Here is a 57,671-nt window from a genome sequence, read left to right on the forward strand (position 1 = left end):
TAAACCGATTGTTCCGACACCACAATATGCATCAGCGACTTTTTCTTTACCCGTTAGTGCAGCCGCCTTTTTGACTTCATCATAAAGCTTTACGGTTTGCTCAGGGTTCAGCTGGAAGAAGGTTCTTGCTGATAATTCAAATTGCAGGTCGCCCAATGTTTCTTGGATGAAATCACTGCCGTCAAGGTTAAACGTTTCTTCACCAAAGATTAGCGATGTTTTTTGACCGTTGATGTTTTGAATGATGGATTTGACTTCTGGCAGTCTGCTTTTAATTTTTTCTATTATTAATGCTTTTTTAGGCAGTTCTTTTTTCGCTGTGATGAGGACAATTTGCAATTCCCCAGTTTGGATGCCGACGCGTGCAACAATTGTTCGAACGATCCCTTTTCTTGTTTTTTCATGGTAAATAGGGATTTGTAAGTCCTGCAGCACTTGTTTGACTGTTTCGACTGCTGCATTTGTTTGCGGATGCTGAACGGCACACTGTTCGATGTTAATGAGTTTGTGGGAGTTCAGTCCGTATAGTCCTGCCAGTACTTTGCCGTTTTGTGTTCCTACTTGGAATGAGCTTTTGTTCCGGTAGCTCCAAGGGTTGTCCATGCCAATGGTTTGTTTTATATTTAAATCTTCAACCTTCAATCTTGAATGGCGTTCTAATGATTGAATGACGATATCGCGTTTTTCCTTGAGCTGCTGGGTGTATTCTAAATGCTGCAGCTGGCAACCTCCACACTGGTCATAGACCGGACAAGGCGGCACAACGCGATGCTGAGATTTTTTTCGTACTTTTTTTATTTTACCTTCTGAAAATTTCGGATGTACCTTTGTCGCTTCGACCACAACTTCTTCACCTGGAAGAGCACCTGGAACAAAGACTACCTGTTTTTTAAAGTAGCCAACTCCTTCTCCATTGATGCCAAGTCGTTTAATTGTCAGCGGAAAGGTTTGTCCTAATTTTAGTTGAGCTGTTTGGTTCTGAGTCATTGATATCACTCCAATTTATTCGATGCTTCTCCATAAATAGAGTGAAGCATAGCTTAAGTATGGCTCCCAATGCTGGGCGTATGTTTGCATTTCTTCCTGTGTTGGCTTTACTGGTAAATCATATAATTTTTTGAGGGCATTTTGTATGCCAATATCTGCCGTGGGGAATAGGTTCGGTCTGCCGAGGCCAAACATCAGGAAATTCTGGACCGTCCACGGACCAACTCCCCGCAATTTGATTAGTGTATCATATATTTCCTCATCAGACATGTTCTTTAACTCCTCATATTGTAAATATCCTTCAGTTGCGGCCTTGCCAATGCCGATCACATATTCTGCTTTTCGTCCGCTAAACTGAAGTTCCCGGAGTTCTTCGACCGATAGCTGGGCCACGGTTTCTGGGAGAGGATAAAAAGGGACGCTATCTTTTTCAAAACCAAATTTGCGCACAAATCTTTCGGTTAATGTGTAGGCGAATTTTAGATTAACCTGTTGATGAATGATGAGTTTCATGAGCGAGCTGTATGGATCAAACTCTAAGAATAGAGGAGTTCCACGGTGATCCGTAAAAATTTCTTTCAAGTCTGTTTTAATAAAAAAATCATGAATTGGCGCAAGCTTGATATCCCACCCAAAAATAGCAGCGATTCGCTGTTGGGCTTGGTTTTGATAAGGGGCTTCAATCCCGGATAATTTGAATTTGGGTTCATCTGTTGTTCCAACTGCTTGCACCTCTGCAACAACTGGTGTTTTGTCGATTAAAAGAGGAACCTTAACGAGCCTATTCTCCATATCAACAACATGCAGCGGATCAAGCGCTAATCTGCTTAGAACTAAATCGAAATTATATGGTCCTTCTACAGTCAGTATATCCATATTTCCCCGTCCTTGTTCTTTTACCTGAATTATAACAAAAAGATCGAAACCAGTCAGAAGCAAGGCTGGTTTCGATCTTTCTTGTTTAGTATAGCATTGGGTTGTTTATTGAACGCGACCACATTAAATCATCAATGCTTTTAAATGTGTAGCCGCGTTTCTTTAAATCCTGTATCGCTTTTTCAAGTGCTTCAGCGTTATCTTTTGAAACAGTATGAAGCAAGAGGATACAGCCTGGATGAATTTGTTTCATGATGTTGTCGTATGCATATTGCGCACCTTTTTGCTGATCGGTCTTCCAGTCAATAAAGGCTAATGACCATAAGACATGTGTGTAGCCTTGTTTTTTAGCTAGGTCGAGAGTTTTTTCGCTTAAAATCCCTCGTGGGGGACGTAGATAATTCATTGTTTTAATGCCGGTAAGCCTCTCGGTTTCTGCTCTCACTTTTTCTAACTCGCGTGTAAAGCGCTCTTGATCTACAGTTGTCATATCAGGGTGATGCCATGAATGGTTGCCAATCGTATGCCCTTCGGCTGCCATTCTTTTCACTAGATCGGGTGCCGAGTTTAGGTAATGTCCTGTAATAAAAAACGCGCCAGGCACTTTTTCTTTTTTCAGCACATCAAGAACTTGTGCCGTATAGCCGTTTTCGTAGCCATTATCAAAGGTTAGGTATATATCCTTTTTCGTTGTGTCACCCTTATAAAAAGCACCATATTTCTCTAAAAGATCATCTAGCGGCTTTCCCGCTTCAGCAGGTACTTCGTTTGAAGCTTTTTTGAAGCCCCAGTGGATTGCTTTATTAGGTAATTGCGCGCTGGCAGAGGTTGTACATAATAGTAAAATGAAGGTGAAAATGATACTTCTCTTTAACATCTTTGTCTCCTCCAGGATTTTTTCTTAGTTTCTGTTTAAATGGAGGAAACATTAATGACAAATGTATCCTAATGACTGGTGGAATTTGGGGAGGTTTGGTGTGTTAATTTGTTTTTCGCGACACTGTTTACCTTTTTCTGGACTACAGAGGGGTGTTTCTCTGCTTTTCGCGACTCCTTTTACCTTTTTCTGGTTTTTAGTGGGGTGTTTCTCTGCCTTTCGCGACTCCTTTTACCTTTTTCTGGATTCCAGTGGGGTGTTTCCGTGCTTTTCGCGACACCATTTTCCTTTTTTAGATTATAGAAGGGTGTTTCTCTGCTTTTCGAGACACCAGTTACCTTTTTTTGTACTACAGAGGGGTGTTTCTGTGCTTTTCCCCATACCATTTATTCTCCCCCACTAACACATAAAAATCCCCCACAAACCCAATGTCTGCAGGGGATCACAACTTTATTTAAAAACAGGTTCTTTAAACTGAGCCAGTTTTTCAAGGGATGATTTGTCTACATCTTTATGAAGGCTGTTGCCGTGTGAGTCCATTGTGACGACAGCTGTGAAGCCTTCAACTTTCAGGTGCCACATCGCTTCTGGAATTCCAAAGTTCATGAGGTCAACACCTTCGACCGATTTGATGCAGTCTGCATAGTATTGGGCGGCGCCGCCGATTGCGTTTAAGTAAACTCCGCCATGTTCTTCTAGAGCGGCAAGGGTTTTTGGTCCCATGCCGCCTTTACCGATGACAGCACGGATCCCGAATTTTTTCATGATGTCTCCTTGGTAAGGCTCTTCACGGATGCTTGTTGTTGGTCCAGCAGCTTTGACATGCCACTTTCCGTCCTCATCTTTCATCATAACAGGACCGCAGTGGTAGATGATTTGCCCGTTCAGATCAATCGGTGCGTCATGCTCCATTAAATGATGGTGAATCGCATCGCGGCCGGTATACATCATACCGTTAATTTTGACGACATCTCCGACTTTTAGACTGCGGATTTTCTCTTCAGTAATCGGTGCCTGCAGTTCAATCACCGCATTGTCTTCTGAAGTTGCAGCTACTTCCTGTTCTGCATCCGTTTTGCCAAAATCAATCTGTTCTCCGTCCTGATACATCCAATCTTGAATTTCACCAGTTTCTGCATCAATTGTAATGCCTAGACGGCGGAATGCCCAACAGTTATAAGCTACAGATACGAAGAAGCTGGCAGGAATACGGTTCATCACGCCGACTTTACAGCCTAACAGCGTGATTTCTCCGCCAAAGCCCATTGTGCCAATGCCAAGCTTGTTGGCATTTTCAAGCACATACTCCTCAAGCTTTCGTAATTCTTCGTTTTGATTTACATCTTCAACAGAACGGAAAAGCTGTTCTTTTGCTAGATCATATCCTGAAGATCGGTCTCCGCCAATGCCAACGCCAATAAAGCCGGCACTGCAGCCTTGTCCTTGTGCTTGGTACACAGAGTGCATGATGCATTTGCGGATGCCGTCTAAATCACGGCCAGCACGCCCAAGTCCGTCCAGCTCACATGGAAGGCTGTACTGGATATTTTTATTTTCACAGCCGCCCCCTTTTAAAATAAGGCGGGCATCAATATAGTCTTTTTCCCATTGTTCAAATTTAATGACAGGTGTGCCGCCGCCAAGGTTGTCTCCACTATTTTCGCCTGTTAAGGAATCAACGGAGTTTGGACGCAGCTTTCCGTTTTTCGTTGCAAGTGCAACAGCGTTCGTAATAGCTTCTTTAATTACAAGCTGATTGACACCAACTGGTGTTTTGATTTTAAAGGTTGGAAGTCCGGTATCCTGGCAGATTGGCGAGATATTATCGTCCGCCATTTTAATATTGTTTGTGATCGTGTCCAGGCTCATTGCAGATCTTGTTCCAGCGCTTTCTCTTTCTTTTCCTGCTCGAATCGCACGGCGAACATCGTTTGGCAGCTTTGTGGATGTTTCTACCACTAAGTCATACATGCTTTGCTGTAATTTTTCAAGATTCATTATTGCCTTCCCCTCTCTCTTCTCCCCTGTTTTGCCCATTACAATTCTAAATATTTTCTCTTTTATTATACCCTGTTCTCTTATGTGTGCAAGGGATTGAATACGCTTACGAATATCTGCCATTTTGAGCTCATTGCATGAGTATGTTTAGGACATCTTATGGGATAAGGAGGGCTGTTTATGAAGATAAGAGTTTTTGTTTTCTTGTTGATTATCTTAGGTTTTCATGCAGGGATTGCAAGTGCCGAGCCCGCGCTTAAAGCTGCGTTTATCCGAGATCATCAGTTATGGATTAAGCAAGGAGAAAAAGAAGTACAGCTGACAAAAGACGCTTATGTGCGGTCTCCGCAATGGTCATATGATGGCCGATTTATTGCTTATACAGATGGAGATGAAAGTGGCGGGAGGTCAGAGCTTTACATTTATGATATGGAGAAAAAAGAAAGTTTTCAGCATTATCCTCATGTTAAAGTTTTTGGTTTTAAATGGTCACCTGTAAGAAATCAGCTAGCTTATACAGACGGTACTGTCCTTAACATTACCCGTGAAAAAAATGGCCGTCCGCAAGGATTTGAGAATGTATCACTAGGAGTCAGCTCTTTCGAATGGACTCCAGATGGAAAAGAGTTTATTGTCTCCGCTGAATCTAGCCTTACACCTGCAGGCTGGGAACCTATCCGCCTTTTTAAAGTTGCTAGTAATGCTAATCTTTCTCAAGATAAGATCCACCCGTTTTATACGATTCAAACAAATGAATCTGATTTGTTCGCCATTTACGCGAATGATTTTAAGTGGAGCTACGACGGAAAATGGCTTAGCATGATTGCGATCCCTACTGCATCATGGTCGAATGATAGCAATTCATTATGTGTGATCGACAATCAGGGAGAACGATTTCAGATGATCGGCAACATGCTAGGCTTTAAAGACTGGGTAAAATGGGCTCCAGCATCCAATCAATTAGCCTATATCTCTGGGGAAGGCCGATTTTTTGTAAAGGACAAAAAAACAGCTATAGCCGACATGCCTGCTATTAAGAATGAAAAAGTCTATACACCACAAGGGTTTGTTGATTTGGGTTTAGACTGGCTCTCTCAAAATGAAGTGATTGTGGCACGAGCGAAAGAAAATCTGGAGTGGAACGAAGGACCAGTGCCAACCATGTACACTGCTTTATATGTGATTGATATTGGTTCAAGCATTCAAAAGCAGATTACGTTCCCGAAAAAGGGACAACTAGATAGCAATCCCCTAGTGGTTGGAGACCAGCTTACTTGGATGCGGAGGAGCAGCGAGTACACCCCGGGTGAAGTATGGGTAAAGAATGGAATTAACGAAGAAGAACATGTGTGGCTGAAAGACATTGAAGAGGCGCCTGTTTTTTATCAGGAACGAGATAATTAGTCCAAGGAGGCAACCTTTCCTTGCAAAAACAGTCAATTTTTCGTCAAGGTCTCTTTTCACTTGAGTTTGCTGCGCAAAACCAGGATATGTCACTGAGCAAATATCCGCCTTTAAAATGGTATATCCGCCGTAAAAAAATTTTATCCGCCGTTATTTCAATTTATCCGCCAAAAACGGCCAGTTATCCGCCAAACGCCCAAACTGAACAAACTTCCAACAACAACAGCAGCAAAACAACCAAAAAGGGCGGCCCGCGCACCAACACGGACAGCCCTTCTAATGTTACATATCGCGATGCTTAAATTCACGGCATTTGGATTCTAAATCGTCGATCATATCAATTAAGCGGTCAATATCTTCTAGTTCTGTATTTTCAGGCTCGATGGCATCCAATACGTCTAAAAACATATTAAGGCGCTGTTTTAGAAATACTACTTGTGAATTTTTGTCTTGAATCTGGCTACCCATGGGCTCTCTCCTTTCATCTCAGAACAATCGTACAGGAAAAGAAGCTGTGACGCAAATGGATATCGCCTTTATTATACCCGCAAATTAATCGTTTAAGCCGGCTGCTTTTCCTTCCCTGCTGGCATCTGCTGCTCCATATAAAAGACCATTCTTCCCATCAATCACGATAGCTTGCACATTGCCAATCGAGCTTGGCTCGTCTCCAAAATCAAAACCCATTGCCTCAAGCTCACCTTTGGCTGCCTGATCCATTTCTCCTTCCCATTCGACTAATGGGCCAGTTGTAACAAAAATTCGCGGTTCGTCAATGGCATCTTTTATACTCACACCATAATCAAGATAATGAACAATGGTCTGGAACACAGAGGCAATGATAGTTGGACCTCCTGGTGAACCTAGAGTCAGCACAGGCTGTTCATCCTTAAACAAAATGGTTGGACATTTGCAGCTGACAGGGCGCTTACCTGGTCCAGGTTCATTCGTTCCACCCGGATTGGCATCAAAGTCAGTCAGCTCGTTATTCAGCATAAATCCATACTCACTGACCATGATTCCTGATCCAAAGGGATGCTCAACCGTTGACGTACAGCTGGCGATATTGCCCCACTGATCTACGACGGTAAAATGAGTGGTTTCACTTTTTTCCATATCATCCGGCTGTTTGACTGGAGTATTCTGATCCTTTTCACGCTTCCATGGATTTCCGAAATCGATGGCGTCGTTTCTTCTTTTAAAATTAATATATTTTACTCGTTCCTTGATATATTCCTCATCAAGCAGACCTTTCGTCGGCAGTTCAGCGAATTCGGGATCACCAGAATAAGCCACTTTATCGGCAAAAGCGAGACGCATCGCTTCTAGAAATAAATAATATTTTTCTTTTGAGTGAATATCGTATTTGGATAAATCAAATGTATCGAGAATTTTTAAAATTTGCAGCATTGTGACGCCTCCTGCTGTTGGCGGTGCAGCACCTGCAATCTTATGGCCTCTGTATTCACCCCAGACAGGTTCATCAACTGTAGCGGAATATTCTTTTAAATCGGCAAGCTCCATTAATCCGCCTTGCTCTTTCAGCTCAGCAACGATCGCTTCGGCAATTTCACCTTCATAAAAAGCTGCAATGCCTTTTTCCTGAAGCAGTCGGTAAGTGTTTGCCAGCTTTTCTTTCACAAGAAGGTCACCTTCACCAAGTGCAGCTCCTTCTGGAAAGAACAATGATTTTGCATGCTCACCTAAGCGGTGCCCATGCTGTTCAAGCGCATGACTTAACACCCAATTGACTTCCACTCCCTCTTCAGCCACTTCGATTGAAGGCTGAATTAAATCCGCAAGGGGCATCGATCCGTATTTTTTCAAGGCAGCATCAAGTGCACTGAGAATGCCGGGAATTCCAACTGCTGATGCATGTGTGGATCTTTCTTTAAAAGGAATGACCTCTTCGTTTTCATCAAGAAACATGCTGGCGGAAGCTGCTTTCGGAGCTCTTGAATGGCCGTTAAAAATTTTCACTGTATCTGCTTTCTTTTGATAGACCATTAAGAAACCGCTGCCTCCGATTCCTGTCATCATTGGTTCCACAACGTTTAGTGCGAACTGAATGGCTACTGCAGCATCAACGGCATTTCCGCCTTTCGCTAACACATCTCGTCCAATATCGGATGCTATTGGATGCGCTGTCACAACCATCCCTTTTGTACCGGTGTCTGTTTCCCTTTCATGGGATGTTTTTTGCATTTCTTTCGTTAATGACTTTGCTCTTCTGCTCATCTTTGGGGTCTCCCTTCATACTTCTTTTATGATGATAAAAACCTCTGCCGGAGCAGAGGTTTGCATGAAGCGAACTACATAATCATACGTTTATTTGGAATACTTATTTTCTTGTGGATCTGTTGTGAGATCCTCATTGTTTACTGGAAAAGCTGTACCTGCCTGGCTGCCATAGAATTCAGATTTTTCTCCGGTGCCTCCTGTTGAAACAGGCTGGTCCATCACTTCTGAACCTGCTTGTTTGACTTTGGAACCGATATCCTTAATATCATGTTTGGCATCTTTCGCTACTTCCATTGCATCATTTGAAACCTCTTTAACTACATCCATATTGCTGAAAATGTCTTCATTGACACGCTGATACAGCTTTTGTGCATCGCTAATCGCTTCTTTTAACGTGTTGGAAGCACTTTTGAATTGGCTGATCATTTGATCTTTTACTTCACCAGGGTTTTCTTTTACTTCTGTAATCATTTTGCTGGAACTCTCTTTAATACCCATCGCTGTATGCTTCACCTTGTTTCTTGTTGTCGAATCAAGCAATGCCAATGCTCCGCCAATCATGCCGCCGATAAGAATGCCTTTTAATAATTTGCTGTTCTGTTCTTGATCTGAATAAGTTTGATTACCCATTGTTGATCCTCCTCAAAAATATATGATGCTTGTCTTTTCCCATAAAGAAGGAGATTTAAACGCGCCAGTTGACAGAACGCCGTGTTCGATCAATAATGACTAGAGATTTGCCTCCTTGAGGGAGAATTATTTTTAAAGGAGTTAACGTAATGACTTTGCCATTAGCCCCGATTACACCGAATTTTGATCCTTGGGAAGCTTATATGGATATAGAAGAATTTGGCGAAATGACGCTTTCAAACGTAGAATTTACAACCACCGTGCTTTGCAACATGAGATGTGAGCATTGTGCAGTCGGTTATACATTGCAGCCGAAAGACCCTAGTGCACTGCCGATTGAATTATTTCTTCAACGCCTTGAAGAAATTCCGCATTTGCGCTCCCTTTCCATTACTGGCGGCGAGCCGATGCTTTCAAAAAAATCAGTAGAAAACTATGTGGTGCCATTGCTTCGTTATGCAAGAGAACGAGGAGTGCGCACACAAATAAACTCAAACTTAACGATTGAGCTTAGCAAATATGATGCGATTTTGCCTTATTTGGATGTGCTCCACATTTCTCATAACTGGGGAACAGAAGCTGATTTCATTGAAGGCGGCTTTGCGATGATGGAGCGAAAGCCTACCACAAGCCAGCGCGAAGCATTGTTTAAACGGATGATTGATAATAGTGCCGAGCTTGTTAAAGCAGGTGTTATGGTATCAGCTGAAACAATGCTTAATAAAAGGACCTTGCCTCACTTAGAAAATATTCATAAGCAAATTACAGAAGATATGAAATGTCAGCGGCATGAGGTTCATCCTATGTACCCTTCCGATTTCGCTTCATCATTAGAAGTTCTTTCACTTGATGAGATTCGTTCGGCTATTCATCACTTGTTAGACATACGGAACCCATCTGTCTGGATGCTTTTTGGGACACTCCCATTTTATGCTTGCCAGACAAATGCTGATGATCTTGCCTTATTGCAGCGCTTAAACAACACTGAAAAGGTGACCGTCCGCAATGATCCAGATGGCCGCTCCCGTTTAAACGTAAATATTTTCACGGGCGATGTCATTGTGACGGACTTTGGCGATACACCACCGCTTGGGAATGTGCAAACAGACTCCTTACCCGATGTGTTTAAAAAATGGAGCCAAACTAGCCTTGCAAAATCATTAAGCTGCCATTGCCCACAAGTAAAATGCCTTGGTCCTAATGTGCTGGTAAAAGATAAATATTACCCGGATGTGGATTTTCAAAATCGAAAAGCGAATCTTTATTTTACACCGGTTCAAACAGTACGATAAAAAACGCCCATAGGGCGTTTTTTTAATGTTAGAACCTTTACTAAAAAATACGATTCTTTCTGTATAAACCTCTTTGATTCAATTAATAATTTCATTATTTCCGTTAATACATATTGATTTACTTAAGACGTTCTTTTATCCTTAAACACCATTTACCGAGGTCTTTCCGAAACCATAAAGCCAAAGGACATATGATCCTGAACAGGAATCCATGCGCCTATTCCTTGTGATGTTACATTTTTTACAACAATGACTTTTTTGTTTCCTTTCAGCATGAGGTAAACTTCACCGTACGTGACTTTCCCTTTTTCATTGATGGCAGGAGCATAGCCATATAAATAACCAAGACGTTTAGGAGGGATATTATAGACATTATCCTTCTTGGTTCCCCCTCCAATGATTGTTTCAAAGGCAAGTGACAAGCCTGTCTTTTCGGTTGCCTTTAACAGCATCATCTTCTTAACGTCTTCTGAATTTGGAATTTTAGCCGTTAATCCGCCTTTTACAACTTTTTGTGCTTCTTGAACAAAGTGAATCTGATAGGGTGCTTTTCCACCGCGATTATCAAAATAGTTCGTATTGATTTTTTGATATTCCCAATTTGGAGCTGTTTCAGTAGACTCATAATTCAGCGGCCATTGTCCCAAGTACACAACGGCCTTATAACCAATGGCAAACGGTGTGCTATTGACCGTCGTTTCATTTAACATACGAATCAAATCCGGGTTTTCAATCTTCACCTTAGATGAATCAATCAGCTTTTGCGTTAGATCGCTAGGCTGCAGGGTTGGCATATCCTGATCAGGATTAGGATACGTATTTTCCTTGGTTATATTGAGAACCGAGCTTGGTATACTGATCGCTTTTGATTCTTTTTTTTCAGCTTTTTCTTCTGTTTTCTCAGCTTTTTCTTCCGTTTTTTCAGCCATAACAGATGTCTGTAAGGACATTATAATTAATAGAGCAGATACAATAGATAATAATCTTTTTTTCATGTTGTGAACTCCTTTCACTTTTAGCCATGATCATTTACTATTAGTTTTTTCGTCCTGTCACTTTTCTATCCATTAATAAGAAATAAAATTGTAACACCATTGTAAAAATCAGAATATTTACAAATATCAAAATATATGTCATAATAACATTAATTCAATAAAGGAGGGCAGCTAAATCCATTCGCTTATAAAGGAGGCTAGAGCATACTTGACTGGCACACAGGAAGAGAAATCATCCTAAACAGGAAGATGGTGATCCATGCCGAATAGCGAAGAGATGAAGCTTACCGAATGAACAAAATACTTAAAGAATACCCTAATAGTGTGGGAAACTAATTGCTTCCCGAAAACGGCTCTTCCCCTGGAGCCGTTTTTTTGTTTTACAATAAATAAAATCCAATTCCCATGATCATATAAGCGGCCAATAGTGTTGCACCTTCAAACCAATTGGACTCTCCGTCATTTGAAATCACAATCATCAAGAGGACCGCTGTTACCATCGAAATTAATTCGGGCAATGTAAAAACAAGCGACATAGGATCCGCAAATAATAATGATATCAAGACGAGAACTGGGGCAACAAACATAGCCACTTGCAAGGTGGAGCCAACTGCAATTTCGACTGCTATATCCATTTTATTTTTGTAAGCCATAATAATAGCGGATGCGTGCTCTGCCGCATTTCCGACAATTGCGACAATGACGACACCAATAAAGAGCTCTGTCCATCCAAACGCTTCCCCAACGGTTTCAAAGGTGTGAACTAGGTTTTCTGATACATATGCAACAGCCACAGTGCTGATGGCTAAAACAGTAATAGCCTTGCCTTTTCCCCACTCAGGCTCTTCATGGGCATGTTGCTCATTCTCTGTGTTCGTTTGATAGACACCCCGATGCGTTACCAGTTTAAAAAATAGAGCTGCCAAGTATAGAACAATCAATATGATTGAAATGCCTATACTAAAACTGATTGTTTTTGTTTCATTCATTGTCATAGAGAACACTTCTGGAATTACAAATGCCACAATGACCCCAAACATTAGCAGACCAGAATTATGTCGTGCATCAAAAACATTATAAGTTTGCCGTTTATATTTTAATCCTCCTACAAAAAAGGATAATCCGGCCACCAGCAGAAGATTTCCAATGACAGAGCCTGTTAAGGATGCCAAAACAACTCCAACTAATCCTTCTTTCAAGGCAAAAACAGAAATAATCAGTTCAACGGCATTTCCAAAGGTTGCGTTAAGAAGTCCGCCAATCCTAGGTCCAGCTACTATCGCCAGACTCTCTGTTGCTCTCCCCATAAAACCAGCTAACGCTATAATCGTTAAGCAATAGATCCCAAACATAATAATATTAGACCAGTGAAGCAGTGTTCCGACTATCGAAAGCGGAACACCCGCAAAGACGAGCACCAAAAATATTCTGTTCAAAATGGTCACTTCCCTCTATGTTCCTGGTTGCAGAATAAATCTATTGATTATTTTGTGCAGAAAATGGGTTTATAACCAATTTAATTTTTTTCGAGTGATCCTCCCTCTAATTCTCGAAAGAATCATTTATGGTTGATCATATATTGTTTTTTAATCAATTTTCATAGGCTTTTCGATTATTTCTCAGAGCTTTTCGATCATTTCCCTGCTTCTTTCGTTGATTTCAGAAACGTTTTTAATCATTTCAAGGAACTTTTTGATCATTCCGGGAAAGACTCTCTTTCTCCTCTATTTAATCTTTCACATACACGCTTTTATTGGACATCTTTCCCTTGCCAATCTTCTGAATTCCATATACCATCTTTTAGGGAGACTAAATTATTTTACAAGCTGAGGTATGGGGAATGAAAAATAGAGAAAATATGCGCTTTTGGATCTTAGTGAGTATTGTGGCAATATCTGGATTTAGTCAGGGAATGCTGTTGCCTCTAATCGCGGTTATTTTTGAAGCGGATGGAGTGTCATCGAGTTTAAATGGTTTGAATGCAACTGGACTTTATATTGGAATTCTGCTAATTTCACCGTTTATGGAATATCCGCTGCGTAAGTACGGCTATAAACCGGTTATCATTTTGGGAGGTTTGCTCGTTGTCGTGTCGCTGCTGCTTTTCCCCTTCTGGAAAACGTTCTGGTTTTGGTTTGTGCTGCGGTTATTGGTAGGCATAGGTGATCATGCCCTGCACTTTGGAACACAGACATGGATTACCAGCTTTTCACCTGATCATAAAAGAGGACGTAACATATCACTATATGGATTGTTTTTTGGTTTAGGATTTGCGGTTGGACCATTAATGACACCGCTAGTTGAGGTTAATGAAGCATTGCCATTTATCATTTCCTCTATTTTATGTTTCATAGCCTGGTTATTTTTATTCACCTTAAAAAATGATTTCCCTGAGCAAACAGTTCAAGTGAATTCCTTTAAAGAAACGATGAAACGTTTTAAAGCGGCATCTAAATACGCGTGGGTTGCCTTTCTTCCTCCATTAGGCTATGGATTTTTAGAAGCTTCTCTGAATGGAAGCTTCCCGGTGTACGGATTAAGAATTGGTTTAGAGGTTTCAAGCGTATCATTGCTTTTAACATCTTTTGCAGTGGGAGCGATCGTGTTTCAGCTGCCGCTTGGCATGTTAAGTGATAAGTATGGGCGAAGGAAAATATTATTGAGCGTGCTTCTTTTTGGGTCACTTGCCTTTGTGACTGCAAGCTTTCTTGAAAGCTCAGCAACAGCGCTTGCGGTTTGTTTATTTGTTGCAGGTATGGCCGTCGGATCGACTTTTTCGCTTGGCATTAGCTATATGACTGATCTTGTGCCGCGCAATCTGCTGCCTACAGGCAATTTGCTGTGCGGAGTTGCTTTTAGTATGGGAAGCTTGACTGGACCTTTTTTTGGCGGCATCTTCATTGAGTATTTCCAGGCTTTAAGTTTCTTTCATATTATAAGCATCATGCTGCTTCTGATCTTCTTAAGCATTGCTTTGTTTGGAGAAAAACCCAGCAGTGTTTCAGAGCAGATCTAATTGGAAACTTTTTGCTATGCAACGTCTGTTAGATAAGGTATGATAAGAATATATAAAACAACTCCATATAAAATTGTCTTGAACGCTGTCACCTCTATGGTGGCAGCTTTCGTCGTTTTATTGGGGTATTGATGTTGATTATTCTTCTCATCTGAGATAGTGAGTGCAGTCTAACCATACAAGGAGGAACAAAAATGAACACTGAAACAAAAGCCGTTTACCAATCCCAGCCAACAGCTGAAAAAGGAACCTCATTTGAAAATATTAAAAATCATGCAGAACTTATTGCCGCTCTTTTTAGCGGTGTGCTAATTCTTGCAGGCTGGCTTTTAGATCGAGAAGGTTTCCAGTCTGCTTCAGTTGCCGTGTATTTGTTTGCATTCGTAATCGGCGGATTCGCCAAAGCAAAAGAAGGTATTGAAGATACGATTGAAAACAAAGAACTAAATGTAGAAATGCTGATGATCTTTGCAGCGATCGGATCTGCCATCATTGGCTATTGGACAGAAGGAGCTATTTTAATTTTTATTTTTGCATTAAGCGGTGCTCTAGAAACGTATACAATGAACAAAAGTCATAAAGAAATCTCCGCACTTATGGATCTGCAGCCTGAAGAGGCATTACTTCTTTCCTCTGGACAAGAGAAAAAGGTGCATGTATCACAGCTGGTCATAGGTGATCATATTTTAGTGAAGCCTGGCGAAAGAATTCCTTCTGATGGCAAAATCGTAAAAGGACAAACAACCATTGATGAAGCTGCGATTACTGGAGAATCAATGCCCGTTTCAAAAAGTATGGACGATGAAATTTTCGCGGGAACTGTTAACCTCAACGGCTCCATTACGGTAGAGATAACGAAACTAAGCAATGATACGCTCTTTCAAAAAATCATTAAGTTGGTGCAATCTGCTCAAAGTGAAAAATCTCCTTCACAGCTTTTTATTGAAAAATTCGAGGGGCGTTATGTGAAGGTTGTTCTATCTGTTGTAGCCTTGATGATGGTATTGCCGCATTTTTTATTAGGCTGGTCATGGACAGAAACGTTTTACAGAGCCATGATTCTTCTCGTTGTTGCTTCTCCATGTGCATTGGTGGCATCGATTATGCCAGCGACATTAGCAGCAATCTCAAATGGCGCACGTCATGGCATCTTGTTCAAAGGCGGCGTTCACCTTGAAAATTTAAGCCACTTGCATGCCATTGCTTTTGACAAGACTGGAACGCTCACTAAAGGCAAACCGGAAGTAACTGATTTTATTGCAATTTCCGATGTTTCTGCAGATGAAATTTTGTCTATCACTGCTTCAATTGAAAGACATTCTACACACCCGCTTGCACAAGCAATTGTAAAATATGCGACAGAACAATTAGATCAGCCTCTCTCTAACCCGGATTATATCGAGGATGTTCCTGGCTGGGGTGTAAAAGCGGTTATAGCCAATGAAGAGTGGACGATTGGGAAAGCAAACTTTTCATCTGGTAATCAAACCGAAGAATTTAAAATAAAGGTCGAAAACCTGGCTCAAAGCGGAAAAACAGTTGTATATGTAACGCGTGGCGAAAAGCTGGCTGCTATTATTGCCTTGAAGGATGTTGTTCGCCAAGAAACAAAGGCTGCCATTGAACTGCTGAAGAAACAAGGCATTTATACGATAATGTTAACAGGCGACAGCAAAGAAACAGCAGCCGCCATAGCCGCTGAAAGCCATGTCGACGAATTCATTGCCGAGTGCCTGCCTGAAACAAAGGTCGACCATCTGAAAGCATTAAAAGAAAAGTACGGAAATGTAGCCATGGTCGGAGACGGCATTAACGATGCACCAGCACTTGCATCCGCAAATGTGGGGATTGCGATGGGCGAAGGTACAGATGTCGCGCTTGAAACAGCCGATGTGGTACTAATGAAAAATGAATTGCCGAAAATAGCTGAAGCCATCTCCTTGTCCCGGAGAATGAATGCAATTATTAAGCAGAATATCATTTTTTCTATCACTGTCATCATGGTTCTAATATCGTCTAACTTTTTGCAGGTACTTGACCTTCCTTATGGAGTTATTGGCCATGAAGGTTCAACGATTTTGGTCATATTGAATAGTTTGCGCTTGTTGCGTTCTTAAGGTGGAAAAAGGGCTGGGACAAAACGAAAATACTATTTCTAAAACACGAAGGTTCATTTTCAAGGTTTGCGTGTTTAACAAGCCCGTTCCATTGCGCTCCAGACCCTCGCTTTCCATGGGGAGGAAGCTGAGACTCCTCGGAGCAAAGCTCCTGCGGGGTCTCACCTTTTCCTCTATTGCCCATAGGAGTCGAGGGTCCTCCGCTTCATTTCACTCATGTTTAGAAGATATATTATAAAATAATAAATAAAAAAACCGAATGATTAGAAAGATACACATCCTAATCATTCGGTTCTGTGGTTGTGTTAAATACTTATGTCCCCGTCTCTTTTTTCTTTGGAAGGCCACCTCGCCTTAAGCTTGTCGCCCCTGAGCAAGCGCCTTCCGCTTTTCATTTGTCCAGCTGCAGCGGCTAGCCCCTCGAGGTCTTAAGTCGACCTGTCCTAAAGGTTAAAGAACAAACCTTTATGCCATCTCGCCTTAAGCTTGTCGCCCCTGAGCAAGCGCCTTCCGCTTTTCTATTGTCCAGCTGCAGTGGCTAGCCCCTCGAGGTCATAAGTCAATCCAGCCAAAAGGTCAAAGAACGACCTTCTGGCTGGCTCGCCTTATGCTTGTCGGGGCTGGTCAAGCCACTTCCGCTTTTCTATTAATGATATCCGTTTTGGCCGTTGGCAGATCCGGATGTTTTATGTTTTGGTTTGTTTTTGCCTTTTTGTTTTGTGCCGCCGTCTTTTTTTGTATGCTTTGTCATGTGAAGTCCTCCTTGGCGTTAGGTGTGGTCTTGCCAGGTTATTTTACGGCACCCTAATCCTTTTTATACAGGAGAAAATTGGACGCAATTGCTCCTTTCTGAGCAAGGCGCTTCGGCTTTTCTTGGTTCCAGCTACAGCCCCTAGCCCCTCGAGGTCTTAAGTTAATCTGTCCAGAAGGTTAAAGTGCAACATTCTAGCCATCTTGCCTTAATCTTGGGGCCCTTAGGATGTGGGTTGTGCAGACGTTGCCACAGGACGTGGCGGTATTAGTCTGCGTTCCTTTACTGGAGCAAGGCGCTTCCGCTTTTCTTTGTGTCCAGCTGCAGCCCCTAGCCCCTCGAGGTCTTAAGTCAATCCATCCAAAAGGTCAAAGAACGACCTTCTGGCTGGCTCGTCTTAAGCTTGTCGGGGCTGAGCAAGGCGCTTCCGCTTTTCTTGCTTAACAGTCCTGTTTCGTATTTTTCATATGGATAGCATTGATTTCCCCGCCGATTAAAATGATGATGCCGGATAAGTAAAACCAGACCATCAGTACGATAATTGCTCCAATGCTCCCATATGTTGCCGAATAGTTGCCAAAATTGCTTACATAGTAGGAAAATGCCAGGGATGTTAAAATCCAGCCAAGTGTGGCAAAAATAGCACCTGGAATCACACTGATGCAGGTTAGTTTTTTATTCGGAGCAAACCAGTAGAGACCGATGAAAATAATAAACAAGATAACTGGACTCACAAGCCATCTCAGCATGTTCCAAACCGTTAAAAAAAAGTCGGACAGTCCAAATACATTAAATAAGAATTCGCCAATCTGTCTGCCAAACACAGGTAAAAGCAGAGCAAGCACAAACACAAAAATCATTCCAAAAGTCAAAAGAACGGCCATGCCTCTCGCGACTAGAAAAGACCGGCTTTCCTGAACATCATATGCTTTGTTAAAAGCGCGCACCACTGCGTTAATTCCATTTGAAGCAGACCAGATTGTTGCGATGATCCCGAAGGAAAGCAGCTTTCCATTTTTCTCAGATAACTGATTCACATTGGTCTCAATTAATGCCATCGTATCTCCCGGAGCGTAGTCGCGCACAACACTTAAAATATCCTCTAGCGTAATCGGCAAATAGGGCACTAATGTGACCAAAAATAACAGCAAAGGAAACAATGAGAGCAAAAAGAAATAAGCTAGCTGAGCAGCGAGACCCAAGACATCATCGTTATGCACACGATTCCAGAGATTTTTAATTAAACCTCCGTATGCTTGTCCCATTCATTCACCTCGTTTTCATTGTGAAGACTCTTTTCCCCCTTAAAGGCACTTTTTGTGTTTTCCACCAGTGTTGTAACCTGAGGAGCGGCCTCACGCAATTCTTCAACTGTTTCTGCAATAAAAGCAACATCCTCGCTTACCTGCTGAGCAGCGATTTTCATGCGTGCAGAAAATTCTTTTACGTTGTTGAACGTTTCATTCGGATTTTTCACATAATACGCCGTGCTATTTGCGGTCTTCCTACAGAAGGCTGCGGCTGACTCCCGCGTACTTTTATCTAGCATCGTTAAAGCCCCCCCTGCAAGGGCACCATAAAAAATACCTTTCCAAAACAATGATTTCCCCATATGACCATTCTCCTTTTCATATATACGAATTGAATTCTGGAATTTAGAACAAAATTCCTCTATTTCATTTTCTTCTATTTCTCATAGTTCATGCAACTTATATGAAAGAGTTGTCCAATAATAATGATTGACTTTTATAAGGGAACATGGAAAGATAAATTGACAAGCCAAATAAGAGAGGATGTCGGGATGAATCTATCAGAAAAATCAACTGAAAACGTGGAATATATGATTGAAAAAATCAAAGATAAGTTAAAAGTGCTAAACATGGGAGCTATAAAACCTTCTCACTTCGATGAAGAAATGTATGAAGATTTGCGCTATCTCTATGACCATATCATGAAAAAAGATTCATTCAGCCCGAATGAAATGCAGGCACTTGCTGAAGAATTAGGGAATTTGCGAAAAATGTAAAACAAAAAAAAAACAGCCCTCGGGCTGTTTTTTTTCTTTTATAAAAGATTCAGTGACTCACGCGTAAAGGCAGGAATGTCATCAGGCTGACGGCTTGTAACAAGCTGATTTTGACAAACGACTACTTCTTTATCTGCGTATTTGGCACCTGCGTATTCCATATCGACTTTAATGGATTTAAACCCAGTTGCATCACGGCCTTCTAACGCTTTTGCAGTAATAAGCAGCTGCGGTCCATGACAAATCGCAAATACTGGCTTCTTCTCATCCATAAATGCTTTTGTAAATTGCACAAAGCGGTCATCCGCACGAAGCTGATCAGGTGAAAAACCGCCTGGTAAAAATAACGCATCGAAATCTTCCGGTTTCACGTCATCGATGCCTTTATCAATAGAAACGTTAGCTTCTCCCTGCTTGCCTTTAACAGATTTGCCCTGTTCCTTCTCGATCGTCACAACTTCATGTCCAGCTTCTTTAAAGCTCTTCGCAGGCTCCGTATATTCAGAGTCCTCAAACATATTTGTGATTAAGCATGCAATCTTTTTACCCATGTAAGATCATCTCCTATCAGTTCTCTCATTTTTTGCACATTAAGAGATTTCCCTGAAAAAAGAACGATAAAACATAGATTACGCATTCCCCATCCTGCGGGCAAAATCAACAAATCTAAATTTATCTGGGCGATGTCTTGATTCTGTATATTGAAACAGGGCAGCATCATCCAGATAAATATAATTCTTCACAACCACTATGGCTTGAAACCCTTCCATATCAAGCAGCTTATAATCTTCAGCAGTTGGCTCCTCAACGGTAAATTCCTTCTTCGCAAAACCAATTTTCCGGCCAAGCACCTTTTCAATATATTCAAAAATGGACCGCTTGCATATTTCTTCTGTTAAACCTGGAACCTGACTTTCAATTAAATAATCTTTATCAAGAATAATCCTTTCTCCTTCGATCTTGCGAATGCGATGCACTTTCCAAACCTTCTCATCACTTTCAATCTGGAGCTGCTTCATAATATTGCTGTCCGGCTTTTTCAAGGAAAACTCAGCTATAATCGTCTCTGCCTGCTGCCCCATTGTTCCAGTCAGTTCTTTAAAACTGACAAGACCTGAAATCGGAAACTGCAGCTTTTTTAGATCCAGGACAATAGAGCCTTTTCCGCGAATTTTTTGGATATAGCCATTTTGTGCAAGCAAGTTTAACGCTTTGCGGATTGTCTCTCTCGAAGTAGAATACAGATCGGTCAATTCATTCTCCGAAGGCAATGTAGCATGAACAGGATATACTTCCTGATGAATTTTCTCTACCAGATCTTCATAAATCATTAAATATTTATTTTTCATAAGAATCACCACAATAAAAGAGTATAATCAGAGTACAGCGCGTTATCTTAGTAACATAACGAATCAGAAACAAAGCCTTGCTAATCTTCTTCTGTATCTCAGTCTGTCAGTTTCCCGGATAAAGTATCCCTATGTACCTTATGATATCGGTGGAGCTGACACCCCACTCATATTGTGCACCAGAAAGCGATTGGAGGCAATGAAAATGAAGGAAATGGGGTTTAATCGTCTTTAGAACATACAAGAGGAAAGTGGGCTGATGTCATCTTTTGGATTGGAGTTCAGTATCTATTATACTGATATGCAAAAAAGCTTTATAATTACAAATGAGACACAGAAAAGGAAAATACAAAATCAGTATAAAAGTCCCAAAAATCTAACATAAATTTATTTAATTTTTTGTGAAGTTTTTATCTTATTTATGATACTATAATAATGAAATTATTGAACAATTTGTTCTTAATATGGAACTGGTAAGGCATTTTCTGATATGATGAACTTACCAATGTTGATAAGGTGTGTGAGATTGAATGATTGGAGATCGCGTCAAAAAGCTCCGAATGGAGAAGAAATTATCCTTATCTGAGCTTGCTGAACAAGCAGGAGTTGCAAAATCATATTTAAGTTCTCTGGAAAGAAACCTCCAAACAAATCCTTCAATCCAGTTTCTTGAAAAAGTTGCGGGTGTATTAGATGTCCCAGTTGATCATTTAATTCATGAGCAAATTAATAAAGAAGAACTTGATTCTGATTGGATGAAAATTGTAAAAGAGGCTATGGAATCAGGAGTATCAAAGGAACAGTTTCGTGAGTTTCTCGATTTCAATAAATGGCGTACAACACAAAACAAGTAATACAGCTTAAGATATGTTCTATCATTGATTGAGATACATTCTAGAATACTCTGCCCGCAAAAAGGCAACAAATTTAGGCGTGATACCATATGTATCACGCCTCATTCATCCCGACATTTATCCTCATTTTAAACCTTCTCCGCTTCTTTTTCTAAATGACATTGAAGAAAAGCTCTGATTTCTGTTTGTTCCAGCCCCATATTTTTGGCTTCAACAATTAACTGGACCCATTCAGCGTCAACGACTTCACGATTATTACTTATCATCTCAATCACTCTTTTTCCCCCCAAAATACGAATCGTATCCTAGGCAACCCGGCCATCATAGTATTATTGTAGGCAGTATGTGACAGTATTTTCCTTTCATCGGTAACGACGCCTAATATTATACATTAGATCCGTGATTTTGCGTCCTTGCCTTTCAGCAAGTTTGCCTTTTCTTCAACGTGTTTCCTCTTAATTTATCATACTATAGATTTTTGTTAAAGTTTGTCACTTTTTGTACGTAATTTTATTTTTTTCACACTTTTTTCAAAAACACTTTTTTATTAAATTATCAGATTTATAGATTTGTTCTCCCTCGTAGCAGCAGGCTGGGACGAAGTTTCCTTTTGAATTTGTCTTCTTTGTTCTTGTACTTTATAAGCCACATTCACTCTCTCCTGTGTCATTGCATTAAAAAATGGCTGACAGGTCAGATCATTCCCGCAAACAGGACAAAGCCACTCGCCTTGTTCACTGCTGCTGAAGGATGGCCGCTGGCAGCGATCACAATTTTTCTGATACATAAAGCACCTCGTTCTCGGAAAGTTCTCTTCCTTCATCCTATTCAAATACCGAACTAATCATGTTAAAACAAATAGGGAATTATCCAAAAACTATGAAGGGCACAAACTGCTGTATACAAAACCACAGCAAACATCGCCAGTCCTCTAATTCCCTTCCCATCCGGAACAATCCCAGTAATATTCAACCCATACAACAGCCCAGAGAGAGCAACCTTTAATATAAGGAACCAATGAGGACCGACCTCATAAATCGCCTCCATTAAAGGATTTGCCTCTGTGATGATGTTATGGCGAAGACCAAAATACGTTACTGCTCCGTCCAGTAAATTTAAAAGTGCAAGATAATACAGTATGACTTTCATGTAATCACCGTAATTTCTATAAAATTACCTAGATGATCCAGCTTCTTGGTTTGCCTTAAATGTCCATTTAAGCTCTAGGGCATCTCCTTGGTATATATTTTGATCCTGCCCATTATCAATAAATTTAAACTGAACTGTGAATTTTGTTGGGTCTTTTGCACCTGCTGGCATATTTTCCAGAACTTGAACGGGATTATTCGTTAAGTTGGCTAAGCTCTCTGTAAATATCACTCGTTCTCTGCCTGATACATTATATAAATATTGAACGATAATATGCTCACCAAAATCTTCCCCATTGTTATCGCCCTTTTTATCGTATACTTCATATTCAGACTGCAGAAGAACTTCTTTTATATTTAATGAACCAGCATTCTTTAATTCAAAAGCACGGAATGCATAGTCATCTGGTTTGAGATTATCAATTTCGATAATATTCTCTTTGTTAATCTCTAAATCTAATGTACCGGCAGCAAAAGTGCTCTCTGCAGTTTCCTGATCGCTAAAGTAAGCGAATGTTCCTCCTGCAACCAGGCTTAGTCCTAATGCAGATGATAAGACACCAGCAGCTAATTTCTTTTTTATATTCAAGTCTCTTTCCCCCATATCATTTCTCGTCTAACCTGCATTGCGAATTTTTCTAATATAAATAAGTAAAAGGAAACCTCCCCCGATAGTTGCGAGCAGACCTGCTATGATTATGTTGTGATGATTCGTTGCCGTATTTGGAAGTTTATTTACAACTTCTGGACTTACAACAATATCTTGCGCTGGTTGTTCATCATTAGGTACTGTTGGATCTGGGTCTTCTCCAGGGTCGGTTGGATCTGGGCCTTCTCCTGGATCAGTTGGGGTTGAGTCGCCAATTCTCTCTGCTAAAAAGATGATTTCAACTTCAGCTGAGCTGCCTTGAAATTCATTCCCTAATCTTTCAGGCACTTTTACTTGAAGAAACAATGTCTCCTCAGTCCCGCTTGCCAGTTCCCTTGGAGAAAAGCCAGTAAAATCTTTCAACTTGCCCTCATATAAAATATGACTTTCTTTTTTTACCAAGAACTCCAATTCTTCAAATAGCCCCTTAACAGACTTTTTTTCTCCAATTCTAGCGATATACTTAAAGTCCATTAAGCCATTATTCTTTATCGTGATATTGCGCGGCATCCAATCTCCAGGCTTTAAATTGTCAACTTGAAAAAGGTAACCGCTCGGATCCGTTTGAATATCAACCTCTTTATCTTCTGCATGGACGGGAAATCCGCCTATCCCAATTGAAAGCATGAAGACGATTAGGATGAATAATATCTTTGGTTTTGCCAGCAAACCTTGATTATTCATGGCATTACCTCACTCATTTGATTTGACAAAAGGCGGGAATAAATTCCCGCCTTTTTTTGTGTAGCTATTATCTTTCTTCCCCTTCAGTTTGATGTGCTGTGAAAGACCATTCTAGATCTAATTTGTCTCCTTGGAAGTGGTTTTGATCATGGTTATTATCTACGAACTCAAATAAAACATTCATCTGATCGGATTCACCAGCTGGTAATCCACTTTCTTCTCCACCAAACCATGCCCACCAAGATGTCACACTTTCAACAGCATCAGGAGTCATATTCTTTAAATCATATAAAGTTGTTGATGTAATTACATCATTATAATCTATCCCAACGAATGGACCCCATGCAGTTTTATCAGCATTCTCTAAAAAGTGAACAATAATATGTTTACCGAAATCATCATTCCCATTGTTTTCTGCACCCTCCACCGTATAACTAGTAGAAAGATCTACCTTAGAAATATCCAATGTACCACCGTTCACCAAATCGAAATCACGGTACATTACATCACCAGGCTTTAAATTGTCAACATCGATGATTGTTGTAGGATCTACAGACAAATCCAATGTCCCAGCAGCAAACTTGTTAGATGAAGTTGCAGTATCACTAAAATATGCAAACGTTCCCCCACCAACTAATGACATTCCAAGTGCAGCTGATGCAATACCTAAACCTAATTTTTTCTTAATGCTCATTACCAAATTCCTCCCTGACCCTTTTTGGGTATGTATTATTGTTTTATATTGACTCTTGTAATAACAAGAGGTTCAACCAATTGTATTAAGCTGTTTTTTCTGTTGTTTCTTCTTCTTTTTTTGCTTTTGGCTCTAATTCTCTTAGGCCTTGATATATGCTGAATGCAGCATATGCAAGTAAGAGAACACCAGGACCAATGAGTAAGATTGCACTTCCTTCTTGCGATTGTGCAAAGTCTATAAAGTAACCGACAAAAGGAATTGTGAAACCGGAATAAACAGCTCTGATGTTGTCTGATAGGACAGCTTCCATATCTGCAGTCTGGTTGTTATCCCCTTTTGTTTCATACATGACCTGGTCGCCGCTTTCAGTGACCCCGATAATTCTGTGTGTCACTAAAATTTCTTCATTTGTGACATACGTGATGACGTCATCCTTTTTAAGCTTTTTTGCTTGTTCAGCATCTACAGGTTTGACTGCTATAATAGAACCAGTTTGAAAGGTTGGTTCCATAGAGCCTGATAGTACTGATTTCAGCTGATATCCAAAGGCCTGTGGTTCTCCTCCTGATGCTTTGGAGGATATCACTAGAAAGGCCATTAGTACTAAGTTCACAAATAAAATTCCTGTGATCACATTGCTAATAATTTTTTTAGCTTTCTTCATCTAATCACCAGCCTGTTCTATTGTTTTTTCAGGATTTTGTTCACTTGGTGGTTCTTCCACTGGTGGCTGAACTGGCTCACTTGGCTGCTTTGTTTCCTGCTCTTTTGTTTCTTCAGCAGGAGGAACGACCTCAATTCCATCCCCTTCACTACCACTATCTGCAGGAGGTATAGGCGTTTCTTGTTTAGGGTCCTCTTTGTTCGCTGGCGGTTCAGGCTGCTCCGTATCTTCAGTGCTTTCTTCCACATGTTCAACCTCTTCAGCTGGTGGATCCTCGCTCTTTTCATCAAATACTTCTTCAGTTTTATCCACTTCCACTTGCTCTTCTATCGTTATCTCTAAAATTTCTGTCAAAACGTCTTCTACACCAGAGGCAGATATTCTAAATTGATAGCTTCCACTTTCACTAGCTTCGAATTGAAGTGTTGTAGATCCACCTTCATTCAACAGGTCAAAAGAACCTTCTAAAACGGATTCATTTTCTTTTAACACTTGATAAATACCAGTAGATTCCATTGCGGCACCTGCATTTTCAACTTTAGCGTAAATGCCTTTGCCATCTTCAGAGTAACCTGCTTCAGTGACTTTTAATGAAGGAAGCCATATGCCTGCGCTAATTTGTCCGCTTACCTTGCTGGCATCAGTAAAATATGCATTTGTATTTCCTGTTAGATAGGCTGCCATTCCAAAGAACAAATACCAAACAGCCGTAATTTTAATCACATTGATTAACTTGTTTTTCTTTCTGAACTTTCTAAAGCGTTTCTTTCTTATTGGAATCCCCCCCAACAGGAAATGTTCATTATATTCTTTTTATTCTGTTCGTTTTATCGAACTCACAAACTGAGTATATTGCAAATTTACTATTTTGAAAAATACGAAAAATCGTCAAATTTTCGTTTTAACGAACGTTTTTCTTTCGTTTTCTTACTTTTCCTGTTATTTCCTCATTATTTTGTATTTTTTACAGAACAAATTGTTCGTTATAATGAATTCATTATTTAGTCTTTTATGCATAATTCTATAAATTAGCTTATCTATGAAAAAGGAGTTCTTTTATGATCGGGATAAAGGTAAAGTATTTAAGAGCAAAAAAGGGATATTCTTTAAATGAATTAGCTGAGTTGGCTGGGGTATCCAAATCATATTTAAGCTATATTGAGCGTGGCATACAAAAAAACCCTTCGCTGCAAATCCTCGAACGTCTGGCTGATACGCTTGATACTACGGTTGAGTCCTTATTAGATAAAGAACAGGATCTTTCTAATCTGGATGAAGAGTGGGTACTTTTAATTAGAGAAGCGATTGAAAATGGAATCACAAAAGAGGATTTTGCTTATTACTTATCTTTTATGAAGTTTAAAAATGCACAAAAGGAGGAATCGGAGTGAAAATCGGTTCGGTTCTTTTGCTTGTCAGTGCCAGTATTCTCGTTATCATGGGTGGAGGACTACTGTATAAAGGGTTCTCAGCCATTGCTGAAACGGAGTCGCAAACCGAAGAATCTCTTGAAGAGGCATATCAAAATATTACGAAGAACACAGGAAAAGAACCATCTTATGAAGCTGATCAAATTTCACCTAAGATTCCTTCATTTCAGATCGGCGAATCTATTGGCATTCTTCAGCTTCCATCGATTGATGGTGAACTTCCTATCATTGAAGGAACAGATGAGGATGAGCTTGAAAAAGGTGTTGGTCACTTTAGCAGTACTGTTTTGCCTGGTCAGGGAGATCAAATTCTTCTATCCGGGCACCGAGATACTGTGTTTCGGCGGCTTGGTGATGTGCAGATTGGAGATCTAGTTCATGTTGTCATGCCTTATGGAAAATACACTTATAAAATGAACAAATCATACATTGTTGATGCCGATGATACAACTGTTATACGCTCTACGGCTCCAGAAGAGTTATTAACGATTTCTACTTGTTATCCTTTCTCTTTTATAGGTGATGCGCCAGATCGGTATATTCTTGAAGCTGAGTTAATTGAAGTGAATCAGTTTTGACTTTTTGTCGAGTTTCTTAAATGCTGGTAATCTGAAAAACTCGCTAAAATGTTTGTAATTTATACGTGATAAAGGGGAAAAATGCCCTTCATTCGGCTTTTTTCGCTCTAATGGTGCAAAAACACGTTAAAAATCCTAAGAAGTTTTTCGTTCTAGTTAAGATATCCGCCGTCCAGAATATATATTCGCCGTTATCTTGATTTAATCGCCGTTATTTTCATTTATTCGCCTTAAAAATTTTTTATTCGCCGTTATTTTCATTTATTCGCCTTAAAAATTTTTTATTCGCCGTTATTTTCATTTATTCGCCTTAAAAATTTTTTATTCGCCGTTATTTTCATTTATTCGCCGTAAAAAATTTTTATCCCCCAAACGCCACCAGCCAGCTTCATCCTCAAGCCCTCCTGCTCCAAAACAAAAAAAACGCCACCAAGTCCAAACGACTCAATGGCGATCCCCAACACACCTTATTTTTGCAGCTTCACTGCAATTCCAGCTCCAACAACTGCATTATGCTTTACTAATGCAATATTTGCTGTCAGGCTTGTACCCTCTGTAAGCTCTTTTACTTTGCCAAGAAGGAATGGTGTTACGTTTTTACCTGCAATATTGTTTTCTTTTGCTTCTTTTAAAGCCGTTTCGATTACGTTTGTAATGAATGCTTCTTCTAGTGCGTGTTCTTCTGGGATTGGGTTTGCGATTACCACGCCTCCGTTTAGGCCCAGTTCCCATTTCGTGCGGATCAGGTCAGCGGCTGTGCTTGCATCATCTACACGGAAATTCACATCGAATTCGCTTGAGCGCGTGTAGAAGGCAGGCAATTTATCTGTCTCATAGCCAACTACTGGCACACCATTTGTTTCTAGGTATTCTAATGTTAAACCGATGTCTAGAATGGACTTTGCTCCTGCACAGACAACCGCAACGTTTGTTTTTGCCAGCTCCTGAAGGTCAGCCGAAATATCCATTGTTGTTTCTGCTTCACGGTGAACCCCGCCAATTCCGCCTGTAACAAATACTTCAATGCCAGCAAGCTCCGCACAGATCATTGTAGCTGCTACTGTTGTTGCTCCATTTTTCTTTGTTGCAATTAAATATGGCAGATCTCTGCGGCTTGCTTTTTCAATGTCGTTGCTCGTTGCCAAAAATTCTAATTCTTCATCTGAAATGCCGATTTTTATTTTCCCGTCTAAAATTGCAATGGTTGCAGGAACTGCTCCACCCTGGCGGATAATATCCTCAACTTCTTTTGCCGTTTCCACGTTTTGCGGATATGGCATGCCATGAGAAATGATTGTAGATTCTAGTGCAACGATCGCTTTTCCTGCTTTTTGGGCTTCTAGTACTTCTGCTGAGTATTCCAGGTATTTTTTTAACATGATGTATGATTCTCCCTTTAGTTAAAATTTTGTTTAAATGTGTCTTGAAGGCGTGTGTGGTTCAGCTCCGGGTTTACCGTTTCGTGTGACTGCAGTGTCAGCATGGAGCAGGCAATTCCGATCTTACACGCATTTTCCGTGTTCAAGTCTTTTAAATCTGCAAACATAATGCCTGCCACCAATGAATCTCCCGCTCCTGTTACGTCGGCAACTTTTACAAGAGGCGGCAATAATACGCCTGCATCCCCTTCTCTTGTAAAATAGATTAATCCCTTATCTCCACGTGTGATGACTACTTTTTCGACGCCTTTTTTGATCAGCATTTCAGCTGATTTAAAGAAGTCGCCTTCATTATGAATCGTCATGCCAGACAATGCTTCTGCTTCATCCTTATTGGCGATCAGCCACGTTACCCCACTTAAGTTTTCCGGCAGCTTCTTAACTTTTGGAGCTGAAACCGGCGTGATGCAAAGGCGAATTTCTTCTTCTTCACACCTTCTGATAATTTTCTCTAATACCTCTTTAGAAAAATTGGTATCCAGGATGACCATTTCGGCTGATGCAAAATAGCCCCATCTCTTATCAATAAAATCGTAATCAATTCCATCGTAGATCGACATATCAGCAAGCGCAATGCTCATTTCTCCTCTTTCATCCAAAACGGCTGTATATGTTCCTGTTGTTCGATCTGTAAAAACATGTGATGGAGTGATATCCACAAAGTTCTTTGTTGAATCCAAGAGCCAGTTCCCTTCATGATCACCGCCAACTACCGTCAGTAATGAGACGTCAGAGCCAAGTCTTCCCAGGTTCTCAGCAATATTCCTTGCTACTCCGCCGCATGATTGAGCACTTTCTGCCGGATTGGATGTTCCGTATTGGAGATTTTCAATCGCCTGTATTTTTCGGTCCACGTTGGCACCGCCCACACAAAGGATATTTCTATTCTCCGGCAGCACATATGCTCTCCCCAGCAATTTGCCCTGCTTAACTAAGGAAGAAATATAACCGGCTGCTGCTGATCGTGATAAACCAGTCTTCTCGGCAATTTCATTTTGTGTCATAAACGGATCTTCTTTGATGAGCTGTAAAATGAGTGATTCTTTTTCATTCATACCATCACCTCCACCTCGGTAAACTTTTGTCTTAATTATAAACATATGTTTAAATGTAGTGCAAGCTAAATCTCTATAGACATTTATGAACTTTAGGTATATAGTTACCTAGGTAACTATTTTGCAGAGGGTGAACAGATGGACAACAGCAGTGAACTTTTTCATGGAATAAATCAATTTTCACGCCATTTTTCTAAGCTTCTAAATGAACGATTAGTTCCTCTAGGACTGTATTCTTCCCAATGGAGTATTATTTATCTCCTGCACACAAAAGGACCTCAAACACAAAAAGAAATCGCAGCCTATTTAGCGATTGAAGCTCCTTCTATTACAAGAGCAGTCGCTAGATTAGAGAAGGCAGGCTTTATTGAAAAAGCACAAGGAATAGATAAACGCGAAAAAAGAATTATGCTTTCAGCTGAGGCGATTGCTAAATTTCCAATCTGGCTTGAGGAGATCAAGGCTTGTGAACAGCACGTTTTATCCCATTTAACTGAAGATGAGTTTCAAACTGTGCTGAACATTGTCCATAAAATGAACAGCACTTTACTGTAAGAAAAAGGAGGACATCATGAAAAAACCTTTATGGACTAAAGATTTTTTAGGCATTTCATTTATTAGTTTTTTTCTATTTATCGGGTTTTATATATTGCTGACTGCACTGCCGCTTTTTGTTTTAGATGACTTACATGGAACTGAAGCAGATGTCGGTTTAGTCACAGCTTGTTTTTTAATTTCAGCTGTACTCTGCAGGCCGTTCACTGGAAAGTGGATTAATGGAATCGGCCGCAAGAAGCTATTATTGATTTCGTTATGTATTTTCCTAATCAGCTCTATTTTGTACTTATTAGCGGATTCCATTTCCTTTTTACTGGCACTTCGCTTTATGCATGGCATTGGATTTGGGATTGCAACAACAGCCACCGGAACCATTGTTGCAGACGTAATTCCAGACGAACGCAAAGGCGAAGGACTTGGGTATTACGCGCTATTTATGAATATCGCCATGGTGGCAGGACCATTTACTGGCTTAACCATTATTCGTTCCTTCTCCTTTGATGCACTTTTCATTCTTTGTGCAATCATTTCATTATTGGGTCTGCTGCTTTTATTGATTGTAAAAGTGCCAGAGAGAAAGCCGCTTCAACAGGGTAAGGAAAAATTATCTTTTGCGAGCTTTTTTGAAGCATCAGCAATTCCTGTTGCTATTGTCGGCGGGATTCTTGCATTTGCCTACTCAGGAATTCTTTCATTCATTTCCGTTTATGCGACCGAATTAGGTTTGCTGAAAGCGGCAAGTTTCTTCTTTGTCGTGTTTGCTGCGTTTATTATTCTTTCTCGTCCGTTTACAGGAAAATGGTTTGATTTATATGGCTCTCATAAAATTATTTATCCTGCCATTGTCATTTTTGCAGTGGGAATGTTTGTTTTAAGTCAGGCTTCTGGAGCTTTTGTCTTTTTATTAGCAGGAGGATTAATTGGACTTGGCTTCGGAACTCTTTCACCAAGCTTGCAAACCATAGCCATCAATCGGGCAGCCCCTGAGAAAAGAGGCTTAGCAACCTCCACTTTCTTCACGTTTTTTGATTCAGGTTTTGGGATTAGTTCGTATGCGCTCGGAGTCGTTGCAGCTTATATGAGCATTGGCAGTTTGTATAGTATTCTTTCAATTGTCATTCTGCTAACGATAATTCCTTATTATTTCCTCTGTCATGCTAATAGCGGACGGCAAACGCGGCAGGCCGACATATCAGTTTGATCTGACTAGCGTACGGTGGAGCTAAACCACTTTTCAGTGAATCGTTTAAATAATTTTAGTAGCATGTATAAAAATTTCTTTATTTTATGGCAGCACTAATAATGAACTAGCTCCTTTCGTATTATAGCTCTGATTTGGTTCTGCCAAATTAACCTACGTGTTACGAAAAGGGGCTTTTTCATTTTTAAGCCTTTATAATACTTTAATTCGAATATTCCTAATCTTACTTTTCTTAGGTAAACTTGGCATCGTCCTTCCCTTGAATTTCTCGTATGGGACAATTGTGCGCCGAGCCTTCACTAGAGTTTAAATATTAGGTTATTTTCGCATACCGTTTTGCTCTTAACTTACATATACAAGGATTTCCACTTTAGAGTACTCGCTTTCCGGCGGGGCGGGCGCTAAGCCTCCTCGTCACTTCGCTCCTGCGGGGTCTCAGCTTCCCACTCGCCTGAGCAGGAGTCTCGCACTCTTACGTTTCAATCAACAGACAATGCACTAACCCCTCTTAGAGAATGACTTTTAAAACAATCATTCAAATAAGAGCCTAAATTTTCTATACAAAACAACAAAAAGACCCGAACAATTAGACAGATCTCACTTAAAGTTCTGCTAATGATTCGGGTCTATTTATTTCCTGGAATACTCATGTTCCAGACTCTGCTGTTCTCGGCAAAATTAAGATTTCGACTCTGCGGTTCTTGGCTCGTCCGTCTGCTGTGTCGTTTGCTGCAGCAGGCTGGAATTCTCCAAAGCCTTTGGCACTAAACTTGCCTGGGTCGAGTTTATTATTTTCTAAAATAAGTTTCATAAAGTTAACGGCACGCATTACGCTAAGTTCCCAGTTCGATGAAAATCGCGCATTACTGATGGGGACATTATCCGTATGACCGCTAATCATAATATTTCTTGGCGGATCCATTACGAGCAGATCAGATATTTCTCCGGCCACATCATAATCCTCTCTTCTGACGTCCGCACTTCCCGACTGAAACAATACGTTATCACGAATCGTAACAAGCAATCCCTCTGTTGTTAAGGATGTTTCAAGTTTATCTGTTAAATCATTATTTGTAATATACGAGTTCACTTTTTCTTGAAGAGATGATAGTGCTTCTTGGTCCGCTTGTTTTCTCAGTTCTTCATTAGCCAGCTGTTCAAGTGCCGCTTGTGCCTCTTGATCCTGCTGTTCCTGTTCTTGCCCACTTTCCGGCAGATTATCTTTGCTCACATCAGTGGCTTCTCTTTGTCCTTCAGGTATGGGGCTGGGAAATTCCATAACCCCTGTTCCTCCGGTAAACACATCATTAAACGATTTTGAAAGCTTTTGAAATTTTTCAGCATCGACAGAGCTCATTGCAAATAGAACGATAAACAGCGCAACAAGCAGTGTTAATAAATCCGCATAAGGCAATAACCAAGATTCATCTACATGTTCTTCATGATGCTCTTTCTTTTTTCTTTTACTCATTTGCAGTCACACTGCCTTCATCGAGGATTCTTTTCCTCTCACCAGCAGGAAGATAGGAAGCAAGCTTCTGCTCAATCACACGTGGAGCTTCTCCTTCCAGTATTGACAAAATCCCTTCAATCATCATATATTTTTGCTTTGCTTCCAGCTTTGATTTACGTTTTAATTTGTTTGCAAATGGGTGCCATAATACATATCCAGTGAAAATCCCCAATAGTGTTGCAACGAATGCAGCACTGATTGCGTGGCCTAGTGAATCTGTATCACTCATATTTCCAAGTGCTGCAATTAATCCGATAACTGCTCCAAGTACCCCGAGTGTAGGAGCATACGTACCAGCCTGTGTGAAAATTTGTGCTCCGGCCTGATGTCTTTCTTCCATCGCTTCCACTTCTTCACTTAATACATCCCGAATATAGTCTGCACTTTGACCATCAACAGCTAAAGAAAGACCGTTTTTTAAGAATTCATTGTCTACTTCATTCGTTTTTGTCTCAAGTGCAAGCAAGCCTTCTTTTCTAGCCAGCTGAGCCCATTCAGAAAACATTTTAATTAATTCAGCTTGGTCAATTGCCTTTTCTTCTTTAAAGATCACTCCGAATAATTTGGGAATTTTTTTCACTTCACTTGTCGGAAATGCAATGACCACAGAAGCGACTGTTCCAAGCATAATAATTAATAAAGCAGCTGGATTGGCGAGAACGCCTGGGCTTACGCCTTTGAACACCATCCCAATACCAACCGCGACTAACCCTAAAATTAATCCAATAATTGTTGTTTTATCCATATGTGCCACACCTATTCATTAGATTCTCTGTTAACATGACTTTCAACCTAGTAAACTCCCATTATCGGTAAAATATCCAGTCATACTCCCTATACTATCTATTTCGACATTTTTCTATTTTCCTTTAGCAAATTAGTGCATGTTATAGAAATTTATTTATCTTAAGTGATGGAACATAAAGCTTTGATGCTTTAGTATAAATATGGAAAGGATGTGTGCTTATGAGCCCTATTGATGCTTTATTAAATCTAATATTATTTGTCATCATCATTTATTTAATTTCAAGAGCTGCGCATCATTTTACACATACCAAAAGAAAGCTCCATGAACTGGAACAGAAATTAGATGATGTATTAAAACGATTGGATGGAAAAGATTTATAGGAGGTTGAAAAATGATTTTACATACAACCATTTCAGGTGATGGTGAGCCCATTTTACTTATACATTCTGGCGGGATGACAAGTGTGAGTGAGTATCAGGAGCAGAGTGAATATTTTTCTGAAGAAAACTATAAAGTCATTAGACCAGATTTAAGAGGACACGGTAAATCTGTAGGAACACTGGAGAATTTTTTTAGCGCTTGTGTGAAAGATCTATACGATACATTAAACCATTTACAGATTAAACAGTGCCATATTGCCGGAGTTTCTGTAGGCGGTATTGTTTCCCTCATGTTTGCCAAGGAATATCCTGGTATGGTCAAATCACTCTGTTTTTCTGGAGTATTTCCAGTAAAGCCTGAAAATTGGGCTGAGTCATCGCTTGAAGAGGCAGAACATTATGAAGACTTATTTAATAATAATGAAGCTGTTGCTTATTTAAATGAGATCCACGGAGAGAATGATTGGAAATCACTTCTTAGTTTTATGGCAGAGGAGGATTTTTATCCATTTGAACATACAGGTGATGTATCTGCATTGCAAGTGCCGACCCTTTACGCAGTAGGAGAACAGCAAGAACAAGAGATATCCGCTGCTATAACTTACAAACAATTAAATCCAAATATACATATTAGCGTAATCCCATTTTCTGGTCATTTGGTGCATCGGGAGCAGCCTGACTTATATTCCCAAGTACTACATGCATTCATTAGAAATTCTTAACGAGGCTGGGACATAAGTATTTAACACACTCATAGAACCGAATGGTTAGGTAGTCGTCTTACTAATCATTCGGTTTTTTATGATTAGTAAATATATTTTATTAACATGAGTGAAATGGAGCGGAGGCCCCTCGACTCCTGCGGGCAATAGAGGAAAGGGTGCGACCCCGCAGAAGCTTTTGCTTTGAGGAGGCTCAGCTTGTGATCCCACGAAAAAACAGGGTCCGCAGCGCAATGGAACGGACTTGTTTAAATTGAATATTCGTGTTTTGAAAGATTAATTTCGTTTTGTCCCAGCCTCTATTTTCTTTAGTGTTTAGCTCTGTCGGCGAGCGACCAAGCTTTTTTACAACAATCTATTCTGAATTTTATTCTCATAGTTTTTAAAGACAGCGGAGTTTGTGTTGGTTTTCCTTTTGGAAAGAATGCGGTTATAGTGGAGCAGTTTTTCATTGACCTTTTGTTGCAGCTGTCGTTTTTCTTCAGGGTCTTCGCAAAGTTTTATAAGATCTTCGATTGATTTAATTTCATTTTTTAAGTCGTTTTCTTCGGGGGTGTATCCTGCGTTTTTTAGAATGCGATAAGCCATGCGCATGCTTTCTGGCACTGCTGCTAAATCATCCTTCGGCAGCGGTTTTCCATAGCCAGGCAGGTTTTCAAATTCTTTGTCCCTGTATGCTTTTTTAATTTTATCTTCTGCAATAATGGAAAATAAGTCGATTGTCCTTCCCTCCCATTTATTTAGTCTTCCCCTTTATTATACCCAATTATTGTAATGATCGATATGCCTATATTTGTACATAGTGAGGCTCCACTAGGAAAGAATATGTGATGAAGCTGATATATGGAAAGGAGCCAAACAATGGGTCGCGGAGAACATTTTAATCATAAAAATAAGCATCATCCAGGAGATCTGCCTGCAAGTGCTGAACAAGTTGAGCGCCACACAACTGAAGCTCAAGAGGATGAAGAATTTATCGTTGTTCAGGAAGCATTTAAAAATCGCTTCGAGGAAGATGAAGCGAAAGTGCTTGAAGCTCGAGCGAAGCAATAACAGTCAAAGCCTGCAGAGCTGTTGTATCATTCTGCAGGCTTTTCAGTAAATGAATTATAACACAACTTCTTTGTGATTCGTTTTTATCCATGCTGCACACGCATCTATATCATGCGCAAAAATTCGGTCTCTCGTAATGGATGGAACTACATTCCGTGCCTGTTCAAAATATGCCCTTGTTTTCTCTGCCAGCTTTTCGATTCCTTTGAATTCTGCAGCCTGAAGTGCACAGATTAATTCAATGGCGAGCACCTTATTTGTGTTTTGAATAATTTGATATGCGTGTCTTGATCCAATTGTCCCCATGCTTACATGATCCTCCTGATTGGCCGAAGATGGAATAGAATCCACACTTGCTGGATGGGCAAGTGTTTTGTTTTCAGACACAAGAGAGGCAGCACAATATTGCAGAATCATTGCTCCAGACTGCAATCCTGGCTCTGGGCTTAGAAAAGCGGGCAGATCATTAAGCTGTGGATTAACAAGCCTTTCAATTCTTCTCTCAGAAATATTGGCAAGCTCTGCAACAGCAATTTTCATAAAATCCATTGCAAAAGCAATTGGCTGCCCATGAAAATTGCCTCCTGAAATCACCTTCATCCCATCGTCAAAAATGAGCGGATTATCGGTTGCAGCATTCATTTCAATCTCCAGTTTTTCTTTTACATAATCTAACGCCTGCCACGAAGCTCCGTGTACTTGTGGGATGCAGCGAATCGAATACGCGTCCTGCACCCGGATTTCACCTTGTCTGGAAATTAGCTTACTCCCTTCTAAATGCTCTCTCATTCTTCTTGCTACATCTGTCTGCTGCTGGTATCCCCTTGCCATATGAACATCTTCATCAAAAGCATCGATAATGCCATTTAACCCTTCCATGGTGATTGCTGCAATAATTTCCGACTGCAGCGCCATTCTTTCTGCTTCCAAATATCCGATGACGCCCATCGCAGTCATCGCCTGTGTTCCATTAATAAGAGCCAATCCTTCCTTAGCCTCTAACACAAGCGGGGCTATGCCTTCTTCCATTAAAGCGAGGGACGAAGCCTTTCTTGTTCCTTTATGATATACCTCGCCTTCTCCAATTAGAGCAAGAGCCAGATGCGACAGAGGTGCCAAGTCTCCGCTTGCACCAAGTGAGCCCTGCTGAGGAACAACAGGATGAATTCCATGATTCAGCAGCTTCAGCAGAGTATCAATCACAACTGGCCGTACGCCTGAAAATCCTTTTAATAATGCATTGGCCCGCAGTAGAAGCATCGCTCTTGAAACGGATTCAGGAAATGGGTCACCTGTACCACAGGCATGTGATCGGATTAAATTCAACTGTAGTTCCTTTACATCTCCTTGATGGATCAGCACATCACTGAATTTGCCAAACCCCGTATTAATGCCATATACAACTCTTTGGTCCTCTACAATTTTTGTCACAGCATCATGGCTTCTTGCGGCTTCTGCCAAGCTGACTGGTGAAGCAGACACTTTCTCTCCTTCAAAAATGATTGTAGCTGCCTCCTTCAAGGTTAAAGAATGCCCTGTCAAAATAACCATTTTATTCCTCCTCATTCTGTTAGCAGAGTAAAGAAAAAGGCTGTATCTCAAACGAGTGTTTGAAATACAGCCTTTTTTGCTTGTATGTTTACGTTCTGCATATGATTCATCATCAACAGTCCCATAGCTATAAATTTTCTGAATATACACTTATATTATCGAAGCTACAGCCGGTCTGTCAATTATTTTTCCATATTTTAGCATATCAGCGAATTATCAGAGTAAAGGATTTTAGTCGTCAAACTTGATTCCTTTTAATAAATCAGCAAACGCGTTGTTGATTGGTTCTGTTTCTTTTTGCTGCTGTTTTAAATATTTTTGAACAGTGCGTTTATCCGCTTTTCCTCCTGATTCTTTTTTCCGTCTTTCTTCAAAGGAGGAGAGTTTTTCGCGATAGCCGCATTTACATGCAAAAATCTGCCCTTTCCCTTCGCCGCGAAGTTCCATTTTCTTTTTACATTGCGGACAGCGGGCATTTGTAATTCTAGAGACATTTTTACGGTGTCCGCATTCACGGTCCTGGCAGACGAGCATTTTGCCTTTTTTGCCATTCACTTCAAGCATCGGCTTGCCACAGTCTGGACAAGATTTGGTTGAGATATTGTCATGCTTGTATTTTTTCGTACTGTTTTTAATATCTGAGACAATTTCTTTTGTATGCTTCTTCATTTCATTGATAAACACGTCTTTTTTCAGCTTGCCTTTGGCAATCAGCTCAAGCTTTTGCTCCCACTGTCCGGTTGTAGCCGGTGATTTTAATTCTTCTGGGACAAGGTCAAGCAGCTGACGGCCTTTTGAAGTAATAAAAATATCTTTTCCGCCCCGCTTTTCGATTAAAAAGGAGTTAAAGAGCTTATCAATGATGTCCGCGCGAGTCGCTACTGTTCCTAGTCCTCCAGTGGATTTTAATGTATCTGCTAACTTTTTATCGTTGGTTTCCATATACTTCGCCGGGTTTTCCATTGCTGATAGCAAGGTTGCCTCTGTAAAGCGGGCTGGCGGTTTGGTTTGTCCAGAGGTTAGAGAAATCAATTTTGTTTTAAGGACATCGCCTTTTTCAATTCTCGGCAACAGCTGTTCTTTCACATCATCTGTTGCTTCATCATCATCAAACCGATTTTCATATACTTCTTTCCAGCCTGCCTCTAACACTGTTTTCCCTTTAGCAATAAACTTTTCTGCTCCAATTCTCGCCTGCAGTGTCAATTGCTCATACTCATGTGCAGGGAACAGAACAGCCAAAAACCTTTTTACAACAAGGTCATATATTTTTCTTTCTTTATCGGTAAATGCTGAAAAATTCACATAGCCTTCTGTTGGAATAATCGCATGGTGATCACTCACTCTGCTGTCATCTACAAATGCTTTTGTTGCTTTAATCGGTTTTTTCAGCACTTTGTTTGCAAGCGGGCGATATTCTCCTACACCGCATGCTTTTAACCTTTCAGGAAGGGTGCTGACAATATCGGAAGAAAGGTAACGTGAATCTGTTCTTGGGTATGTTAATACTTTGTGCTGCTCATAAAGCTTCTGCATGATATTAAGTGTTTCTTTGGCAGAGTAACCAAAAATTTTATTCGCATCACGCTGCAATTCGGTTAGATCGTATAATGCCGGCGAAAATGTTTTTTTCGCTTTTCGGTCAATGGACCCTACTTCCGCATCCTTACGCCCGAGCGATTTTACGATGGATTCTATTTTATCTTTATCAAAGCTGCGGCTATTGCCGTTAGAACCCTGCCATGTTAACACAAGGCCATCTGTTGAAGCTTCAATTCCGTAAAAAGTCTGCGGTTTAAAATTCTTGATCTCATCTTCTCTCGATGCTACGATCGCAACGGTTGGTGTTTGCACACGTCCGGTGTTTAGCTGCGCATTAAATTTAGTCGTCAATGCACGTGTTGCATTTAATCCGATATACCAGTCTGCTTCAGAGCGTGCTACGGCTGCTGCGTATAAATTATCATAATTTCTTCCTGGTTTTAAGTTATTAAATCCTTCTCTGATCGCTTTATCTGTAACAGAGGAGATCCATAAACGTTTAATTGGTTTATTAATTTTTGCTTTATCAATGATCCAGCGCGCCACTAATTCTCCTTCTCTTCCTGCATCTGTAGCGACAATAATTTCTTTAACATCACTGCGGTTTAACTGTGTTTTTACTGCATTAAACTGTTTGCCTGTCTGCTTGATGACCACTAATTTAAGACGCTCAGGGAGCATCGGCAAATCTTCAATCTTCCATGATTTGTATTTTTGATCATAATTTTCAGGATCTGCTAATGTCACTAAATGCCCTAGTGCCCAAGTTACGATATATTTGTCGCCTTCTAGAAATCCGTTTCCCTTTTTTGTGCATTTCAATACATTTGCGATATCACGGGCAACGGACGGTTTTTCAGCGATGACTACACTTTTTGCCATTTTTTCCGAACTCCTTTACTAGCTGTGTAAGGTCTAATATACCATACATTGCATGAAAAGTTCGTATGTCCATCTCCACCCGCTAGAACAGTTCTTGTTGACCTTAGAATCACTAGAAGGTTTATACTGTCGTTACCGAATAATTAATAAAGGAAGTTGGATATATATGATCAGAACTATGCAAGCAAAAGATTCCATGGAAGCTGCAGCTTTATTATGGGAAATATTCGAGGATATGGAGCTTCCTTTACTGAAGGAAATTCCGCAATCCAAATTATTAGAAATGGTCGCAGAAGCAGCCGAAGACCCTGACTACCGCTATGGTGTGAACAGGGGGTTAGTGTATGAATACAATGGGGTAATAGCCGGTGCTATTTTTGGATATCCTGCGCTGGATGAGCCTAGTATTGATGAATCTTTTAAAAACGTTTTACAGAAACATGGGTACGAATCAAATTTGAATTTGTTTATAGATCAAGAGGCACTTCCAAATGAGTGGTATTTGGATTCTATTGTCGTCAATAAAAAATTCAGAGGAATGGGAATTGGAACCACTTTACTAGAGGCTATGTGTCAAACCGCATCTGATGCCGGTTTTGAAAGAATAGGATTAAATGTAGATGTTGCGAATCTAAAGGCAAAGAAGTTATATTCTTCTATAGGATTTAAAAAAGTTGCTGATATTACGTTAAGCGGCCATCACTATGAGCATCTGTGTAAACCGTTAGAAACTCACGTAAAAGCTTAAATTACCTTACTTTAGTCTGGAGCAGGAACCATGAAGTGGAAAATAAATGAAATAGCTCGTTTGTATGATATCAGTTCCCATACATTACGCTTTTACGAAGAACTTCAACTTGTCGTCCCTCATAGAGGAGAAAACAATTATCGTATCTATACAGAAGAACATCTGCAGAAATTAAACATTATCCGGGATCTTAGAAAATTCAACATCCCCTTAGAGCAAATTAAAGATTATCTGGAGAATCGTACAGTTGATAAAACATTAAATTTATTAAAAAGACAGCAGTCTTTTATTCAACAAGAAATCCTCTTATTACAAGAACAGCAAAACCGCATTAACGAACGCATTAACTTGTTTACACATAGCACTGAAGCAAGTGAGGGTGAGTGTATTATCCTTGATCAGCCAGATCGCTATGTTATTGCCAGTTCTGATAAACAGATAGAAAGTGCCAATATCGATTTTGCCTTAAAAGAATTATATAAAGAATACGAAAAAAAGCTTCCCCACTTAGATCAATACCTGTTTGGAAGCTTTCTGTATGCTCTTTCTGATTCTGCCATACATCATAATGTATTTTATTTTCTCGAACAGAATTCAGCTAATTATACAACGCTTATTCCAAAAGGCCGCTATGCAACAATACACTACAGAGGCAGTTATTCCAAAACACATACCTATCTTTTGAAGTTAACAGACTACTTAACCAAAAAACATTATGTGCTGGATGGAGATTTTTTCGAGACCTATTTAATTGATTTTCATGAAACAAGCCTTGTTAACCAGTATGTGACCAGGATCGAAGTGAAGATTAAATGAAGCATCCATCCTTTTTTGTCACAGCCATACTGTCAAGAAGCTAGTCAGCCTTCTTGGCAGCAATGCTTAAGATGAACGATCTCCCTTATTTAATAATCCATTGTTTCTTTAAACATAATACCTGCATATCGATAGTTGATCGTTAAAGTATTCAGTGGTTCTTTGGAGTGAACGGTTATTCCATAAGAGAGTGTATCTTGATCCCTGTTATTTATTCTTTCCTGTATGCCCGAACCTGCAGGAAGAATTGTTTCATTTAAATCTGTAAACCTTTCCCCATTCTCACTATCAAAAGTAATATAAAATGCTTCGTCAGCATTATTAGGAATTACTTGCATTTGGACTTTCTCTGGTTCCTTATCATTTATTAAAACACCTGTAGGCTGAAGGTTAAAAAAGCCTTTATTCCCCACTTCGATTAAATACATATCGTTATCTGCTCCATGACTCAATGCACCGACATCTAATGGCGGATTAAACAGCAGATAGGCATAAAAGACAATCGCTCCCACTATAGCACCGCTCGGTATAAGAAACCATTTTTTCTTCATAAAACCACCTCATGATTATGAATTTACATAATGTAACATTCCTTCTTATACGCATGAAAGAGAATAATGGTTTCATAAACATGGTTTGAAGACTAGAACATTCCCTAAAAATTGAAACCAGCTGAAACGATCCCGTTCCATTTCGCTGCGGACCCTCGCTTTCCGCGGGGAGGAAGCTGAGCCTCCTCGTCACTGTCGCTCCTGCGGGGTCTCACCCTTTCCTCTACTTCCCGCAGGAGTCGAGGGTCCTCCGCTCCATTACACTCAAGTTTTTTTAAATCGAGTGGTTAGAAAGATATACTCGCTGTTCATTCGGAAGTCTAATGAATTGAACCCTTATATCCCAGGTCTTTATTTACAGTATATTTCAGTATAACTTCAATAAATCCTCAAATTCTTCGATTACTTCATCATATTCGCTTACTTCGCCAAATCCATATTTGGCATATACAAAAGGAATTTCTGCGAATCTGGCTGCTTTTAAGTCACCGTCTGTATCTCCAACATAAACTGGGTTTGATAACTGATTTCGTTTTATGATCAGTTGAATGTTCTCCCCTTTTGAAAGACCTGTTCGGCCTGGGTTTTCAAAATCAGTGAAATATTTTTCCAGTCCATGATATTTATAAAAAGCCTCTATGTAACCATCCTGACAATTGCTGACAATGAAAAGTTTATACTTTTCCGAGAGTTGCTTTAAGACGTTTTCGACATTTTTGTAAGGAACACCGCCATGTTTTTCTATATAAGTATTTTCCACTTCAAAGCATTCTTGTAAAATTTTCTCCCGTACTTCATCATCTAGATCAGGAAACAATCTCTTAGCAATGTCATCCATCTGCAGGCCCATTACTCCTTCAAGGTCTTCCCGAGTTAAGTCCTCTCGAATCTGGTTATTTGTTTGTATTACATTGTTCCAAGAAACCTTAATTGAATCAACAGAATCCCAAAGTGTTCCATCTAAATCAAAAATAATACTGTCCATTTTTCTCATACCTCTCTCAATAAATTATAATCTCTCTTCATCGTAAACGATTTCCGAAAAAATGGGAAACATCTTTGCCTATCGTATCGTTTTCGTTTACCAAGCAAAGAGGTCTAACATAAATTTTATTCTAAATAACAATGTATTCATTCCTCATTTACTTTTTATATTGATTGTTTTTCCTTCAGAGAATAATTTTATATGATTACGCAAGATAGTATTTTAACTATACTAAATATTTAAAATATTATATGACAATTCCTAATTAAACTATTAAAATGGAGTGATAGATATATACTTCTAATCTCTGTGCATGCCCTCCTCGATTCTAATTTGTTTCAGTACACGAATTTTTGGGAATGTTATTCCTACATAATTAAGTTTACATTTGATTCTTATGTCCCCATACCACACTTTACGATTCTAGCATTAAGCAGTTCATACTAATGACCAACCGGTTAGTCTACTTCTTTGATGATCGGTCTTCTAGAAGGTTTCTAAATTATTAAAATCTATAACTAAGGGAGGAGTATATATGAAAAAGTTTATTACATTCAGTATGATTCTTCTGTTATTGGCTGGCGTAATTTCCGGCTGTGTTGCTAAGGCCGCAGAGGAAGAAAGCACCATTACGATGAGACTTGCCCATAATCAAGGAGAAACGCATCCCGTACATAAGTCACTGGCCGAGTTCGCTAGACTGGTGGAAGAGAAAACAGATGGCAGCATCAAGATCACCCTTTATCCAAATGGACAAGTAGGCAGCGAACGGGAAGCCGTTGAATTAACTCAAACAGGTGCAATTGATATTGCAAAAGTAAGTTCAAGTACACTTGAAAACTTTTCTGAAGTTTATTCTCTTTTCAGTCTTCCCTATCTTTTTGACAGCCAAGAACATTACTATCAGGCAATGAACAGCGATATTGCTAAAGAAATCTATCAGACGACTTCTGATATAGGGTTCAGCGGTCTGACATTCTATGATTCTGGCACAAGGAATTTTTATACTGACAATGTAGAAATTACCCATCCTGATGATTTAAAAGGTTTAAAAATACGCGTACAGCCAAGCCCTACATCAATAAGAATGGTGGAACTTATGGGTGGCTCACCTACTCCGATGCCATATGGAGAGGTGTATACCTCATTACAGCAGGGCGTAATTGATGGAACTGAAAACAATGAAACAGCATTAACGGACAGCAATCATGGTGAAGTAGCGAAGGAGTACAGCTACAGCGAGCATGCGATGGTGCCGGATATTCTGATCATGAACAACAGCAAATGGGACCAATTGAACGCCAAACAGAAAAATGCGATCGCTGAAGCAGCTGAAGAGTCGACGGCCTTTCATAAAGAAGTTTGGGAACAGGCAGTTGAAGAAGCCATTGAAGGAGCAAAAGATAAGGGTGTAAACTTCAGCACTCCTGACAAACAGCCATTTATGGATGCTGTCCAGCCGCTTCATGATGAGTTCTCTCAAAAGAAAGAAACGGCAGAATACTATAAAGAAATCCGCGATCTAGTGGAAGAAGATTAACTGGGGAGGTAGTTTCATTGCACCAGATTCGAAAATGGATGAATAAAGGAATCGCATTTATCACCTGTACATTATTGACGGTCATGGTCTTTATGGCCGTCTGGCAGGTTTTTTCCCGATACGCATTAAATTCTCCAAGTACGATATCCGAAGAGTTTTTGCGCTATGCATTAATTTGGCTTTCAATGCTCGGTGCTGCTTATGCTTTTGGCAGCAAGAAACACCTGGCAATTGAACTATTTGTTTCTAGACTGACACCTGACAAAGCGATGCCTGTCAAAATCATTGCTGAGGGAATCGTACTGCTGTTTGCCATAGTGGTAATGATCATCGGCGGAACACAAACTGTCAGCCTTGCCATGAATCAATATTCGGCAGCATTAGGCATACCTATGAGTGCGGTCTATTTTTCTCTTATTGTCAGCGGTATATTGATCTCTATCTATTCAATCATGTCAATTTATGAAATCCTAGCCAAACAGAAGGAACAAATGTACGCTGAAGAAATAGAAGCAGTTGAGACCCTTCACCATCAAAATAAAAAGGAGGGTTTACATTGACGCTAAGTGCTGGATTGCTATTGTTGTTTCTATTTTTTCTTCTATTATTGATTGGTGTTCCAATTGCTATTAGTATTGCTGGAGCATCCATCCTAACAATGCTGATTCTATTTCCGTTTGATGTAGCTGTGTTTACGAGTGCACAGAAATTGGTATCGGGACTAGACAGTTTTTCGCTTCTTGCCATTCCATTTTTTATTCTATCCGGAATCATAATGAATAATGGCGGAATTGCGATCCGGTTAATTAACTTAGCAAAAATTATTGCCGGAAGAATGCCTGGCTCACTTGCACATACGAATGTGGTTGGAAATGCACTATTTGGCTCCATTTCAGGCAGTGCAGTTGCTGCTGCAGCTGCTATTGGTGGCGTTATGTCACCGCTTCAGGAAAAAGAAGGATATGATCGGACTTATTCTACTGCGGTCAATGTAGCATCAGCTCCAACAGGGCTTCTTATTCCCCCAAGCGGATTACTGATTGTGTATTCCCTTGTAAGCGGCGGAACTTCTGTAGCAGCTTTATTTATTGCCGGCTACCTGCCAGGAATCCTTTGGGCTATTGCCACCATGATCGTAGCGTATGTTATTGCAAAGAAAAAGAACTATCCGGTTTCAGAGAAAATTTCATTGAGCGAGAAATGGAAAGTATTTTTGGATGCTATTCCAAGCCTGCTGCTAATTGTGATTGTCATCGGCGGGATCATTGCTGGTATTTTCACTGCAACAGAAGGCTCGGCTATCGCGGTTGTTTATTCATTAATCTTATCGATCTTTTATCGTTCATTAAAATTAAAAGACATACCAAAAATTCTCATCGAAACAGTCGAAATGACAGCAATTATTATGTTGCTTGTAGCCGCATCTTCCATTCTATCCATAGTGATGAGTTTTACAGGGATACCGGAAGCTATAACATCTGGAATTCTTGGTTTGACTGATAATCCTATTTTGATTTTATTGCTCATGAATATCATTCTACTGTTTATCGGAACATTCATGGATATCACACCTGCAGTCCTTATCTTCACGCCAATTTTTCTGCCGGTCGTTAATACATTGGGAATGGATCCTGTACACTTCGGAATTATGATGTCTATGAATCTTTGTATTGGAAGTATTACGCCTCCAGTAGGAAGCGCCTTGTTTGTTGGAGCAAGTGTAGGCCGGGTGAAGATTGAACAGGTAACCAAACCGCTTCTGCCTTTCTACGGAGCGATTATTGTTGTATTACTCGCTGTCACCTATATACCGCAGATCACCATGGTTCTGCCGAATCTGCTGGATTTGTAATATTGACATTTCGCACATGTTAAGGAACTCTTCAGACGGCTGTCCAGTATTTGGACAGCCGTTTATTCATTTCGTTAGGCTCTTATCCTTAGCGTTTATTGTTTTATTGATTCCGCTAAACGATTTTATTTATTTTTTTATCATTAAAGGCTACAATAAGGAAAGATTCTGACAAAGGAGCCAATACATATGACAAACTTTCAAACTACGTTAGAGAAGTACGCCGAACTTGCTGTTAAGGTTGGGGTAAATGTTCAAAAAGGACAAAAGCTAGTGATCACAGCTACACTGGATGCGGCTGAATTTGTACGCATTGCTGTAAAGAAAGCTTATGAAACAGGTGCAAAAGAGGTTATTGTGAATTGGAACGATGATGCGGTTACACGGACAAAGTATGAGCTTGCTCCACTGGATGCCTTTGAGGAATATCCAAAATGGAGAGCAGAGGAAATGAAGGAGCTTGCTGAAGGCGGCGCTGCCTTTATGTCTATCGTTTCTTCAAGCCCTGATCTTTTAAAAGGTGTTCAATCCGAAAAGATCAGCACATTCCAAAAGGCTTCCGGAAAAGCAATGGCGCCATTCCGCAAGTATATTCAATCCGATAAGGTCAGCTGGACTGTAATCGCTGTGCCATCGCAAAGCTGGGCAAATATGGTGTTCCCGGAGGCAGCTGAAGAAGAGCGTGTAAGTCTATTATGGGATGCCATTTTCAAGGCGACTCGCTCTGATTTAGACAATCCTGTTGAAGCATGGAAGCAGCATGATGAAACACTGCATACAAAAGTAGACTATTTAAACAGCAAACGTTATAAAAAACTGCACTACACAGCTCCTGGAACTGACTTAACAATTGAATTGCCTGAGAAGCATATTTGGGCAGGAGCAGGCAGCATCAATGAAAGCGGCAATGAATTTATGGCCAATATGCCTACCGAAGAAGTATTTACGGTCCCTTTTAAAACAGGTGTAAACGGCAAGGTTGCCAGCACAAAACCATTAAGCTACGGTGGCAATATCATTGACAACTTCACGGTTTATTTTGAAAATGGAAGAATTACAAAGGTAGAAGCTGAACAAGGGGAAGAAATTTTAAAGCAGCTTGTTGATACTGATGAAGGCTCTCATTATCTTGGCGAGGTCGCACTTGTTCCGCATAATTCACCTATTTCACAATCAAACCTGCTTTTCTATAACACATTGTTCGATGAAAATGCATCCAACCACTTAGCAATCGGCAGTGCATATGCTTTCTGTATTGAAGGAGGCAAGCAAATGTCCAGTGAAGAACTTGCCGAGCACGGCTTAAACGAAAGCTTAACGCACGTTGACTTTATGATTGGATCTGCTGAGATGAATATCGACGGCATTACAGCTGACGATCAAGCTGAAGCAGTCTTCCGCAATGGAGACTGGGCATTCTAAAATACACGGATAAATAAATAACCAATACGGAAGGCTGGCCATGATGGAAATCATTGTGGCTGGCTTTTATTTTGTTTTGTTAAGCTCTTTTCTTTTCCCATTGATCCTTAAGTGATACAGAATAGCAAAATAGGCCTCATGTTCATTCCTACAGATATCTTGGTATGACAAATAGCTCGGACTTCTCATCTGTCCGAGCCATTTTCACCATTTTATTATCGTCTTTTTAACCGCAGCCATTTCACCTCATTACTCTGGTCTGCTACCGCTTCAATTTGATACTTTTCCGTATTTAAATAAATGGATGTACCTGTATCGTTTTTCGATGTTTCTCCAAACTGCCTAAAGATCTCTTCAGCATCAGCAAGTGTTGTTCTTAAACGATCGCCAGGAATTTCAGCCGCTGTTACCTTGCTGTCTTCCGCATTATAATAATAGGTGATTTCAGGATACATGACATACGGCCCATCCTCTTTCACACCTTCTTGCATATAATTAGGCTCAGACTTTTTAATTTCTTGAATATTGGTGCCAAGCGGATATGGGCTGCCTACTGGAATGCCTTGTTTTGCTTTTGCCAAAAGGTCTGCATTCAGATCCAAATCTTTAAATGGATAATAAAAGGCATTCTTCTCCCTTAAGCTATTTAACCAGAAAGCGGCTTCCTCTTTATCTGTAATCGTTTCTTTGTCTTGTTCTACTAATTTTAGGGTCTCTTTTTCAATGCCCCACGTTGTAAATTGAATGGAATCTGAAGAGCTGACTCTTCTTATTGTCTGAATATATTTTTGGTTTATGTTTCTAATTTTAATATCATTTAAAGACTTAATATCACCTTGGCTAATCAGCTTTAATTCTCCATTGTCAATTCCAGTAAATAGGTATTGGGTATGTACCTCATCACTTTGCTCTGCCACTGCAAATATGGTTTTGTTCCCTACCTTTAAAGGATAAATTTGCTCATCATTACCTGTTTTAAAAGTGAAAATTTCTTCAGCTTTTAACACATTTTGTTTATAAGCTACCGTTGAATCTTTTTCAGCAAGGTAAAATGCATAATGTCCAGAATAAAAGACGTCCTTTTTCTCCGCATTTTCTGCATAAACAAACACATTATAATTATAGTCCGCATCTTTAACTTCATATTTGAAAAGGGATTCTTCTTTGAGCGTAACCGTATCCATCTTTTCTTTGCCTTCCGTAACCACTGCAGGTACAGCCTTTTCCGCTACCGCTTCATCTTTTGCCTCTTCAGTTTCTGAAAGTGTCTCAGTTTTAATTGACGCGATTGTGTCATACGAACATGCAGTCAATAATAATAAACATACTGTTATATAGAATTTTTTCATGATAGTCTCCTAAAAAACACCGATTCATATTTTAGCAATCTCATAAATATATAGTCACAGAGATTTAACCAACTATCAGTGTAACAAATGGACAATCAATTAACAAACCCATTTATTACAAAGATTACAAAAGACATATAAATTTTTCATCAAAATGTTAAATCAAGGCTGTATTCTCAAACTTTGTTCCTTTTAACTTAAATGAATAAATATTCCCACGCCAGAGTACTCACTTTCCGTTCGTGCAGATGCTGAGCAGGAGCAGGAGTCTCGCACGTTTTCAACAATAGGCATCGCACTAAAATACCTTTTATAATGGGTGACTAATAAAATTGTTCAAAAAAGATCCTAAAACAAACATGTCTCATTGTGTTGGTTTACGGGGACTCCCCCTTTCTTTTATAGCCCGCAGGATCCGGGTGTCCAACGCTTCGTTACACGTGTTATTAAAATTAGGATCCAGAAGGAAAAAAAAATCCAAACAATTTAACAGAGTATTAACCTTCTGCTAATTGTTTGGATTTATCATTCATGTGCTGGTGTTGAACCCTTTTTAATTATCGATTATCAATTGTCTCTGGGTAAAGGTCATGGTTCATTAATCTGAACTCAGCCATTTTTTCGTATTTTGTGCCAGGTTTTCCATAGTTTGTGTATGGATCAATGGAGATGCCGCCTCTTGGCGTGAATTTGCCCCATACCTCGATGTAGCGCGGGTTCATTAATTCAATTAAGTCGTTCATAATGATATTCATACAGTCTTCATGAAAATCTCCGTGATTACGGAAGCTGAACAAATACAGTTTAAGCGATTTGCTTTCCACCATTTTTTCACCTGGAATATAGCTTATATAAATTGTCGCGAAATCTGGCTGTCCTGTTTTTGGACAAAGACTCGTGAATTCTGGACAGTTGAATTTTACAAAATAATCACGGTTTGGATGCTTATTATCAAAGCTTTCTAAGATATCTGGGGAATATTCAAATAGATATTGTGTTCCTTGATTTCCCAGCAGGGTTACCCCTTCTAATTCTTCATCTTTTCTTCCTGTCATGCTAGTGCCTCCCTTAGATTGCATTTCATGCTGGAATGAGGGAATTGAATATAAAAAAACCATGCCCTCCATGGACATGGCTGAATGCAATTCATCCGTTCCATAGTTTTTTATAGAGGGTAAGTGCTATGAACCTCTCTCATTTTGCGTGAAACGCATATTTTAAAATACCATTATAACTATAAAAAACTTTCTATAGTGTGTCAATCACTTCAAAATGTTTAATAATAACGGTATGATAGACTAATCTATTCGAAAGGTGGTATTTTCATGAATTTTCTGCTTGAAAGAACAGATTCTGAAGAAAAACTCTCTCTAGAAGCATTGATTCAAGGAAAACCAAGTGTTGTGGTGTTTGTGCGCCATCTTGGCTGACCTGTCTGCAGGCAGTATCTCACGCAGTTGCGTGAGCATTATCATGATTTTTCTAATCGAGGCTATCAGCTGATTGTTATTGCACCTTCTAAAGGCAGCTTTATCAACATGTTCTTAAAAGAGTTTGGTCCTTATCCATTTCCGATTTTAGGCGATCCTGCAAGAGAAGCCTACAAAGGAATGGGACATAAGACAATGCCAAAATGGAAGCTGCTCTCCAAAGCTGCCTTTGGTTTTGTAACCGGAAAAGTGAAAGGATTTGTCCCAGAAGACGAGAGGCAAAAAAAGTTCGTTATGGAGTCAATGAAGACACAGGACGTTTATATTCAAGGAGGAACTTGGGTTTATTCCAGTTCCGGTAAAGTTCTTTGGAACCACATAGATGAATCGCCTGAAGATCATGCACCCATTGCAAGAGTGATTGGAATTTTGGACAAACATAATTAAATTTGTCGAGATATGTTTTAAATCTATAATAGGTGGTAAACAAATAGTGCAAGGCCAAAACGACTTGCAGAAGGGACTGGTTCACCTTGAAGAACATAACAGCGACTTCAGAATCTTGTCTTGGCATTGCTTTGGATCAAGGAGGGTTTGCAGAGCGCTCGATAGGCACTCTCGTCTTTAACCGATATACTTAAAATCGGACGGCCTCAGTAAACGTACCTTGAATGTCCGTTATACGGACCAAAAAGGTGCATTCCCATAAGCGGAATGCACCTTTTTATATGGTTATTAGCTATTTTGAGCATTCTACAAGCTCGCTTTTATTTTTATAAAGTGGTCAATAAACTGTGAAGGATTTTGTTTCACATAAAAAGCATTTACTCCGCTCTTTGTATGTAAGTAAAGCAAGCCCGTGTCTGTGCTTGTGCTTTTATAGGAAACATCCCAAACGTCATCCATATAATGAACATGAAATTGTGTCTCAATGCGATCTTCATATAATAGCAGCGAAAGTTCTTCTTCAATGATCTTCTGCTCAGTCCATGTAATTTGCCTGCTGACTTTAATATAAGGATGCTGTGCAATAATACGCAACAAATCACTCCTCTGTGTCTATCATTTCCTATTCTGAATTAAGTCCCATATTTCTCTTAATACCGGCATCTCTTCCATCTCTTCATCTGTAACAAGGTCCCATTGAATTCCTTTCGGCTTTTCGTATGGAGAGTTCGTTTCAATTAGTCCCTGTTCAGTGGCAATCCAGTCTACCGTTAAGTCAAAAGGATCACGGGGAATATTTTCATTCGTTATTTGAGCGCTATGCACTGTTCCAATTATGGGTATTGCAGGATTACCCAGCTCTCGTATTATCGCATATTCCCGGTCCGCATATCCTTCTCCTTTGCCCACACGTCTGCCATCCTAATGCAAAGCGACAGAGCCGGCAAAAAACAGATCGATCTGCGGCATTTCGGATAGAGGTATTTCTTTTCCGTACTCCTTTATATGAGAAAGACTTGCTGCACGTCTCTCTTCACCGTGAGGAACCCATTCAGGTTTTACCATAATAAAACCTGCCTTCAGTCGCGGCGTGGGTACAAGCAGAGTTTTGCCATCCTTCAATATTTGCGTGCGAATCGGCAGCTGTGGCGAATCCGGATTTACTTTTATAATCTTTGCTTCTTTATATAAGGGCATTTCTTTAATAAAGCCCGCAGCTTTTTCAGCTCCTTTAAAATTGGGAATCCGGTTTTTCAGCGGAAATGGAAATCGTCCCAGCTTTTCTTCCTCTAGTTTATTCCAGATTGTTTCTCTTATTTCTTTCTTTGAAACCAATGTCATCACCTGCCGCTAATCAATCTACCTTCCTTTAAGATACTATAATACGTTATATCCATTCTCATTCCAAAAGAAAACCTAATGATGGAGAGTTTATTTTTAATAGAGCAGTTGCCTAATCAAAGTGGAATATAAGAGGAGATATATGATTCGAAAAAAAAATGGGGCTGGGAAACAAGTATTTAACAACCATATAACCGAATGGGTAGGAAGTGATTCTTGAACTGCCCCGTAAATGTTAGAAGCCACACTAACATTTACGGGGTGTTTTTTATTTGTTATTTTAAAATGAGTGAAATGAAGCGGAGGACACTCGACTCCGAAGGGAAATAGAGGAAAAGCTGAGACCCCGCAGGCGTGCCGAGGAGCTCAGCTTCCTCCCCTCGGAAAGCGAGTGTCCGCAGCGCAATGGAACGGACTTGTTTCAATATCCAAACCATTCATCTATTCAACCGTCACAGACAGCTCTTTAATCAGCAGTGATGGCGAACCAAAGGCCAATGAGAAGTCTAAGTCTGAACCAATTTGTTCAATCTGCTGAAGCAAGTCAAAAAAGTTCCCTGCAACTGTCATTTGTTTTAGAGCTGTTTTAATTTCTCCATTTTCAATCAGAAAACCGCCTGCTGCAATGGAGAAATCACCAGAGACAGTATTGGTTCCAGAGTGAAGACCCGAAAAAGATGTGACCAAGATACCTTCATCCACTTGAGCTACCAGATCAGGCAAAGCTTTCTCGGCAGGCATGATATAAAAATTAGATGGTGCGACTGTTATGGTTCCTTTAAATGAGGCTTTATATGCATTGCCAGTAGACTCCACTTTATCCTTTTTCGCCGTTAAGCTATTATGCAGGAAGGTAAGGAGATCTCCGTCCTTGATGACATCTTTTTTCCTTGTTGCATAGCCTTCACTGTCAAAATTACTGCTTCTAACTCCATCCTCGTAAAATGGATCATCAACAATATGCACATGCTCTGCCGCTATTTTTTCTCCTAATTTTCCCTTTAGCAGGGATTGGCCCTTCTGTATATTCTCAGCAGAAAAAATCGGCGAAAATGTTTGCAGTAAAGCTGCAGCAGCTTTATTGCGCAGGATAACAGAATAATTTTTGCTTTCGGCCGTTTCTGCATTTAGCTTAGACAAAGCCTCTTTCACCGCATGCTCCGCAACCTCTTTTGCTGCTAGTGACTGGTAGTTTCGAGTGACACATGAAAACACTCCATTTTTCACTTCTTTGCCTTGCTTTACAATGACTGATAGGGAGAGACCAATATGATTCATTCGATCTTTAAGCTCCAAACCGTTGGAATTCACTAGTCTTTTTTCCTTTTCTGCACTGCTTAAAGATAGTGTATTTGTGCCGGTTACGCGTTCATCAAAAGCATAAACCTCTTTTTCTATTTCTTTTAAAAACTCTATTTTTTCCTCAATTGAAACATCGTTTAACTCCTCAGAATAAAAGCTATAATCTTCATACTTTACTGATCCTTTAAAAATCTCTTCTTGAACATCTTCTTCCGTTAGAAGAGAATTCGCTTTTGCTTCATGAACTAAATACTGAACCGAAACTTCATCTGTGTTTTCTGTATAAGCATAGCCCATGTTTCCGTCCATTTTGCCACGAAAAGAGACGCCTAATGTTTCAGAAGTTTGATACGAATCAATCTCTCCCTTGTATAACTTACAGCCTAAACTTTCTACTTTCTCAGAGTAGATCTCCATATGCTCGAATCCAAGCTGTTTTCCAAGTTGAAAGACTTTTTCCTGAAAATCTTCTATTCTCATCTTATTCATCCCCCTTTCTTCCGCCAACTGTCATCTCACTTACACGAATCATCGGCTGCCCAACGTTTACTGGCAGGCTTCCACTCAGCGATCCGCACATGCCCGCTCCATGTGCCAGATTATTTCCGACCATATCAACTAACTGCAATGTTTCTGGCCCATTTCCAATTAAGGTTGCCCCCCTTAGCGGCTTGCCCAGTTTACCGTCCTTTACAGCGTAAGCCTCCATAACCGCAAAGTTGTAATCACCGGTTGTTGTATTCACTTGTCCTCCGCCCATGTATTTCGCATATATTCCATGCTCAGTATTCGAAATAATTTCCTCTGGTGTTGACTTCCCATTAGCGATATATGTATTCGTCATTCTGGAAGTCGGAGCGAAACGATATGACTGCCTTCTGCCTGAGCCTGTCGATGGCATTCCCATTCTTCTTCCGTTCAGCTTATCAATTAAATACCCTTTTAGAATTCCATTTTCAATCAGGACATTCTTTCTAGCAGTTTCGCCTTCATCATCAATTGCTAATGAACCCCATTCATTTGCAAGCGTTCCATCATCTATATAAGTGACAGCAACTGAGGCTACCTTTTCGCCGATACGATCGGCAAACACGGAATTTCCTTTTGCTACACTTGTTGCTTCTAAACCATGTCCGCATGCTTCATGGAAAATAACGCCGCCAAATTCGTTGTCAATAATAACGGGAAACTTACCGCTCGGACATGGATCGGCACCTAACATGGTCACCGCAATTCGCGATGCTTCTGTAGCGTAATGATTTAGATCTAGACTCTCCATAAACTCAAAGCCTTGATGAGCACCAGGTCCATAATAGCCTGACTGCATTTGATAGCCATCTGATGCAATCGATTGAATCGCCAATCTGCTGCGTACGCGCTTGTCTTCTACGAATTTTCCTTCTGAGTTCGCAATAAGTACATTTTGTTCTTCATCTAAGTAACGGATTCCAACCTGCTGTATACTTGAATGATAATTTTTTGCAATCTCGTAAGCCTTTCTCATTACATCTGCTTTGCGCTGCTTTTCAACCTCTTTTGGATAAGATGTTATGGAATGAGCAGACATTATTTTTTCATGAACTAAATTGCTGGCCGTGATTTTCCCATCACCCTTAATTCCTGCGGCAGCTTGATAGGCTGCCTTTAACAACCCCTCCTTAGATCCATCCGTAGTATAAGCATAAGCACTTTGAAAGCCTTTAAATACCCGAATGCCAATGCCAAAATCGCGGCCGGATAAGCTGCCCTCTACTTTGTTGTCTCTTAGTGACAGCGTGTTGGCAAATCGATCCTCTGCAAATACTTCAGCAAAATCGCCTCCTGTTTGGAGTGCTGCTGTTAACACATCTTCAATCACTGATTTCGCAAGCATAAATTCCCTCCTAGATTAGAAAAGCGCACCTGCTCTTTGACGGTGTATAATCCATCCCTTCGCAGTGCAAACGCGCTCAGCACCTCTTATTTTACAACTATTCTAACTATTCAAATTCTACCTTATTTCGTCAGGCGAAACAATTATTTTCAAAAAAAAACGAACGATTAGAGAAGATTCATAAAAATATCTCTTAATCGTTCGGGTTAACTTTGACTGAACTATTGTTCATTGAGGATATTTCTGTTTATAAAACTCCTGAAAACAGTCTTGCAAATGATTCCTTCGATTTTTCTATAAAGCCCCGCTTATAATATTGTACAGGGCTAATTTTCTCGCTTTCACGCATATCTTCTTCAAAATGTGCCACAAGTTCCCGAATGCTGCTTGTTTCAAACAGAAACACATTCACTTCAAAATTCAAATGAAAGCTGCGCATATCGAGATTTGCTGTGCCAGTGGATGCGAGGTTGCCATCAATGATGATCAGCTTCTGGTGCAGGAAGCCCTTTTTATACGAATAGATCTCCACACCATATCGAAGAAGTTCAGAGAAATAAGAACGGCTCGCATATTGGGTAAGGAACCCATCATTGATTTCAGGCACGAGGATACGCACTTCGACACCTTTAGCAGCTGCTACCCGTAGAGCAGTACGAATGGATTCATCTGGGACAAAATATGGAGTCGCAATCCAAATGGAATATTCCGCTGAAGCAATCATGGCAAAATATAAGTCACCCATAATGCCTGGCTGTGTGTCAGGTCCACTTGCCACCACCTGAATCGCTCCATCAACAATATCTTCATTCACAGGGTATTTTTTCTCATCGCGGTACGTTTCCAGCACATCTTCTCCGCTCACATATTCCCAATCAAGCAAAAACACAGTATGCAGGGTGTACACCGCTTCTCCCCGCAGCATGATATGTGTATCCCGCCAAAATCCAATTCGTTCATCTTCACCCAAATACTCTACGCCTACATTTAATCCGCCGACAAACCCGACTTTTCCATCAATGACTACGATCTTTCGGTGATTGCGAAAATTAAATTTCTGATTAAAAAAGCCGTATTTAAGCGGTGAAAAAATCTTTACCTGAATTCCTGCTTCCTCCATCCGGCGCACATGTTTTGGAGACATCGTCATGCTTCCTGCTGCATCGTATGTAAAAAGCACTTCCACTCCTTCTTGTGCTTTCATCATTAAAATATCAATAATTTCTTTTCCAAGCCGATCAGATCGAAAAATATAATATTCCATATGAATATATTTCTTCGCACGCAGCAATTCTTCTTTTATAGCTTGAAACGTTTGCTCCCCATTTTTTAAAATCGTTGCCTGTGAGTTTGTTGTCATAGGTGTTAAAGCAGACTCATTCACATACCAGGCAAAACTCCGCTGATTATCATTTAGAAAGGAGATATCTGGCGTTTCTTCTCCCTTCAGCATCCTCTTCCATTCTTCCCGATCACGCCGTCTTTTGCTTTTAAATAAATAGCCTTTTAAATAGAGCTGACCTGAAAACAAATAAAATAAATAGCCTGCCACTGGGAAAAATAGCAGTACATACATCCAAAGAAGCGTATGCTGAGGGGAACGATTTTCTAGCAATAGAGAATATACTGTTATGAAGATAATACTGGCGTATAAAATAAGTGCAGCAATTTTATAAGGTCTGGCTATGTCTGTAAATAAAACGATATACGCTATCAAAATGATGATTAATACAAAAGCTATTTCAACTCTGCGCCGTTTTCTCATCCTTTTTCCTTCTCTCATTCAAGATCATACAATTTGTATACCCTGATGAGGGCATTGGAGAAACCATTGTCTACTATTATCTCCAAAGGACTGGGGCTTTAACGTTATTCTTCGATATGTTATATACTAATGAAATGAATGGAAGGAGGACTGCAAATGCAACTAACAGAAATCATAATACGTCCCCTGCAAAAACAGGACGGTCTACAATATAAAGAACATAGATTAGAGGCTTTAAAGCAGCATCCGGAGGCATTTGCAGCAAGTTACGAAGAAGAAGAATCTAAATCTGTACATTCGTTTGAGGAGCGCCTTTCTTCTAGTAATGCTATTACCTTTGGCG

Annotated in this window: 57 protein-coding genes, 2 pseudogenes and 2 riboswitches (2 of these 61 running past the window's edge); of the genes and pseudogenes, 22 read left to right on the forward strand and 37 right to left on the reverse strand. The window is 40.1% G+C overall.

Translation table 11 applies throughout. The features are described 5' to 3' along the window. From rlmD to B7E07_RS19055, 4 genes are all read right to left on the reverse strand, one after another. Positions 1 to 987, reverse strand: partial view of a 23S rRNA (uracil(1939)-C(5))-methyltransferase RlmD gene (rlmD, locus tag B7E07_RS19035; RefSeq protein WP_080848401.1) — the 5' portion only. The gene continues 393 nt to the left of window position 1, outside the view; 987 of the gene's 1,380 nt are visible here — the first part of the coding sequence; the start codon lies at positions 985 to 987; its stop codon lies beyond the left edge, outside the window. Positions 988 to 1,002: 15 nt separating this feature from the next. Beyond that, entirely contained in the window at positions 1,003 to 1,863 is an 861-nt protein-coding gene (locus B7E07_RS19040; RefSeq protein WP_080848402.1) for a DNA-3-methyladenine glycosylase family protein, read from the reverse strand. 85 nt (positions 1,864 to 1,948) lie between these two features. Further along, positions 1,949 to 2,740 carry a delta-lactam-biosynthetic de-N-acetylase gene (gene pdaA / locus B7E07_RS19045; RefSeq protein WP_080848403.1) on the reverse strand — a complete coding sequence of 264 codons (792 nt, stop codon included), beginning with the start codon at positions 2,738 to 2,740 and terminating at the stop codon, positions 1,949 to 1,951. Between the two features lie 450 nt (positions 2,741 to 3,190). Then, a complete protein-coding gene (locus B7E07_RS19055; protein WP_080849275.1) occupies positions 3,191 to 4,738 on the reverse strand; it encodes a fumarate hydratase in 1,548 nt (515 codons plus the stop codon). A gap of 180 nt (positions 4,739 to 4,918) precedes the next feature. Here B7E07_RS19055 and B7E07_RS19060 point away from each other — a divergent pair, with 180 nt between their 5' ends. Both B7E07_RS19060 and B7E07_RS19065 read left to right on the forward strand, forming a co-directional pair. Next, positions 4,919 to 6,142, forward strand: coding sequence for a translocation protein TolB (locus tag B7E07_RS19060; protein ID WP_080848405.1), 1,224 nt, complete (start codon positions 4,919 to 4,921; stop codon positions 6,140 to 6,142). A 20-nt stretch (positions 6,143 to 6,162) separates the two neighbouring features. Further along, positions 6,163 to 6,444, forward strand: coding sequence for a hypothetical protein (locus B7E07_RS19065; RefSeq protein ID WP_080848406.1), 282 nt, complete (start codon positions 6,163 to 6,165; stop codon positions 6,442 to 6,444). On the opposite strand, the gene B7E07_RS19070 is transcribed toward B7E07_RS19065, so the two are convergent. The 3 genes from B7E07_RS19070 to B7E07_RS19080 form a co-directional block, all read right to left on the reverse strand. Next, positions 6,425 to 6,610 carry an SE1561 family protein gene (locus tag B7E07_RS19070; RefSeq protein WP_080848407.1) on the reverse strand — a complete coding sequence of 62 codons (186 nt, stop codon included), beginning with the start codon at positions 6,608 to 6,610 and terminating at the stop codon, positions 6,425 to 6,427. The two genes, B7E07_RS19065 and B7E07_RS19070, sit on opposite strands and share 20 nt — an antisense overlap. Before the next feature lie 84 nt (positions 6,611 to 6,694). Then, complete coding sequence (gene ggt, locus B7E07_RS19075) at positions 6,695 to 8,380, reverse strand: gamma-glutamyltransferase (RefSeq protein WP_080848408.1); 1,686 nt, start codon at positions 8,378 to 8,380, stop codon at positions 6,695 to 6,697. A gap of 90 nt (positions 8,381 to 8,470) precedes the next feature. After that, positions 8,471 to 9,013 carry a hypothetical protein gene (locus B7E07_RS19080; protein ID WP_176215248.1) on the reverse strand — a complete coding sequence of 181 codons (543 nt, stop codon included), beginning with the start codon at positions 9,011 to 9,013 and terminating at the stop codon, positions 8,471 to 8,473. Between the two features lie 149 nt (positions 9,014 to 9,162). Here B7E07_RS19080 and yfkAB point away from each other — a divergent pair, with 149 nt between their 5' ends. Further along, positions 9,163 to 10,305, forward strand: coding sequence for a radical SAM/CxCxxxxC motif protein YfkAB (gene yfkAB, locus B7E07_RS19085; RefSeq protein ID WP_080848409.1), 1,143 nt, complete (start codon positions 9,163 to 9,165; stop codon positions 10,303 to 10,305). 152 nt (positions 10,306 to 10,457) lie between these two features. Here yfkAB and B7E07_RS19090 read toward each other — a convergent pair whose 3' ends face one another. Next, complete coding sequence (locus B7E07_RS19090; protein WP_080848410.1) at positions 10,458 to 11,300, reverse strand: YfkD famly protein; 843 nt, start codon at positions 11,298 to 11,300, stop codon at positions 10,458 to 10,460. Between the two features lie 380 nt (positions 11,301 to 11,680). Beyond that, on the reverse strand, positions 11,681 to 12,736 hold the full coding sequence (cax, locus tag B7E07_RS19095; protein WP_176215249.1) for a calcium/proton exchanger: 1,056 nt from the start codon (positions 12,734 to 12,736) through the stop codon (positions 11,681 to 11,683). A 404-nt stretch (positions 12,737 to 13,140) separates the two neighbouring features. Between cax and B7E07_RS19100 the strand changes: the two genes are divergently transcribed. Together B7E07_RS19100 and B7E07_RS19105 are read left to right on the forward strand one after the other, a co-directional pair. Continuing rightward, positions 13,141 to 14,316: an MFS transporter gene (locus B7E07_RS19100; RefSeq protein ID WP_080848411.1), complete on the forward strand. Its 1,176-nt coding sequence runs from the start codon at positions 13,141 to 13,143 to the stop codon at positions 14,314 to 14,316. Between the two features lie 194 nt (positions 14,317 to 14,510). Then, positions 14,511 to 16,433 carry a heavy metal translocating P-type ATPase gene (locus B7E07_RS19105; RefSeq protein WP_080848412.1) on the forward strand — a complete coding sequence of 641 codons (1,923 nt, stop codon included), beginning with the start codon at positions 14,511 to 14,513 and terminating at the stop codon, positions 16,431 to 16,433. A gap of 1,191 nt (positions 16,434 to 17,624) precedes the next feature. Here the strand turns inward: B7E07_RS19105 and B7E07_RS19115 are convergent. Continuing rightward, positions 17,625 to 18,449, reverse strand: coding sequence for a YihY/virulence factor BrkB family protein (locus B7E07_RS19115; RefSeq protein ID WP_080848414.1), 825 nt, complete (start codon positions 18,447 to 18,449; stop codon positions 17,625 to 17,627). Beyond that, on the reverse strand, positions 18,425 to 18,796 hold the full coding sequence (locus B7E07_RS19120; RefSeq protein ID WP_080848415.1) for a hypothetical protein: 372 nt from the start codon (positions 18,794 to 18,796) through the stop codon (positions 18,425 to 18,427). Before B7E07_RS19120 ends, B7E07_RS19115 begins: the two co-directional genes overlap by 25 nt. Positions 18,797 to 18,985: 189 nt before the next feature. Between B7E07_RS19120 and B7E07_RS19125 the strand changes: the two genes are divergently transcribed. Then, positions 18,986 to 19,210 carry a DUF1128 domain-containing protein gene (locus tag B7E07_RS19125; RefSeq protein ID WP_066449539.1) on the forward strand — a complete coding sequence of 75 codons (225 nt, stop codon included), beginning with the start codon at positions 18,986 to 18,988 and terminating at the stop codon, positions 19,208 to 19,210. Between the two features lie 38 nt (positions 19,211 to 19,248). Here the strand turns inward: B7E07_RS19125 and B7E07_RS19130 are convergent, their stop codons facing one another. Further along, positions 19,249 to 19,761 (reverse strand): type 1 glutamine amidotransferase domain-containing protein, encoded by a 513-nt coding sequence (locus tag B7E07_RS19130; protein ID WP_080848416.1) that lies wholly within the window; start codon positions 19,759 to 19,761, stop codon positions 19,249 to 19,251. A gap of 78 nt (positions 19,762 to 19,839) precedes the next feature. Further along, entirely contained in the window at positions 19,840 to 20,559 is a 720-nt protein-coding gene (gene treR, locus B7E07_RS19135) for a trehalose operon repressor (RefSeq protein ID WP_080848417.1), read from the reverse strand. Positions 20,560 to 21,089: 530 nt separating this feature from the next. Here treR and B7E07_RS19140 point away from each other — a divergent pair. After that, positions 21,090 to 21,413, forward strand: a complete 324-nt coding sequence (locus B7E07_RS19140; protein WP_080848418.1) for a helix-turn-helix domain-containing protein — start codon at positions 21,090 to 21,092, stop codon at positions 21,411 to 21,413. 128 nt (positions 21,414 to 21,541) lie between these two features. On the opposite strand, the gene B7E07_RS19145 is transcribed toward B7E07_RS19140, so the two are convergent. The 8 genes from B7E07_RS19145 to B7E07_RS19175 form a co-directional block, all read right to left on the reverse strand. Beyond that, on the reverse strand, positions 21,542 to 21,679 hold the full coding sequence (locus B7E07_RS19145; RefSeq protein ID WP_139785749.1) for an anti-repressor SinI family protein: 138 nt from the start codon (positions 21,677 to 21,679) through the stop codon (positions 21,542 to 21,544). 39 nt (positions 21,680 to 21,718) lie between these two features. Then, positions 21,719 to 21,857: riboswitch (cyclic di-GMP riboswitch) on the reverse strand. Between the two features lie 103 nt (positions 21,858 to 21,960). Further along, positions 21,961 to 22,200: a hypothetical protein gene (locus B7E07_RS23400; protein WP_139785666.1), complete on the reverse strand. Its 240-nt coding sequence runs from the start codon at positions 22,198 to 22,200 to the stop codon at positions 21,961 to 21,963. A gap of 62 nt (positions 22,201 to 22,262) precedes the next feature. Then, complete coding sequence (locus B7E07_RS19150) at positions 22,263 to 22,562, reverse strand: DUF5658 family protein (RefSeq protein ID WP_080848420.1); 300 nt, start codon at positions 22,560 to 22,562, stop codon at positions 22,263 to 22,265. A gap of 24 nt (positions 22,563 to 22,586) precedes the next feature. Beyond that, on the reverse strand, positions 22,587 to 23,150 hold the full coding sequence (locus B7E07_RS19155; RefSeq protein ID WP_080848421.1) for a TasA family protein: 564 nt from the start codon (positions 23,148 to 23,150) through the stop codon (positions 22,587 to 22,589). Between the two features lie 27 nt (positions 23,151 to 23,177). Next, positions 23,178 to 23,894, reverse strand: coding sequence for a TasA family protein (locus B7E07_RS19160; protein WP_080848422.1), 717 nt, complete (start codon positions 23,892 to 23,894; stop codon positions 23,178 to 23,180). 67 nt (positions 23,895 to 23,961) lie between these two features. After that, entirely contained in the window at positions 23,962 to 24,588 is a 627-nt protein-coding gene (locus tag B7E07_RS19165; RefSeq protein WP_080848423.1) for a CalY family protein, read from the reverse strand. Between the two features lie 85 nt (positions 24,589 to 24,673). Then, on the reverse strand, positions 24,674 to 25,255 hold the full coding sequence (sipW, locus tag B7E07_RS19170) for a signal peptidase I SipW (protein WP_080848424.1): 582 nt from the start codon (positions 25,253 to 25,255) through the stop codon (positions 24,674 to 24,676). Continuing rightward, positions 25,256 to 25,939 carry a SipW-dependent-type signal peptide-containing protein gene (locus tag B7E07_RS19175; RefSeq protein ID WP_218970439.1) on the reverse strand — a complete coding sequence of 228 codons (684 nt, stop codon included), beginning with the start codon at positions 25,937 to 25,939 and terminating at the stop codon, positions 25,256 to 25,258. A gap of 374 nt (positions 25,940 to 26,313) precedes the next feature. Here B7E07_RS19175 and B7E07_RS19180 point away from each other — a divergent pair, with 374 nt between their 5' ends. Together B7E07_RS19180 and B7E07_RS19185 are read left to right on the forward strand one after the other, a co-directional pair. Continuing rightward, positions 26,314 to 26,646, forward strand: coding sequence for a helix-turn-helix domain-containing protein (locus B7E07_RS19180; protein ID WP_080848426.1), 333 nt, complete (start codon positions 26,314 to 26,316; stop codon positions 26,644 to 26,646). Then, positions 26,643 to 27,263: a class D sortase gene (locus B7E07_RS19185; RefSeq protein ID WP_257391500.1), complete on the forward strand. Its 621-nt coding sequence runs from the start codon at positions 26,643 to 26,645 to the stop codon at positions 27,261 to 27,263. The genes B7E07_RS19180 and B7E07_RS19185 overlap by 4 nt, the downstream gene beginning before the upstream one ends. 467 nt (positions 27,264 to 27,730) lie before the next feature. On the opposite strand, the gene B7E07_RS19190 is transcribed toward B7E07_RS19185, so the two are convergent. Together B7E07_RS19190 and B7E07_RS19195 are read right to left on the reverse strand one after the other, a co-directional pair. Beyond that, positions 27,731 to 28,642, reverse strand: a complete 912-nt coding sequence (locus B7E07_RS19190; protein ID WP_080848427.1) for a pseudouridine-5'-phosphate glycosidase — start codon at positions 28,640 to 28,642, stop codon at positions 27,731 to 27,733. 17 nt (positions 28,643 to 28,659) lie between these two features. Next, positions 28,660 to 29,757 carry a carbohydrate kinase gene (locus tag B7E07_RS19195; RefSeq protein WP_080848428.1) on the reverse strand — a complete coding sequence of 366 codons (1,098 nt, stop codon included), beginning with the start codon at positions 29,755 to 29,757 and terminating at the stop codon, positions 28,660 to 28,662. Positions 29,758 to 29,895: 138 nt separating this feature from the next. Here B7E07_RS19195 and B7E07_RS19200 point away from each other — a divergent pair, with 138 nt between their 5' ends. Next, positions 29,896 to 30,312, forward strand: a complete 417-nt coding sequence (locus B7E07_RS19200; protein ID WP_080848429.1) for a MarR family winged helix-turn-helix transcriptional regulator — start codon at positions 29,896 to 29,898, stop codon at positions 30,310 to 30,312. A 13-nt stretch (positions 30,313 to 30,325) separates the two neighbouring features. Further along, positions 30,326 to 31,516 (forward strand): MFS transporter, encoded by a 1,191-nt coding sequence (locus B7E07_RS19205; protein WP_139785668.1) that lies wholly within the window; start codon positions 30,326 to 30,328, stop codon positions 31,514 to 31,516. Positions 31,517 to 32,162: 646 nt separating this feature from the next. Here the strand turns inward: B7E07_RS19205 and motB are convergent. Together motB and motA are read right to left on the reverse strand one after the other, a co-directional pair. Then, positions 32,163 to 32,987, reverse strand: a complete 825-nt coding sequence (gene motB, locus B7E07_RS19210; protein ID WP_080848431.1) for a flagellar motor protein MotB — start codon at positions 32,985 to 32,987, stop codon at positions 32,163 to 32,165. Then, the gene (gene motA / locus B7E07_RS19215) at positions 32,980 to 33,774 is read right to left on the reverse strand and encodes a flagellar motor stator protein MotA (protein WP_080848432.1); all 795 of its coding nucleotides are present in this window, start codon (positions 33,772 to 33,774) and stop codon (positions 32,980 to 32,982) included. Before motA ends, motB begins: the two co-directional genes overlap by 8 nt. A gap of 221 nt (positions 33,775 to 33,995) precedes the next feature. Here motA and B7E07_RS23835 point away from each other — a divergent pair, with 221 nt between their 5' ends. Together B7E07_RS23835 and B7E07_RS19220 are read left to right on the forward strand one after the other, a co-directional pair. Then, positions 33,996 to 34,157 carry a hypothetical protein gene (locus tag B7E07_RS23835; RefSeq protein ID WP_176215250.1) on the forward strand — a complete coding sequence of 54 codons (162 nt, stop codon included), beginning with the start codon at positions 33,996 to 33,998 and terminating at the stop codon, positions 34,155 to 34,157. 11 nt (positions 34,158 to 34,168) lie between these two features. Then, complete coding sequence (locus tag B7E07_RS19220) at positions 34,169 to 34,879, forward strand: alpha/beta fold hydrolase (protein WP_080848433.1); 711 nt, start codon at positions 34,169 to 34,171, stop codon at positions 34,877 to 34,879. Positions 34,880 to 35,224: 345 nt separating this feature from the next. Here B7E07_RS19220 and B7E07_RS19225 read toward each other — a convergent pair whose 3' ends face one another. Beyond that, positions 35,225 to 35,599, reverse strand: a complete 375-nt coding sequence (locus B7E07_RS19225) for a DnaJ family domain-containing protein (RefSeq protein WP_080848434.1) — start codon at positions 35,597 to 35,599, stop codon at positions 35,225 to 35,227. 141 nt (positions 35,600 to 35,740) lie between these two features. On the opposite strand from B7E07_RS19225, the gene B7E07_RS19230 reads away from it, so the two are divergent. Further along, on the forward strand, positions 35,741 to 35,932 hold the full coding sequence (locus B7E07_RS19230) for a hypothetical protein (RefSeq protein ID WP_080848435.1): 192 nt from the start codon (positions 35,741 to 35,743) through the stop codon (positions 35,930 to 35,932). 54 nt (positions 35,933 to 35,986) lie between these two features. Here the strand turns inward: B7E07_RS19230 and hutH are convergent, their stop codons facing one another. Continuing rightward, the gene (hutH, locus tag B7E07_RS19235; protein ID WP_080848436.1) at positions 35,987 to 37,483 is read right to left on the reverse strand and encodes a histidine ammonia-lyase; all 1,497 of its coding nucleotides are present in this window, start codon (positions 37,481 to 37,483) and stop codon (positions 35,987 to 35,989) included. A gap of 231 nt (positions 37,484 to 37,714) precedes the next feature. After that, positions 37,715 to 39,907 (reverse strand): DNA topoisomerase III, encoded by a 2,193-nt coding sequence (locus B7E07_RS19240; protein ID WP_080848437.1) that lies wholly within the window; start codon positions 39,905 to 39,907, stop codon positions 37,715 to 37,717. 166 nt (positions 39,908 to 40,073) lie between these two features. Between B7E07_RS19240 and B7E07_RS19245 the strand changes: the two genes are divergently transcribed. Together B7E07_RS19245 and B7E07_RS19250 are read left to right on the forward strand one after the other, a co-directional pair. Further along, positions 40,074 to 40,655, forward strand: a complete 582-nt coding sequence (locus tag B7E07_RS19245; RefSeq protein WP_080848438.1) for a GNAT family N-acetyltransferase — start codon at positions 40,074 to 40,076, stop codon at positions 40,653 to 40,655. Positions 40,656 to 40,685: 30 nt separating this feature from the next. After that, a complete protein-coding gene (locus tag B7E07_RS19250) occupies positions 40,686 to 41,471 on the forward strand; it encodes a MerR family transcriptional regulator (RefSeq protein ID WP_080848439.1) in 786 nt (261 codons plus the stop codon). A gap of 89 nt (positions 41,472 to 41,560) precedes the next feature. Here B7E07_RS19250 and B7E07_RS19255 read toward each other — a convergent pair whose 3' ends face one another. Then, entirely contained in the window at positions 41,561 to 42,022 is a 462-nt protein-coding gene (locus B7E07_RS19255; RefSeq protein WP_080848440.1) for a hypothetical protein, read from the reverse strand. Between the two features lie 367 nt (positions 42,023 to 42,389). Then, entirely contained in the window at positions 42,390 to 43,007 is a 618-nt protein-coding gene (locus B7E07_RS19260; protein WP_080848441.1) for an HAD family hydrolase, read from the reverse strand. A gap of 535 nt (positions 43,008 to 43,542) precedes the next feature. Here B7E07_RS19260 and B7E07_RS19265 point away from each other — a divergent pair. From B7E07_RS19265 to B7E07_RS19280, 4 genes are all read left to right on the forward strand, one after another. Further along, positions 43,543 to 44,547 (forward strand): TRAP transporter substrate-binding protein, encoded by a 1,005-nt coding sequence (locus tag B7E07_RS19265; RefSeq protein WP_080848442.1) that lies wholly within the window; start codon positions 43,543 to 43,545, stop codon positions 44,545 to 44,547. Between the two features lie 17 nt (positions 44,548 to 44,564). After that, positions 44,565 to 45,107: a TRAP transporter small permease gene (locus tag B7E07_RS19270; protein ID WP_139785669.1), complete on the forward strand. Its 543-nt coding sequence runs from the start codon at positions 44,565 to 44,567 to the stop codon at positions 45,105 to 45,107. Continuing rightward, positions 45,104 to 46,399 carry a TRAP transporter large permease gene (locus B7E07_RS19275; protein WP_080848443.1) on the forward strand — a complete coding sequence of 432 codons (1,296 nt, stop codon included), beginning with the start codon at positions 45,104 to 45,106 and terminating at the stop codon, positions 46,397 to 46,399. The genes B7E07_RS19270 and B7E07_RS19275 overlap by 4 nt, the downstream gene beginning before the upstream one ends. Positions 46,400 to 46,588: 189 nt before the next feature. Next, on the forward strand, positions 46,589 to 47,821 hold the full coding sequence (locus tag B7E07_RS19280; protein WP_080848444.1) for an aminopeptidase: 1,233 nt from the start codon (positions 46,589 to 46,591) through the stop codon (positions 47,819 to 47,821). A 215-nt stretch (positions 47,822 to 48,036) separates the two neighbouring features. On the opposite strand, the gene B7E07_RS19285 is transcribed toward B7E07_RS19280, so the two are convergent. Continuing rightward, positions 48,037 to 49,170: a hypothetical protein gene (locus B7E07_RS19285; protein ID WP_080848445.1), complete on the reverse strand. Its 1,134-nt coding sequence runs from the start codon at positions 49,168 to 49,170 to the stop codon at positions 48,037 to 48,039. Between the two features lie 557 nt (positions 49,171 to 49,727). Next, entirely contained in the window at positions 49,728 to 50,225 is a 498-nt protein-coding gene (gene queF, locus B7E07_RS19290; protein WP_080848446.1) for a preQ(1) synthase, read from the reverse strand. A 96-nt stretch (positions 50,226 to 50,321) separates the two neighbouring features. Next, positions 50,322 to 50,368, reverse strand: a riboswitch (PreQ1 riboswitch). 244 nt (positions 50,369 to 50,612) lie between these two features. Here queF and B7E07_RS19295 point away from each other — a divergent pair. Further along, a pseudogene (locus tag B7E07_RS19295) lies at positions 50,613 to 51,047 on the forward strand (peroxiredoxin-like family protein); the annotation flags it as partial. A gap of 306 nt (positions 51,048 to 51,353) precedes the next feature. On the opposite strand, the gene B7E07_RS19300 reads toward B7E07_RS19295, so the two are convergent. The 5 genes and pseudogenes from B7E07_RS19300 to cls form a co-directional block, all read right to left on the reverse strand. Then, positions 51,354 to 51,641: a hypothetical protein gene (locus B7E07_RS19300; protein WP_080848448.1), complete on the reverse strand. Its 288-nt coding sequence runs from the start codon at positions 51,639 to 51,641 to the stop codon at positions 51,354 to 51,356. A 21-nt stretch (positions 51,642 to 51,662) separates the two neighbouring features. After that, positions 51,663 to 52,388 (reverse strand): annotated as a pseudogene (locus B7E07_RS19305) (5-formyltetrahydrofolate cyclo-ligase). 441 nt (positions 52,389 to 52,829) lie between these two features. Then, entirely contained in the window at positions 52,830 to 54,170 is a 1,341-nt protein-coding gene (locus B7E07_RS19310; protein WP_080848449.1) for a TldD/PmbA family protein, read from the reverse strand. Position 54,171: 1 nt separating this feature from the next. Continuing rightward, a complete protein-coding gene (locus B7E07_RS19315) occupies positions 54,172 to 55,563 on the reverse strand; it encodes a TldD/PmbA family protein (protein ID WP_080848450.1) in 1,392 nt (463 codons plus the stop codon). Between the two features lie 247 nt (positions 55,564 to 55,810). Continuing rightward, complete coding sequence (gene cls, locus B7E07_RS19320) at positions 55,811 to 57,328, reverse strand: cardiolipin synthase (protein WP_080848451.1); 1,518 nt, start codon at positions 57,326 to 57,328, stop codon at positions 55,811 to 55,813. 156 nt (positions 57,329 to 57,484) lie between these two features. On the opposite strand from cls, the gene B7E07_RS19325 reads away from it, so the two are divergent. Then, a protein-coding gene (locus B7E07_RS19325) for a GNAT family N-acetyltransferase (RefSeq protein WP_139785670.1) crosses the window boundary here: on the forward strand, positions 57,485 to 57,671 show its start. It continues 332 nt past the right edge of the window; the window shows 187 of its 519 coding nt (coding positions 1-187); it begins with the start codon at positions 57,485 to 57,487; its stop codon lies off the right edge, out of view.

Origin of the sequence: Cytobacillus gottheilii (assembly GCF_900166665.1) — a bacterium.
Classification (GTDB): Bacteria; Bacillota; Bacilli; order Bacillales; family Cytobacillaceae; genus Cytobacillus; species Cytobacillus gottheilii_A.

Bases quoted from the DNA above. Each gene is read 5' to 3' on its own strand.
- B7E07_RS19040 (WP_080848402.1), bottom strand. From the start codon at position 1,863: ATGGATATACTGACTGTAGAAGGACCATATAATTTCGATTTAGTTCTA.
- B7E07_RS19245 (WP_080848438.1), top strand. From the start codon at position 40,074: ATGATCAGAACTATGCAAGCAAAAGATTCCATGGAAGCTGCAGCTTTA.
- B7E07_RS19055 (WP_080849275.1), bottom strand. From the start codon at position 4,738: ATGAATCTTGAAAAATTACAGCAAAGCATGTATGACTTAGTGGTAGAA.
- B7E07_RS19080 (WP_176215248.1), bottom strand. From the start codon at position 9,013: ATGGGTAATCAAACTTATTCAGATCAAGAACAGAACAGCAAATTATTA.
- motA (WP_080848432.1), bottom strand. From the start codon at position 33,774: ATGGATAAAACAACAATTATTGGATTAATTTTAGGGTTAGTCGCGGTT.
- B7E07_RS19100 (WP_080848411.1), top strand. From the start codon at position 13,141: ATGAAAAATAGAGAAAATATGCGCTTTTGGATCTTAGTGAGTATTGTG.
- B7E07_RS19140 (WP_080848418.1), top strand. From the start codon at position 21,090: ATGATTGGAGATCGCGTCAAAAAGCTCCGAATGGAGAAGAAATTATCC.
- B7E07_RS19280 (WP_080848444.1), top strand. From the start codon at position 46,589: ATGACAAACTTTCAAACTACGTTAGAGAAGTACGCCGAACTTGCTGTT.
- B7E07_RS19310 (WP_080848449.1), bottom strand. From the start codon at position 54,170: ATGAGAATAGAAGATTTTCAGGAAAAAGTCTTTCAACTTGGAAAACAG.
- B7E07_RS19180 (WP_080848426.1), top strand. From the start codon at position 26,314: ATGATCGGGATAAAGGTAAAGTATTTAAGAGCAAAAAAGGGATATTCT.
- B7E07_RS23835 (WP_176215250.1), top strand. From the start codon at position 33,996: ATGAGCCCTATTGATGCTTTATTAAATCTAATATTATTTGTCATCATC.
- hutH (WP_080848436.1), bottom strand. From the start codon at position 37,483: ATGGTTATTTTGACAGGGCATTCTTTAACCTTGAAGGAGGCAGCTACA.
- B7E07_RS19150 (WP_080848420.1), bottom strand. From the start codon at position 22,562: ATGAAAGTCATACTGTATTATCTTGCACTTTTAAATTTACTGGACGGA.
- B7E07_RS19265 (WP_080848442.1), top strand. From the start codon at position 43,543: ATGAAAAAGTTTATTACATTCAGTATGATTCTTCTGTTATTGGCTGGC.
- pdaA (WP_080848403.1), bottom strand. From the start codon at position 2,740: ATGTTAAAGAGAAGTATCATTTTCACCTTCATTTTACTATTATGTACA.
- B7E07_RS19175 (WP_218970439.1), bottom strand. From the start codon at position 25,939: ATGGCAGCCTATCTAACAGGAAATACAAATGCATATTTTACTGATGCC.
- queF (WP_080848446.1), bottom strand. From the start codon at position 50,225: ATGACAGGAAGAAAAGATGAAGAATTAGAAGGGGTAACCCTGCTGGGA.
- B7E07_RS19200 (WP_080848429.1), top strand. From the start codon at position 29,896: ATGGACAACAGCAGTGAACTTTTTCATGGAATAAATCAATTTTCACGC.
- B7E07_RS19130 (WP_080848416.1), bottom strand. From the start codon at position 19,761: ATGGGTAAAAAGATTGCATGCTTAATCACAAATATGTTTGAGGACTCT.
- B7E07_RS23400 (WP_139785666.1), bottom strand. From the start codon at position 22,200: ATGTATCAGAAAAATTGTGATCGCTGCCAGCGGCCATCCTTCAGCAGC.
- B7E07_RS19105 (WP_080848412.1), top strand. From the start codon at position 14,511: ATGAACACTGAAACAAAAGCCGTTTACCAATCCCAGCCAACAGCTGAA.
- sipW (WP_080848424.1), bottom strand. From the start codon at position 25,255: ATGAAGAAAGCTAAAAAAATTATTAGCAATGTGATCACAGGAATTTTA.
- B7E07_RS19090 (WP_080848410.1), bottom strand. From the start codon at position 11,300: ATGAAAAAAAGATTATTATCTATTGTATCTGCTCTATTAATTATAATG.
- B7E07_RS19070 (WP_080848407.1), bottom strand. From the start codon at position 6,610: ATGGGTAGCCAGATTCAAGACAAAAATTCACAAGTAGTATTTCTAAAA.
- B7E07_RS19195 (WP_080848428.1), bottom strand. From the start codon at position 29,757: ATGAATGAAAAAGAATCACTCATTTTACAGCTCATCAAAGAAGATCCG.
- B7E07_RS19250 (WP_080848439.1), top strand. From the start codon at position 40,686: ATGAAGTGGAAAATAAATGAAATAGCTCGTTTGTATGATATCAGTTCC.
- motB (WP_080848431.1), bottom strand. From the start codon at position 32,987: ATGAGTAAAAGAAAAAAGAAAGAGCATCATGAAGAACATGTAGATGAA.
- B7E07_RS19060 (WP_080848405.1), top strand. From the start codon at position 4,919: ATGAAGATAAGAGTTTTTGTTTTCTTGTTGATTATCTTAGGTTTTCAT.
- B7E07_RS19220 (WP_080848433.1), top strand. From the start codon at position 34,169: ATGATTTTACATACAACCATTTCAGGTGATGGTGAGCCCATTTTACTT.
- B7E07_RS19260 (WP_080848441.1), bottom strand. From the start codon at position 43,007: ATGGACAGTATTATTTTTGATTTAGATGGAACACTTTGGGATTCTGTT.
- yfkAB (WP_080848409.1), top strand. From the start codon at position 9,163: ATGACTTTGCCATTAGCCCCGATTACACCGAATTTTGATCCTTGGGAA.
- B7E07_RS19125 (WP_066449539.1), top strand. From the start codon at position 18,986: ATGAATCTATCAGAAAAATCAACTGAAAACGTGGAATATATGATTGAA.
- B7E07_RS19145 (WP_139785749.1), bottom strand. From the start codon at position 21,679: ATGATAAGTAATAATCGTGAAGTCGTTGACGCTGAATGGGTCCAGTTA.
- B7E07_RS19230 (WP_080848435.1), top strand. From the start codon at position 35,741: ATGGGTCGCGGAGAACATTTTAATCATAAAAATAAGCATCATCCAGGA.
- B7E07_RS19190 (WP_080848427.1), bottom strand. From the start codon at position 28,642: ATGTTAAAAAAATACCTGGAATACTCAGCAGAAGTACTAGAAGCCCAA.
- treR (WP_080848417.1), bottom strand. From the start codon at position 20,559: ATGAAAAATAAATATTTAATGATTTATGAAGATCTGGTAGAGAAAATT.
- cls (WP_080848451.1), bottom strand. From the start codon at position 57,328: ATGAGAAAACGGCGCAGAGTTGAAATAGCTTTTGTATTAATCATCATT.
- B7E07_RS19315 (WP_080848450.1), bottom strand. From the start codon at position 55,563: ATGCTTGCGAAATCAGTGATTGAAGATGTGTTAACAGCAGCACTCCAA.
- B7E07_RS19165 (WP_080848423.1), bottom strand. From the start codon at position 24,588: ATGAGCATTAAGAAAAAATTAGGTTTAGGTATTGCATCAGCTGCACTT.
- B7E07_RS19120 (WP_080848415.1), bottom strand. From the start codon at position 18,796: ATGGGGAAATCATTGTTTTGGAAAGGTATTTTTTATGGTGCCCTTGCA.
- B7E07_RS19115 (WP_080848414.1), bottom strand. From the start codon at position 18,449: ATGGGACAAGCATACGGAGGTTTAATTAAAAATCTCTGGAATCGTGTG.
- B7E07_RS19255 (WP_080848440.1), bottom strand. From the start codon at position 42,022: ATGAAGAAAAAATGGTTTCTTATACCGAGCGGTGCTATAGTGGGAGCG.
- B7E07_RS19240 (WP_080848437.1), bottom strand. From the start codon at position 39,907: ATGGCAAAAAGTGTAGTCATCGCTGAAAAACCGTCCGTTGCCCGTGAT.
- B7E07_RS19160 (WP_080848422.1), bottom strand. From the start codon at position 23,894: ATGAATAATCAAGGTTTGCTGGCAAAACCAAAGATATTATTCATCCTA.
- B7E07_RS19285 (WP_080848445.1), bottom strand. From the start codon at position 49,170: ATGAAAAAATTCTATATAACAGTATGTTTATTATTATTGACTGCATGT.
- ggt (WP_080848408.1), bottom strand. From the start codon at position 8,380: ATGAGCAGAAGAGCAAAGTCATTAACGAAAGAAATGCAAAAAACATCC.